The organism is Paenibacillus sp. FSL H8-0175 (genome assembly GCF_045040615.1).
GTDB lineage: Bacteria > Bacillota > Bacilli > Paenibacillales > Paenibacillaceae > Paenibacillus_AQ > Paenibacillus_AQ odorifer.
In genome coordinates this window covers 2652714-2710384 of the sequence record NZ_CP150299.1, presented here as the reverse complement: position 1 = coordinate 2710384, position 57671 = coordinate 2652714, and the positions used below count along the sequence as shown (strand labels likewise).

The window sequence follows — 57671 nt, the reverse complement described above, 5'->3', positions numbered from 1 at the left end:
ATGCCAGCGTATCCGCAAAAGTCCAACTGTTAAGCGAATTTGTGTTGGAAAAGAGGATCGCGATCCCGCCAATCGTCCCGGTTAAATTAATTGCGGTATACAAAATTTTGATTAGAAAGTCACCGCGGAATGACGCTTCCTTTAGAAGCGCTGTAGAGAAAAACAATCTCAGCAAACGCATATATCTCAGCATGTTCCCTACCCTCCCACGGCCATGTATGCACGAATCCCTTTTTTCCACACTAAACGGTTACATAATATGATAACGACCGCCCAAATGAATTGAACAATTATGCCAAAAACAAGCTGTGAATGATCCAACTTTCCAAGGGAAAACTCTATCGGAAAGCTGATCATATATTGAAAAGGCAAATAATCCGAGATATCCTGCATAAATCCCGGAAGCAACGACGAAGGCGCTACCTGTCCGGCCAGCAAAAATACCAGGGTGTCGTTAATAGAAAGCAAGGACTTGATTTTATTGGTGAAAAATGCAAACAGGGAAAGTGTATAGGCCAGCATAAATCTGATTATTTGAGCCATGAGAAGAAGATAAACGGCCACCAGCAAGTCCAGACCGGATATAGCCAGTCTGAAGTTCAAAAAAATGGCAGCCACGCCGGCAACAAATATAACAAAAGGCATACAGACGATTTTGACAGCCAAATCTGACGCAACCACATCGTAAAAAGGCGATATCGGCCTCAACAATACAATCGACATCTTGCCGCCATAGATTTGATCGCCGACCGTCCAGTGTGAGGTAGGGTAGGTCAGCTGGTTCACAAGAATTAACAGAATATAATACCTCACAAAATCCTGCTGAGTGAACCCGGTTATGCTCCCATCCCCCGCAGCAACGGTCCAAACAAACATATAGATGATAGGTCCCATCATCCAACCAAGCGTCAATGTCCAGAAAAACCCTTTCTCAGCCATAAACCCGAACATAGTCCTACGTATCAGCGCAAAGCCTCCGCGAAAATTCAAAGGAGCCTCCCCTCTCGATACACTTCATCAATTACAGAATCGATTGGAGCATCATTGATTGTTACATTTCCAATGCAATAGCTATTAAAGATTTCTGAAACAATCTCAGGTACAGCTTCCTTCTGAATCTTAAACAATACGTAGCTTTCCGCAAGCTCCATGACCTGCAAGCTGTCAGTAAACTTCTCCTTTAGCTCTTCAATTGTGCCCGTTACGTCTTCATCCATAAAACTGACTTTGAGAATGCGGTAGGGAGCTATTTTACCGCTCAGCTGCTCCAGAGATCCGTCGTATAACAGCTTGCCTTGATTGATCAGTACAACCCGTTTACAAAGGGAAGAAATATCCTCCATATAGTGACTGGTAAGCAGGATGGTTGTCTCATGTTTTTGGTTATACTCCTTGATAAAACTGCGAAGCCGCAGCTGCATGCTGACATCTAGCCCCAAAGTAGGCTCATCCAAAAACAATACACGTGGCTGGTGTAACAACGCTGCTGTTAATTCACACTTGGAGCGTTCTCCCAAAGAGAGATTCCGCGCCTGATTCTTAAGCAGATGCCCTATATCCAGCAGTTCTTTTAGCTCATTGAGTCTTTGTTTAAAATCAGCATCAGAGACCCCGTATATTTCCTTCATCACAAAGAAAGAGTCCTCGACCGTAATATCCCAGGTTAACGTCGATTTGTTCCCCATTACCATACTGATGTTGCGCAGAAACTTATGTTGGCGTTCCCACGGTTTGAAGCCATAGACGGAAATGTCGCCTGATGTCGGATACAGGATACCGGAGAGCATCTTCAGCGTGGTTGTCTTTCCCGCGCCGTTAGGTCCGATGAACCCGACAATTTCTCCCGGCTCAACCCTGAGGTCGATACCTTTTACCGCCTCAACTTCGTTGTATTCCATTTTGATCAGACTTTTAAACGCATGCTTTAACCCATGTTCTCTTACAGGGACGCGATAGACCTTTCTCAGATTATCAATAATAATGCCCTCTTTCATTGCTGCCCCCTTAACTCTGCGACCACACTTAAGAATACAGCCAAAACATAATCGATCTGCTCATCAGTCAAATTGGGATAAATCGGCAAGCAGATATGACGCCGACAATAATCATCCGCTAGCGGATATTCCCCACTGAACTGTAGGGAAGCAGCGATCGGCTGCCTATGAAGCGGCGTTGCATATACCTCCCCTTGGAGCGAAACGCCTTTCTCCTTGAGTCTGTCCTTCAAATCGGAACTATCAACGTCCAAAGGCACTATAACAATGTACTTATACCAACTGCATCTGTCCTGCGGCATCACAATCTCGAAATCAGGAAGATTTTTCGTAAAGAAGGAAGTATAACGGTTGGCGATCGCTTCCCGTTGTTCAATGATCGCGTCGAGTCGCTCAAACTGGGTAAGCGCTATCGTAGCTGTGATATCACTCATTCGATAATTGTTGCCAAGCGAGGTGTGGTAAGTCTCCCAGGGCTGGGGCTTGCCATGATTGCGGAACATTCGCAGCTTCTCAGCCATTGAATGATCGTTTGTGACAATGATCCCTCCTTCCCCCGAGGTAATGATTTTCGTGGCAAAAAAGGAATAACTTCCGGCAATTCCGAAAGCTCCCGCACCTTTTCCAGCCATCCTGCTGCCATGTGCATGAGCGGCATCTTCAAATAACCAGAGCCCCTGCTCATCGCACCATTGCCTGATTTCTTCAATCTCCGGTGTAACAATTCCGCCAATATGTACGATAATAACCCCTCGGGTACGACTTGTGGCCTGCTTCTTTATTTCAGCCAGCGACACCGAGAATGTACGGGGATCAATATCAACAAGGCGAACATGCCCTCCGGCAAACAGGACACTGGAAGCCGTGGCAATAAACGTATTTGCCGGAACCAGCACTTCCTGCCCCTTTACTTCGAGCACTCTCATTACCGCTTCAATCGCACTTGTACCCGAATTAACCGCAATGGCATGAGTAACTCCTACATACCGGGCAAAACGTTCCTCCAGCTCCTGTACATACCTACCCTGACTCAACGCTCCTCTCGACAGACAATCATCAATTCGCTCCATAATGATACGCCGCTCCTGCTCAGAAAATGCAATATCGAGTGCGGGTACATCCATAACACCTTGTGTCAACTGCATGACGAACCTCCTCTACCAGTCATAGACTACAGTTTTCCCTTCAAAAAAGCCTTCCGCCGCTTGCCTGATAAATTGCTCCATATGTTCCGCATGAATATGTTGGGCAATTAGGCTGGTTACTTCAAGCTCTTGCTTCCCAATTCTGCGAGAGATTTCCTGAATACGGTCATGCGTTATGGATTCCTTAAGTATTCCAGGTCTTGTCAGATCAATAAATTGTATGTGCTGGTCTGGTGGATCGTTTTTTAAAGCCGAATGCCGTTGAACCTGCGAGAGCAGGTCCGAATCAAGTGCAACAATGGCTCTCTCCTCGCAGTCCCACACACCGCTATTTAACCCGGCCCAAATCTCATCCTTGGCCTCCTTCTTTTCAACACTGAAGCTCAAATCTTCATCCTGCTCAAGCAACCTTAATAAAAGCTTTCCTAGCAGTCCCATTCCCCACAGTTCCACCGTTTTAATGCCTTCATCTGCCAGCTCTTCACACACATTTAGTGCCACACAAAACATAGGAACAAACGCAGCTGTCACAGGGTCTAAGTCGTTGGAAATAAAGATCTGACCATCCACCCCACTGTGCAGAGGGACACATACATCCTTTGTATAATGAGGAGAAAACACAAGAGCTTGGCCTACGCGATGCTCTGCTCCAAGCCCCGCTTTAGTCACTACTCCGACACTGGAGTAAGGATAATGCCCTGGTAAATGGCATGCCCCATGAAAAAGCTGCAAGCAGGATGGGTCCTTTACCGTTCCCGTTAAAGTAAAACGGTTGGTAATGAACAATTCATTAGGACCCGGTTCCGCCTTGCGAGCAGTGGTGAAGTGTACACTAGGCTGAGGCCCCGATTCAGTGAACTTATTGTACATAGCCGAAATAACCGTCTCCTTACTGTTTATATATGGTCAGGTATCCAGGTATAACGTCCGCCCACCATAGGCGAGTGGAAATTCGGCATCCAGCCATGTGCTGTAAACTCGCCAGCCGAGTCGAAACCAACCACAAGCATCGCCTTTCCTTCATATTTGCCGTTGGTAATCCACATCTTTGTCCTTATATCCGGTGTTTGTCCTGTCAGATGCCTCATGCGGGCGACAAATACCAGATACCGCTCCAGACTCATTCCCAATTTTCCGGTTTTCTTGTATGTACGCTGTATTTCCACAGCCGTCCGATCCAGCATATCCGGTTCGGTTGTCCGCGGAACGGTGAACCAGAAATCCTCAATTTCCGGAGTTGCTGCGACCAGTTCACTCTCCAGCGCCCAATTGCGGATATTAAACAAGCAGCCTAATTGCTTGCGACTGACGCCTTGGGGAACACATAAAATGATCTCGTTTCTTCGGTCCGCTTCTTCTAATTCTTCTCTCGTAAACTGCGGCATCCGAAGTGAAAATTTTCGCTGGATGATATATTCGATTCCTAATGTTCTGTACCAATTCTCCATCTCGCTCCGGATGTATTCCGGAGAATATGTGTCGTGGACATCACTTTGAAACCTGAACATATCCTCCTTCTGAAGCAAGTGCTCATCGAGCATGACGCCAATCGTATGCAGCGTTTGTTGTCTTAATAGCTCCTTCTCAATCATCGCCCAACCTCCTGTACTGTGTTCAATGCCGACAATATTTCAGGTATGACTGTAAAAAGATCGCCTACGATCCCATATGTGGAGTAATCAAAGATAGGTGCATTGCGATCCGTATTTATTGCAATTATCGTCTCCGAATGATGCATCCCAACCTTATGCTGCACTGCCCCAGACACTCCGCAGGCAATGTACAGTTTGGGCTTGACCATTTTACCTGTCAGTCCGACTTGATGCATACTATCCATCCATCCACATTCTACAAGCGGTCTGGTAACCGCTACTTTCCCCCCAAGCGCATCGGCGAGCGCATAGATTAAACGAAGATTGTCTGCGTTTTGAATGCCTCTCCCGGCAGCAACAATAATTTCTGTAGTCTCGATGTTCTCCTTGCCCGCGGCTTCTTCAATTACTCCCATAAACTGCAGGACTGAGGAAGAGCAAGAATACTGGGAGCTTAGATCAACAATCTTGCCCTGCACGACGTGTGCGGTCTCAGCAGCGGAATAAAAATTGGTTTTTACAGTTGCCATTTGCGGCCGTCTTGCCGGTATTTTTATCTCAGCGAATTGCTCGCCCATTTGCGTCGGTCTGGTAATAATAAAATCCCCATGATCCGGTCCCATCTTCAAATCGATGCAATCGGCGCATAGCCCCGTCCGCAGGCGGACTGCAACTCTGGGGAAAATAGACCTCCCCCATGCGGTAGCCATACCTAGCACGACAGACGGTCTTTGATCCCGGAGCACCGCAGAAATCAAATTATAATGAATATCTTCGGCGTAACGCTGTATGCCCGGTTTGTTCACCATCCACACTTCATTTACTCCCCATTGAAGCAGACGCTGGGCTAGGTCTTCTATACGCTCTCCGACCACCAAAGCACAAATGCGCTGGGCTCTCATAGCCTGCAGCTGTTTTGCTGCGCTAACCAGTTCCGGAAAATATGAAGAGAGCGCGCCTTCAGCATGTTCCACAACAAGGCAAATACCTTCATGCTCAGGGTACGGTTGTCTGGTCTCCTGTACCCTGTCTTTCATTATAATGGCTTGGTTAGGACAGCAAGACGTGCAGACTGAGCAATAAGTACATGCCGCAACGTCGATACGCAAGCCCTCATCCTCATCTTTGATTGCAGCCGCGGGACAGCGTTTTAAACACAGGAGGCAATATGTGCATTGTTCCTGATCAATCCTAATCATCCACTTCTAACCTCGCTGATTTTGCTGATTATCGGCTCCAATACCCGTAGATATTCATCGCTTTCTAGCAAAATCCCCTTTCTTTCGGAGTGCTGTTCGTACACTGAAACTACTTCAGTAGCCGAGCCTGCCAAACCAACCGTCTGTGGGTCAAGGCCAAGGTCATGACAGGACCATACCAGAATATCCTTGGTTCTGGCATGCAATTTGGCAGCAATTGTTAGCGGTTTCAACTCAGAGACGGCTGTCATTCCACCAATACTCAATACTGCCGGAAGCCGGCAAGACTGTCTGGTTGTTACCCCTTCGTCATGCTGGCGGTGGAACAATACCTCATCAGTCGAAATATCCTCAAACCGTGTTACATTTATCGCGTGGGGGATATCTAGATACTCGCCGATTCCCGGACCTACCTGACCGGTATCACTGTCGGTTGAATGGCTGCCGGTCAGAACCAGATCACATCCACCAAGCTTCTCAACAGCACGAGCCAGTACCAGCGATGTCGCCAATGTATCCGAACCGGCAAAAGAAGCGTCGCTGAGCAGGACAGCCTCATCGATCCCATAACCCATGAACTCCTGTAGAACCGTTTTACAACCGGGAGGGGCCATGGAAATAAGAGTTACATTAGCATTACAGCTATTCTTCAGCTCCAATGCCACATGGATGGCTTGCCGGTCCGGATAGTTTAGCTCAAAGGTTGCCTTCGGTGGCGGTGAGGCCGAGATCTTACGGCCATCATCAATGCCACGCACATTGTATTTGTTCACGTGTGCAATAAACTTTAAACAAACCACTATTCGCAATATATCGCTCCCCCCATCACATTCTGCAGCTTTTTTACCAGAGAAACGTATGCCAAAATGTTTCCAAAAGTACTATTCTTCGCCAGATTACCACTTCCCTTTATTATCATAATATGATTATCATCACATAATTGGAATGAACAATTATTATAGTATAATAATGTCATTTATTTCATTTTTATTTAAATATAATGGAAATATGGAGGTGTAAATTGAGTAAAATTACTTTACCCGTTTCCGATCCACTAATAAATACTTCCAACACTTATGGGACTTTGTTTTCTATTATTTCTTCGGATAACCGCATATGGCCCTGGGTTTATTCCAACTTCATTCAGCTGAGATATGTAACGGATTGGGAAACTTACTTTTTTGACAATCATGAGCTTCTTGTTGATTATTGCCCATTTCTCAATAAGTTCATATTGCCTAGAACCATCATTTCCAAGTGGTCTTCCTTTACGGATTTCGTTGTAGACTCTATCAACGGCGATTGCTATGTATGGTGCCATCTCGACCGGTACTTTATATCTGCATATCAGGAGTTCGGCCAAGAGCACCGTTTTCACGAGACATTAATTTACGGCTACGATCTTGATCGCCAAACAGTCTGCATTCGGGACAATATTACGGGCGGTAAATTTATGACCGCTCAATGCACCTTTTCCGAACTGGAATCTGCCTTTGACTATCTGTGCAGAGAAGAAAATTTTATTACGCGTGTAACTTTGCTTAGCAAAATCGATGCAGAATTTGATTTAAACGTCGAACAGATTGTCGACAGCTTGCAGCGATATCTATCCTCCAAGCGCACATTTGATTTTATTAACCATACCACTACCAGCATTTATGGACAAAGTGTGTACCAACACCTCATTTATCAAATGGAGCACCCTAAAGAGGATGACCCTGAGCTTGACATTAGAGCTTATCATTTGCTGTGGGAGCATAAGAAGCTTATGGTTTTAAGAGTTAAATATCTCCAACAAATAGAACTCCTGATGCAATGCAACCGATGGATTGAACGTTGTACTGAGCTTGAAGAACGTTCTCTTCTGAACAGAAATATGGTGCTTCGGTATAATCTGTCCATGGACCCCAAGGTGCTAGACGCACTCAAACATTCTCTGTTGACCATACAAACAGACGAAGCCAAATTATTGGGCGAAATAATAAGCGCGCTCGGCTCCAAGGGATGAATTGGAGAATTAGCAGCAGTTGGAGGGACAATTATGCAGACGTTGCAGACGTTAGAAATGGAATATTACTATAATTCTGCAGGGGAGCCTATTGCAGAGGTACAGTCACTGGGAAACTGCTATACCCGTAATATTTTTTTCATGCTAAAAAGGTATGTCAATGACTCTAGCGTATTGTACAAGATGTTTTTAGATGATTTTAATCTGAAATTAGTTACCCATACTGACAGTGACCAGTTTGAATTAAGCTTGAACGAGATCAAAGATCCCGAGGATTATATAACAGTCGCTAATAAACATACTTTTAGCAACAATGCAGAGGCAGCCATCCAGACGATAGAGACACTGTTAGCAAATAACGAAGTCGTATTTGTCAATACGTTAATGAAACGAGTCCCCTTTTATAGAACATTTGAATTAAGCCCGGCTCTGGAAACAGATCATATTGTGGATGGGCATATATTTTTGATCCTAGGGCAGACGGCAACTGATTTTTATTTCTTGGACAATTATATAAATTACAACAAAGAGTATTTCAAGCCTTATCCGCATAACAAAAATATCGGTCAAGATGCCAAAACTTCGTTTATGGATGCCTACAATCGGCAGTTTTCCTGTTTCACAGTGCATCCTAATCAAGATGAGCTTGCTGAATTGCCAGCCCGAGCCTCGCTCATTTTAAGAACCGCGCTATCGAATTATTATAAGCCGCCCTCTTGTACCGAAGGACGCCTGGAATATATCGGACGATCAGCTATCCAGGAACTGAACAATCTGTTTGCAAGTGGACGCTTCATCCTCAATACAAAGATTTCAAACCGCCCCCATGACCTTTACTCTTTAACCCGGACGACGCTCACCCGTCATTCAGATAGAAAAAAAGTATTGCTATTGCTGCTGAATTCCTTAGCGAATCCTAATGCTCTCAGCGATGTCATTCATTATGCTCGGCAAAGCATCGAACAATGGGAACTTTTAAGGAATGTTATGACCAGGCAGTATATCATGAATGAATTTACACTTACTGACCAGATGGAAGAATACATGGCCTATGTCCTTCATGCGGAAGACCTGTTTTATCATTCCATTGAAAAAAACATCGATAACTTATGCCAAATATAGGATATAAGCGTAACGCCTCATCCTAGAAAAAAAGAGACTTGTCAAATAGACAGGTCTCTTTAAAGTATTTACCGCATTGCCACTTATCACGGCTAATAACAACTTCGCTAACGACATGGAAGGAACGGAGGGTCCGGGTAAGGGCTTTTGCTCATATCCCCCTCCATCCTCCACCCCTTTAAGTCGCTATTCGAGCTTACACACTAGTCAGAATAACAGGCTCACCTTTAGTCACGATAATCGTATGTTCAAACTGTGCTACCCGACCGTTATCTACAACACTTAGCGTCCAGCCATCCGATTGCTGCTCCACATAGTCCGCTCCAGTCGAGAGGAAGGGCTCTATTGTAATTACTTGTCCTTCCTTTAGCACCGTGGTCACTCTTGGATTATAGAAGGGTAGAATTTCAAAAGGCTTCTCATGCAGTGATTTGCCAATTCCATGGCTGCACAGATTACGCACCACTCTATAACCGCGTTTGCGAGCTTCAAGTTCCATCATTCTGCCGATCTCGTTAACCTTCATTCCTGCCCGCAGATGATTGATCACACTCATCATGGTTTCCTCTGTACTCCGGCATAAACGCAGAATATCATCGTTATAGGGCGGCAGTTGAAAAGAAACGCCAGCATCCCCATAATACCCATTCAGCTCAGCAGAGACATCAATGTTGATCAAATCGCCAGCATTAATCACTCTCGGACCCGGAATACCATGAGCAACCTCTTCGTTCACACTGATGCAGGTGCTGCCCGGGAAATTATAAGTTATCTTCGGGGCTGAGGATGCTCCGAAGCTTTCCAGAATCTCAGCTCCAATAAGATCTAACTCCGCAGTCGTCATCCCAGGGGTTACTTTCTTTTTCATCTCGGCGATGGTGTGGCCCACCACTTTTCCAATAGCTTTTAACCCTTCTAAATCTTGTACCGTATCACTTGTCATCCAACACACATTCCTCTCACTTCATGAATTAATCATTTGTCGAGCCTCTGAAATGCACTCCCTACCCACTGAAAAGTATCTTCCACTTGTTTGCCTGCTGCGTTATCGTAGTAACTTCTCTTGAAGCTATGCTCATCAACTTTATCCAGTTTTATGGAATACCGCTCAGGACTGCTGATAAACAGCTGATTTTCAGGTTTAATAGGTAGTTCTTCTATCACGTTATTTCTTCTGAGTGTAAAAAGCTTGTAGAAATAACCGTTACTCGTTCCATATTGTCCGATCGTAAAATCGGGATCACCATCTCCATTATAATCCTCAAACTGAAGCTGAAAAAAATCATTAAAGGTCTGGGCAAATTGATCATTTAACGGATAGCTACTCAGTGTTTTTCCATGCTCATCAGTCACTACTAGCCTAAATCGGCCACTCCAGTTTCTTCCCGCTAACGGACTCGGTGTAGTCCAATCTTCGCTATATGTCCCCTCTAGCAGTTGCAGATTTAAAAATCCCGCTCTCCCTGTGACCGGAGACAGTTCATTATGTGATAGGGTTACTGGACCTGTTACCTCGACAGAAGTCTCCACAGGGTCTGCCTGTTCAATGTTCTCCGTATCGATTGTTCCATAAATGAGCTTTCTTAACTGGTCAGAGTTTTTTACAGGAATTGTATAGCCCTGACTGCTGTTCTCTGCTGTAGTAAACATCCCTTCATGTCCAAGTTGATCTCCAAGCGCTATGTAATAATCTTCCGAATAGCCGTCCCCATAAACAAGCTTCATTTCAAATTCCGGACCCCAATCCAGATCATCAGAAAATTTCTTACTCTTGTTCATAGCCTCCGCAAGCGTCTTGATCAAAACAGAATCCTTTAGCGTTAAGCTCTCTGAGTGCAAAGGACGATCCGCTTGTTTCTGATCACTCGTTGCCACGGGTGTCAACGACACGCCTTCGATCCATCTGGCATTGATGAAGCCCAAATCACTTTTACATCCGCTTAACACTACGACCAATAACAAAGGTGCTATCCATATTAACCGCCTAATGCGAATCGCCTCCAATACATAAGCATATTCCAATTATAACAGTGTCTATAAATATATAAAAACGACTTTATGAACACGCGATTAAAAAAAGACTACAACCTGCTTATTAAAGCGTGGTTCTAGTCTTAAAATGGCAATTGATTAGATTGCTCCCATCGTTTTGAGCCAAGCATCCGCAATAAGTGCATGACCTGCAGGAGTAGGATGTACTCCATCATATGCCCAGTAAGCCGGTTCTGCTTTTACGGAAGCCGCTGCAAAAAGTCCATCTAGCGGAACCAGCGGCGCCCCATATTCACGTGCCAGCTCGCGGACAATATGAATTTTAGGATCAAGATCCTGACGCCAAGTTCTACGATCTTCCGGTACAGGCAAAACAAAAGGCTCTATAAGCACTAATTTAGCATCCAAAGATTTCCGAGTACGTTCGATCAGGTCCCGATATGAAGCTTCAAACTGCTCGGGAGTGGTTTCTTCACCAGAATCAAAACGCCGCCAAGTGTCATTAATTCCAATATAAATGGACACCCAAGTCGGCTTCAAATCCAGACAATCCTTATCCCAACGTCCCTGTAAATCAACAATACGGTTGCCACCAATACCACGGTTAATAAAAGTAAGATTCTTCTCTGGATATAAATACCCCAGACGAGCGGCGACCATCATTGCATAACCTACTCCAAGTGATGAAGCGTCTTCATGATTACGCCCCCAGTCTGTTATGCTGTCCCCTTGAAACAGAATGACATCGTTTTGTTGGAATATCATAAATGAAATCCTCCTCTAACTACCTCTGTTAATATAACCCAATCTATTATATCAAATACAATGAATACAGCCTACTGTGAAACATCAATAATGCAAACATTTCACTAAAAAAACAATAACAAAAACCCCGCTCAGATTTGAGCAGGGTTTAGGGTTAAACTATATTAGTAAGCTAGGCTGAACAATCCTTTAATGTGGGACAAGTAACGGATATTACTTGCTTCCTTCATTAGAGTTGCAGGCAAGCCTTTTAACGGAGTAGAACTTGCACCAACGATGGCAACACCGTCTTTACGGCCTAAGCTAGCAAGTGTACCAGAGTTGATTGGGCTAAAGCTTTCAAACGATTTATTTTTCAAGAAGGCATACAGATTGTATCCGATCAATTCACCCATTTGCCAAGCAATTTGCGCAGTTGGAGGGTAAGGACGTCCATCTTCTGCAAAGACCACCGCGCTGTCACCAGCAACGAATACATCTTTGTGGGAAGTGGATTGCAAGAATTCATTCACCGTTGCACGACCTCGGTTAACTTCAAGACCCGATTCGCCGATGAGTGGATTTCCTTGTACGCCACCAGTCCATACAAATGTGTTAGCAATAATTTTTTGACCGTCTTTCAAGTCAATCGCATTGCCTTCTACATTCGTAACAGGAAGACCTGTCAGGAATTGAACACCACGTTTCTCCAAGCTTGCTACAGCACGTTCGATTAATGCATCTGGCAATACTGGAAGGATTTTAGGACCTGCTTCAACGAGCATTAGCTTAATTTCTTTAGGATCAACGCCATATTTTTTAGTAAGTGTAGGCAATACATCCGCGATTTCACCAACAAGCTCAACACCTGTTAAGCCGCCGCCACCGATCAGGATGTTTGCATCTGCTTCATTTTTCGATTTCGCATATTCACGAATACGATCTTCAATATGTTGATGAATTTTGTTAGCATCTGCAGCTGATTTCAATACCATACTGTATTGTTCAAGCCCTGGAATGCCAAAATAAGCTGTAGTGCTGCCAAGACCTACAACAAGCGCATCATAAGTAAGTGTCACACCATCAGAAAGAACAATTTGTTTGTTCTCCACAGAAAATGAATTAACCTTCGCGATTTTCAGGTCAATATCTTTCCCTGCGAAAAGCTTAGTTAGAGGCATAGCTACAGCACCCTCTGCAACATTACCTGCTGCAAGACGATGCAATTCTGTAATGATTTGGTGTGTAGGATACTGATTAACTACAGTAATTTTAGCTTCATCTTTTTTGAGATATTTGCGTACGGTTAAGGCGCTTAGTAGACCACCATAACCTGCTCCTAGAATGACAATATGTTTAGACATGATGTTTCCTCCGTCCCTTACGTATAAGATATGAAAATGATTATTTCTGCTTACTGCGTTCTCCAGCAACTTGAAGGTATGCATTTACGAAACGGAAAAGCTTTTGCGCTTGTGGATCTTTCAACAACTTCATAAGACCAAAAAGACCAATAACTTCGTTACTTTCATTCGCACGATCTTTTGCTTCGATCACTGTAGCTGCCATATTCTTCGCGGAATGCACTACAGGTTCAGCAAGTTCTTTAATTGCACTTACCGTATCACTTTTCAAGACATCATCCGCTGCGACAGTTTGCACAAAGTCATAGGACTTTGTAAGCACGCCAACAAGCTCAGTTAATTTTGGCAGCTGTTCCACCAAGACTGTTAATGATTCCTGAACTTCTGGTTTCAAGAGCTGTTCTAGAACATCCATTTGTTCCTTGCTAACAGCTACTTTTGGTGATTCTTGTTCAGGTTGTGTTTGAGTGATTGATTCTGACATATCCAAATCTCCTCTGCAATAAGCTTTGCTGCTTAATAGTAATGAAAAACATAAGAACTTTTAACGCCATATTTCTATTATAGCACTTATCAAGTTATAAATGTCACAAAGTTTTTGAATTTCCATAAAAATTTGTGATTTTTATTACATTATAATAAATTATTTAAATTACTAGTGTTAATTAAAACCGTTTGAGTGAATTAATGTACAAATTCATTCAAATTCTTCTCAGTTTTCAATAAAACATCCACAATGTCCATATTCTTCTCTGTTAGAAGTAACCTGAAATAAAGAGAACGCAGGAAGTTCTTTGTATTTATTCGATTAACGTACTGGCTGTGGCTTCTAGGCCAACTGCCACATTGCGCCAAGTTGAGAATCCAATCGGTTATAGACTGCTGTGGAAGTAAATGATGATCGATGATTGTAACTATAATAGTAGCAATCCTTTCATCTTCTTCGTCCCTGAATATGTATTGATCGTTATAAAGCATCTTTTGAATAACTGCCAGAACCTCTTCCCGCACCGCGGCATCACTCTCCGAGCATAAAACCAGCTCATCCAAGGCGTCGGCGCCATGGGCTGCTGCGTGTGCCCAGCCTTCTTTTTCCATATAACCTCTTAAGTCCCGTTCTTCCTCATAATAACGAATCAAACCCTGCTTCACCTTTATAAATTCAGAGCTATCCAATATAGCCATTTCCCTATGCCTCTGGAGAATAAGAGCAACAACCAATACAGAAAATGTTCTTGTATACACCGTCAGATCTTCTTTATTCCCAATGTGATAAAAAAGATGCTGCTCGTCAAGAAGTATCCACAGCAGTTCACGAAGCTCCGCATCATTAAACCAATGTTTCTCATTAATCCATTTGTAGAATGTGGAATAAATCAATTCATCACGCAGTACAGGCTCGGGATCTCCTATATGCTCAAGCATCAACTTCACATAATCCTTTATGTCCTCTCCACTTCTAAGCTCGTAGTCATTCTCTTCGATTCTTTGCAAATCTATCATCAATTGTTCTCTACTATTAATCAATTTATCCACCCTTTCATCCACTGTGTTTCTACATATCCTAATATCCTAATTTATGTCCTATTTTTTGACAACAGGGTGTTCAAGATTAACTTCAATAAATTTTATCATTGACGAATTTTTTAAGCTGTGTTATTTTGAGTTAGTAACATTTAGTTAGTTCATTTACAAATATCAGGTGTTGATATTTTACAACCGAATACATACACAACGGAGGAATACTTATGAGCGCTTTTACAGACTTGATTCAGTCACGCAGATCCGCTATGAATTTTGTGGAAGGGGTTATCATCCCTCAGAATGAATTAGAGGAAATGTTCTCTTATGCCAGATTGGCACCCTCGGCCTATAATCTACAGCATACAAATTACAAAGTGATATCTAACGAGAGCTTAAAAGAAGAAATTCGCGAAGCAGCTTACGGCCAATATAAAATCCATACTGCTTCAGCAGTTATTGTAGTGCTAGGAGATAAGCATGCTTATCAGCAGGCTCCAGAAATCTATGGCGGGCTTAAAGCTTTAGGAGCGATGTCACAAGAGGAATATGATGAGCAAATAGAGATGATTAACAATGCTTACATTGATAAGGATGCTTTTCAAAGAGATGAAGCAATACGTAATGCCTCTCTCTCTGCCATGCACTTTATGCTGATCGCCAAAGATAAAGGCTGGGATACCTGCCCGATGATCGGCTTCGATGCTGATGCTATCCAATCCACCTTGAATCTGCCGGATCATATGGTACCTGCTATGCTGATCACGATCGGCAAAGACAAAAAACATAAAATCAGACCCCGCGGCTACCGTAAGCCAGTTAACGAATTCGTTGAATTCATCTGATTATAGATACAGCAAAACGTTCCATCCGAGGCAAGTAGCGGGTGGAACGTTTTTTAATTGGAACTCATCATGAAGATAATGAACCGTACGCCCGATATACAAGAGGGGCTCTACTTCGCATATTGTAAAATGGCTATCGCTGCTCGTTCCCGTCGTTCGGAGTCATCACAAATCAAAGCATCTTTCAAAATATTAAGCGCCTTAGAGAGTGTCTCCTCATCCAATTCCAGCGGACTATTCACTTCTTGTTCATTAGCAGAAACACCTGTAATCCACAGATCCAAGCGAGCACTTGGTTTGGGACCCTTATATTGTACAACCGGTGCACTTTGGTTAAATAACTCCCGCACGCCTGTGTTTAGTTCAGAAATCGGCACACTTTTCAACCACGTCACACCACGCCGATGGCATGTACCCTCGTCAACATTATCAGTAAACTCGTTGTAAAAATAATCTCCGAGGTCCCCGAGATGTACCCAATCTCCATCGGCCACCAGCACATAATCTCCATCTTGCATCGTATGTACAAATAGCTGAAGGGCTTGCAGATGTTGCGTAAGCTCCAACTCACTATATTGGTATGTGCCAATCAATCGATCACGAAGTTCCTCTGTGCTTAGATTCTCCAGATCCCCTATTCCGGGGTAGCCGATACTCACATAATTATCCTCCAAAAATGTGGTGATCCGCTCAATCCCCAGTGGCTTCGATCCCATCCGAAACAGATTCATATGTCATTCCTCCAAATACTTAATAAAATGCTTGTAGTAGCCCTTGGATTTGGGAGTAACAAACCGTCCATCATTCGCAGAATCCTTCATTAGTTTATGAAGCTTCGGACCTCCAGTATAGGGATCTACTACGCTAGCCTTAAGTCGTGTCGCTTGGATTGCCTTCTGAGGACAAGAATAAACACAACGCATACATAATAAACAATTTTGACTGAAAACAATTCTTTCTACGCCGCTACTAATATTGGATGTTGGACAGTTTCTGACACATTTTAAGCATAGTGTGCAAGCGTCCGTTGTACGCAATCCTTTGGCGAAGTATTTTCCCCCTTGGTGCTCCTCACAATAATATACTGTTCTCAGAACCCGCTCCAACACAGGGTGAATCGGCAGATTTCGTGGTGTCCGCTTTACGATTTCCTCTGCAAACAATTCCACCTTACGCTGTGCGGCTTGATACAACTGCTTATTCAACCTGTCATCATATTTAATATAAAAATTACATGGCATCGCCAAAATCGAATTGTGAAAGGGATTATATCCCTTCCCACGCAAAGAACGAAGCACCGTATTCGAAGCACCGTTATTGATATAGTGTGGAGAGGATGCCGTTTTGAATACAAATGCCGGGGTTCCATTACAATCAGGTAGCCCTTCTGCAAAACGTTCAACAAAACCGGAAGCGCCAAAGCCTAGAACCGGATGACCAATACCTATAAGATCATAGGCTTCATATTCTACAGAACGAGTGCCTTTAAAAACATCTTCCACTCTAAACAAATCTACATCTTGCCCTTTACTTCTTAGCCTTTCAGCAAATTGCTTAGCAATAATCTCCGTATTGCCCGTACCTGAGAAATAAAATATGGCCGTCTTTGCATTATGCATTCCATCCCCTCCCAGATCAAATATACCTCATTCCCGTCTGGGAAAGCTGTGAAGTTGAGATGGGTTTTGGCTATTTGGGACTCAGTTGCCCTTATTTCCATGATTTCGCTCGTTTTACCACACTATCGGACTCAGTTGCAGCTATTCGCTCAAATGCACTCCTTTTCTGCACAAATCAGGGGCAATAAGAGCTATACAGTCCGAAACCTTCGCAATATGAACCAATGTGCTGAAATAGCTGCAATACGGTCCGCTACGATCTCAATCGAGCAAAAGGTAGCTGGTTTCGAGATGTAGGCGGCTAAGTTTGGGACGTAGACGGCTAGGTTGAGTAATAGGTAGCTAATTCCGCACGAAGTAGTTAAGTTGAGCTATAGGGAGCTAATTCCGCACGAAGTAGTTAAGTTGAGCTATAGATAGCTAATTCCGCACGGAGTAGATAAGTTGAGCCCAAGACAGCTAGTTTAAGCAATGGGCAGCACGTCTAGGATCAAATTTGGCAGGCGATGTTCTTTTTAGCAACTGTCCGGACTCAGTTGCTATTTCCATAATTTCGCTCGTTTTATCACACTATCGGACTCAGTTGCAGCTATTCGCTCAAACCTACTCAAATACTGTACTTAACAAATCCTCAATCATGCGTCCTCACAGGAGTAATTAAAAAAAGTGTGGACGAAGATGCGTCTACAGGCAGGATCACCAGCGGCCTTTCTTTTCCCGCGAACCTGATTCTAAGCGTCTCACTATCGATCGCCCGAAGGATGTCCCTGAAATATTTTCCGTTAAAGGCTACTCGAAAATGATCACCTTCCAGATGCTCCAAAGGAATCTCTTCTTTTACATCCCCAATTTCTGCAGTCTTGGACACTAAACTTAACGTGTTAGAAGGAAGTACGCTGAGCAAAACACTCTCACCAGCCAATATAGAAATACGTTCAACCACATGTAATAAACGGTCTTTCTTAACAATCACTTCGGAGAGGTACGCTTTTGGGATTAAATTATTGACAGAGGGATAAGTTCCTTCTAGAAGAGCAGACTGAACCCTCAATCCATTAGAAATAAATCTGATCTGCTTGGGGCCTATTTCTAAATCGGTGCTGCTGCCTGCATCATCGTTTAATATTTTTAAAAGATCCTCCAGGGTGCTGCCCGGGATTACAACATCTAAAGGAATTGTCCCGTAATCTTCTACGCTTTCAACAACATGCTGGGCGAAGCGGATGCCATCAGTGGCGACTACACGAATATTATGCTTCTCTATTTGCAGCAAAACTCCTGTAAGCACAGGTCTGGTTTCCGATGAAGAGACCGCAAAAACCACTCTTTTAAATATTTGCTTCAGGAGAGTGTTCTTCATGCTTAACCTTTGAATGTTTGGATGATCTATGTATTGGATTCTTGGAAACTCTGCCACATCCATTCCACATAAACGAAATTGAGTGCTCCCTGATTGAATATTTAATATCAATGACTCTTCGATTTCCAGCCTAATTAGTCCAGGATCAAGCTTACGAATGATCTCATAAAAATAACGCGCCGGAACGACGATCTCACCTGTGTTGTGCACAACCACCGAATCCATTTTCACAGGGAGCTTATATTCAATGGTCATCCTTATATTGCTGGCTGTTAATATCAGACCCTGAGTTTGCGCTTGAATAAGTATTCCTGATAGAACACGTGAGGAGCAATTCGCGGATATGGCTTTTAATGCTGCCTGTAAAGCGGTACTAAGAGAATCTTTTGATACATGGATTAGCAAAGACTTCACCTAACTCTCCTTAGATTCCTTTACAAAATGCGCCTCAATGATGTTCCGAAATACTTGGGAGCGAGATGCGTTCTGATCCGCGCAAGCCTGCTCTATCTCCTGCCAAATGTCCTCAGATAACGTCAGTGATACCTTTTTAGTTACACCAGTGCTTTTTCTACCTGCACCTTCCCGAAGACCTCCCCTTGTAAAAAGAAACCCCAACTGCCCGTCTTTAGTGGCTACACCTACTTTGACTTTATCCTTGTTGTTACTTGCGCTATCGCTAGTGACTTTATCTTTAATTTCGCTAATACTGCTCCCCTTGTGTTCGCCTTCGAATTTATGATCACCCAATCCCTCACACCTCCATATTTGAATTTAGTAACTTAAATCAATATATCCACTAATTTCATAATACCATAATCGCCATTAATCCACCACATTTCTAACCACAAAAAAACACCCCAAAGATCGGAGTGTGTGCGGTGAGCTGGGCATGAGTTGGGTATTGCAACGTTAACCCATGGATTTTTTTATTTTGCTTAAAATCGTTTGGGAATCTATGAGTTAATTGCACTTTATACAACTATAAACAATACATTGTGCTGCCCGAGCGAAATAAGTGTATTCTCTGCAACTAAATTCAACGATATTAACAAATTAGTGTGAAAAGACTTCTTTTAACTGCACCAAATGCAACTAAAAGTGACTAAGCTTCTTATCTCCTGCAAATAAGTGTATAAACTGCAACTATCCCGTTTGCCCGCTCGCGGACACACGCACACACACCCTCATCATGCCACTAACCCAATCTTTATCCCCTCACGCACACCCTCATCATGCCACTAACCCAACCTTCCTCCCCTCTCCCTCACCTCATCATACCACTAACCCAACCTTCATCCCCTCACACACCCTCATCATCCCACTAACCCAATCTTTATCCCCTCACGCACACCCTCATCATCCCACTAACCCAATCTTTATCCCCTCACGCACACCCTCATCATGCCACTAACCCAACCTTCCTCCCCTCTCCCTCACCTCATCATGCCACTAACCCAACCTTCATCCCCTCACACACCCTCATCACGCCACTAACCCAACCTTCCTCCCCTTTCATATACCCTCTCCCAAAGACTCCTTTCCCTACAACTCCCATCACCATTACCTCAGAACTCCCTACTCATGTAAAAATAGCTCGCCTCATAACTCAACGCGCGGCACATATTAACATCTACTCTTCCACCCACGCGCCTTACTGAAACTACACTATCTCAGGATGTTCTGATAATTTGGTGGGAAGTCTGACTTTTTGGGGTCTTTTAGATGCTTGAACGATTCAAGCTTCACCTTAGGACCAGGAGAGATCCTAAAAGTCATGGTATCTTCTCCAACTGAAATATGTGGACCAACTGTAGGATATACGTTAAGTGTAATCAAGAAATCAAACCCACGGAAACCATTGAGCCGCTTCACCTCAGTCACATCCACAAAGTAAGGATAAACCATTGGCGATTCTCGCAAAAGCGGCGAATAAATATCTGCAATCTTTTTCTCAATATGAGGTAAAAGAAATAACATCAGCATGTCTTGAAACTTAAGTTCGCGAGAATCTTGATCTGGCAGTTGAAGTCCCGAATCAGACCTGGAAGGTGTTACAGATTGAGGTTGAATTAACCTATTTGCGGAGCAAGGTTGTGGCGTCAGAAATAGCATCACTGCGACAAGAAGGGGAGCAATCCAGCTTTTTTTCATCACAATAGCCTCCTTAGGGAACTTTATATAAATTCCCCAAAGAGACCCTATTTCTATACGTTAAATCTCAATCCTGTTAAAAAGAAAGGGTTCTCCCTTAAGATAATTTTTCAGGATCGCTAACGCATACGGCTGTTCTGCTTTTAGACCCTCGGTTTCCCTCGGATCGGATGCGTGATGGCAATAATTTTCGATCATAACCATGACCGTAAAATTCTCTAAAGTCTGAACCCACTCCCCGTCAAGCTTGGCGATACTTTCGTACCCCTTAATGACCCCTTCTCTTTGCAATGGATACAGTCCAAGAAGGGTATGTGCCACGTCATAAAGATAATACCCCCAACCACATCTCCCAAAATCAATCGGCCGAGGCTCACCCTCTTTAAATATGATGTTGCCTTGATGTAAATCTCCATGAATAACGCCATAAGACCTTCTGTTCTTATTTTTATGCTGCTTGCTTAACCAGTTGAATAATTTCTCAGCTGCCGACTGATACAGCACAAACTCATCATCCGTAAGAAAACAATGATAATGCAGCTTTAAACGAAGCATTGCTTTTCGAAAGCTATGTTCATCCCAAACAGGACGATTAAAGCCAGGGGGTAACTCCAGCTCCTGTGCCGCCTTATGTAGCTTGGCTAATAGAACGCCTTCTTTGTAAATTTGTTCTTCGGTAAGATTTTCATTCGCATGCTCCCCTTCAACCCAGCGCATTAAAGAGGCATAAACACCTTCTCCATTTCCCTGTTCCACTCTGAACGTTACAGCACCCGTGCGATCATGAACACCTTTTGGCAGGGGGACATCAATTTTGCTCTTCAAAAGCTCCAGCCACGCGATTTCGGAGTTAATTTCCTCTTTAGATCTCCCCGAATGAAGGCGCAGTAAAAAAGTTCCCTCTTTATTAGTTTCGATAACAAAGGTACAGGTATCCGATAGCTGGTTAAAACGAATCTGCGTCCAATCCAGGTCAAAGTTCTGAAGCGCTATTAAAGCTGCCTGCTTATAATTTTTTCTCATCGCAAAGGAAGGAACAATTCAGTCTCATCGGGCCAGGAAGGGTTCGCAAATTGATAGATTTCTATAACCAATCCACGATCATTACTCTGCAAACTGCTATTAAATTCTCGCTTCATTTCCGGCAATTCAAGCACTTGGACTTGGCCTTCATCATTCATAAATAACCATCCCTTCAATGATCTATAAAAATGAAAACTATCTGAAAAAATATTTATCTTGAAAATATTTTCAGAAAACTAAATAATAGAAAAACAATACTTACATGTCGGATCTATCATCTTAACCAAGGTGGAGCTTCATTACAGGCAGAAGAAAGGTTGAACATCGGCATCATGAATGCAATTCCAAACCTCAACAAGGCACAAACACGCAAAGAGCGAGCAGGGAAAGAGCCCTTTCCCATCTCTATACTCTCTCTTACGGTAGGCGCTTTTGCAATTGGTATGACTGAGTTTGTTATTATGGGTATTTTACCAAATGTGGCCAACGATTTACAGGTTAGTATTTCGACTGCTGGCCAACTCATTACAATGTACGCACTTGGAGTGGCCGTTGGCGCACCCATCCTGACCATTCTCACGCAGCGCATTCCGCAAAAGAAACTGTTATGTCTTCTCATGATTCTTTTTATACTGGGCAACGGAATCTCTGTGTTTGCACCAAACTATACCGTTCTCATGGTAGCTCGTATAATTACAGCTTTAACTCATGGTACTTTTTTTGGGGTTGGCGCAGTCATTGCATCCAATCTTGTACAACCCAATAAGCGGGCCGGAGCCGTATCTATTATGATGGCAGGTTTAACGATAGCCAATATTGTCGGAGTTCCTCTAGGAACATTTATTGGACAAAGTATGGGCTGGCGGGCCTCGTTTGCAGCGATTGCTGTCATGGGAGTCGCCGCGCTGATCGGCATCCTCATTTTTATTCCAAAGCTTAAACAAGAGAAACCAGCGAGTGTTATCCAGCAGATTGCTGCTCTGGCTAATCCAAAGCTGCTGCTATTCTTATTGATCGGGGCGTTAGGGAACGCCAGCTTGTTCACCGTGTTCACATATATTACTCCACTGCTTGAAGAAGTGACCGGTTTTGCTGAACATAGTGTGACTTGGATTCTAGTCTTATTCGGCTGTGGGGTGACCATCGGGAACATCGTTGGCGGAAAGCTTGCGGATTGGAAGCTGATGCCTTCTATCGTGGGACTTTATTTTGCAGTCAGTATGATTCTAACGATCTTTTCCTTCACGATGCATAGCCCAATAGCTGCGGTAATCACAATATTTTTCTGGGGTATGGTGTCCTTTGCCGTCATGCCAGGTCTGCAAATACGGATTATGAGTCTGGCTCAGGCAGCCCCTGCACTTGCTTCAACGACCAGCCACTCCGCCGGGAATCTCGGTAACGCAGCGGGTGCCTTTATTGGCGGTTGGGTTATTTCTCATCTAGCGATCACTTCGCTTCCTTGGGTCGGTGCGGTTCTAGTGGGCCTTGGTCTGGTATTAGGCATAGCTTGTTTTGTAGCAGAACGGAAAGAAACTGTAGCGTAAGCTTTATAGATATGTATACAAAAACGAGGGTGCTCCCAAAGTCATCATGGCTTGAGGCACCCTCGTTTTTTATATTTCAGAGGAACAATTCTGCTCTTCTAATCTTCAACATCTGCTTTGCACCTTTTTGAAATTCATAAGGAACCTCTAGTTCCTCTGCAGTAAACCCTTGCCTCACCAAATCATCAATAAGGCGGTCTAAATGCTCATACCTTTTACAAGAGAGGTCGACTAGTGGAAAGATTCGAAGCTCGCCTCTCGTCACCCGCATGAGTTCCTTAACAGTCTCTAAATGAAATTCATAGTCCAGCCGATCGCTGTACATAAATAGAAAGTGAGCAGATAATGTCAGATCAAATGCTTCATCCGCAAATGGCAGATCCGGAAGTATCACAGGAACATATCGCTGCGGGGTTTGTCTTCGATCCTTAGTGCTGGCGGTTAACGCTGCGTTCCTCGCTTCGGTCAGTCCCTCGATTGATTTAAAGTAGTTCCAAACGAAATTATCCTGTACTTTTTCCATTCCGGACATCGCATGTGCAATATCTTGAGCCCCTTTGTCTGCCAGCTCATCTTCAGAGTAATAGTAAGCAATATCAGCAGCCGTTACTTCACCACCCAACCGATTCGCTATTGCTGTAAAAGAGCAAGCACCCGCAGGACAATCCAGAATGCTCTGGCCGATAAGATCTGATTCCAGCAAATCAAACATACGTATATATTCCTCATAGGTTCTGCCAATAAAAACAATTCTCTCCAAATCAAGTTTTCCCTTTGCTCCGCTCATCTCAGCTCACCTTTCCTCTTCTAGGCTCATCTACACTTCTACTTCTGTTTTAATATACGAATAAGGTAATCCATTAGAATACCCAAAATCAAAAACGTTCCAAAATGAATAATATACGTTGGGAATCTGACGCTGATTAACGCACTAGTGGTTCCCCATCTCGAATTGTTTACATCAACCATGAAGCTTTCAAAAGGTTCTGTAAAGATCAGTGTATCTATAATAGGGTTCAAACGTACAAGAATAATATTCGCGATCCCCACCCCCAGATAGTCACTCAGACAGATGATGATACTTATAATCGAAAGCCAGAAACTGAATTTCCTCCTAAAAAACATCAAACACCGCCCTTTCTATTTTTTCTATTTCTTAACAATTCGTTTAAAATTCAAAATATCCTTGTCACGGTTAGTTCCTGTTTTAAAAAATGATACAATCTGGAGCTCGCTTGCTTAAGCGGATAATCTGAAAGTTTACATAGGATCCCACAGGTCATATCAATAACCTTCCCCTCCAGCTTCCGTACTATAGTTCCTGCTGGGGCTGGATTCAGCACAATCTCAGGAACAAGTGCCACACCTAAACCACTTCCCACAAAATATTTCAGCGCTGTCATGCTCCCAATCTCCATTGTATCTAGTGGCGGCCCGCCTGATTCCTGCAGCACACTTACTAATTTTTTACGATAAGGACAATTCGCTGCCGTAATCAGTAAGCGATGACTCTGTAGATCCTCTGGGGTGATACGTTCCTTGGATGCTAGCGGATGCTCTTCTGGCAAAAGTAACAAGAATTCCTCCGCAAATAAGGGTTCAAAATACAGCTCCTTACCGAGCTCTGGTGCCGAACACACTGCCAAATCAATTTCACCACGCAGGAGTAGTTCACTAAGTGCGGCGGTTCCCGCAATATCCACGGAGATCTTCACTTTAGGGAATTGCACCATAAACCTACTTAAAAGCTGCGGCAAACGATAGCTCGCCGTAGGGTCCGTTACCCCTAATCGCACGTTGCCAGCTTCCCCTATTTTTAAATCAGCCAAACGGCTCTCTAGTCGTTCCATATCTTTAACAATATGTAGGCTCTCTTCATAAAACAATCTGCCTGCTTCTGTTAAGCTGATTTGCTTCCCCCGCTCAAGCAATTGACATCCCAGATCAGATTCAAGCCTTTGCATCTGCATCGTAACTGTAGATTGGGCATAGTTCAATTCTTCTGCTGCGCGATTAAAGCTTCCGGAAGTTACGATCGTTTGAAAGGTTTTTATTGTTTTTAGATCCATCCTAGGGCCCTCCCCTATTCAATTCAAATTAATTGAACCAAACCTTCATTATATTCAATTATACGAAATCCACTTTTCTCTATAGAATACTTTATAACAACAACATACGCCAACATAAGGAGTGATTGAGGGTGGATCTCAACAATAAAGTCGCATTAGTAACCGGTGGAGGGACTGGAATTGGCAAAGCTGTAAGCTTGGAGTTATCCAAACGCGGAGCCCACGTCGTAGTGAACTATTCTAGATCTGAGGATGAAGCCAATGAAACCGTAAAGACGATTCTGAATCAAGGAGGGCAGGCTATAGCAATACAAGCGAATGTGTCTAAAGATCAGGAAGTGCGAAGTATGGTCGATTCGATTATTCAGCATTTCGGGACAATAGATCTGCTAGTGAATAACGCCAGTATAACTAAACATATTGCTCTCGGAGATCTGGAAAAGGCAACAGAGGAAGTATGGGATGAGTTATATGATGTAAATGTGAAAGGAATGTTTTTCTGCGCCAGAGCGGTTGCACCGTATATGAACCAAAAAAATTCAGGAGCCATACTCAATCTCGGCAGCATCGCTGGACAGACAGGCTTAGGCTCATCCCTTCCTTATGCCGTCTCCAAAGCGGCTGTCCACGGTCTTACCAAATCGCTGGCACACGCGCTGGCTCCCCATATTAGAGTTAACTGTGTAGCACCGGGAGCCGTTGCTACTAGATGGTGGTCTGGACGAGAAGAACAAATGCATAAACTAGCCCCTAATCTGCTGCTTCAGCATATTTCAACCGCCGAGAATATCGCCCAGTTCGTCTGCGCTGCGCTAGAACAGGAAGCAATGACTGGACAGATCATTACCATAGATAGCGGACAAACATTGTAACAGCCAAAACAGCAAATGGTATTTCAGAACTACCTTTAAATATCATTAGCTGGTTTTTGCGTACCGTACAGGAGGAAGTGAAGCGTTGATAGCATAATTGGGGAATTTCTCCCTAAAATTCTAAGTTTTTCGGTCATCCAGCCAATAATTAGAGAAAAACTCCCTAATTATTGGTTAATTTGCTGGAAACTAACGAATACGCCTGATTTTCAGGGAAGAATTCCCTGATTTCGTTGATTTAAAGCAAATATCGGCTATTTTCAGGGAGGTTTTCCCTAATTTTTATATAGCCAACACTATAGGAACCATAAATGCATCCGACATACCACATAACGTATACCACACCCCCTCTCATAGAACGTAGCACATAGCGTACATACCACCTATAGCCTGAGGGTTAAAGTAAGAAGCTGCCCCAAAAGTAGAATTTTCTACTTTTAGGACAGCCTCTTCAGCATAACTATTGGTGAAGATTCTTAGTTAGGTTCATTACCCCAGATCAGGTTACCTGAGATGTAGGCGGGCGCTTTTGTCCAGTCTACAAAATTGGTATCAACCGCATTAAAGGAGTAATCTCCGGTTTGAGTGTAATTTGACCAATCCTCTTTAGCTACTCGCACTTGGATATCGATGCTCGCACCCGCAGCTAGTGAACCTGCTGCACTCGAGAATCCAAGCTCCAGATAATAATCCGCATCCGCTTTAGCCGTTGGCAGCTTCACAAACGTGCCCGTTACATTCGCGCTTCCAGCCTGTGACCAATCGCAGAAGAAGCTTTGTGCCTTCTCTCCGTCAATTGTGTAATAATATCTTAATTTCACATCAGAAAGTGCAACGGCACTTGTACTTGTGTTCACCAGCTTAAACTTTGGATTTAGCGTATTTCCGGAAGCTGTCACTGTACCGTTATACATCTGCACTTTCAGTGCTGCTGTAGGAGCTACTGACGTATCTGAGAGAGTGACAACCAAGGATTGTGCCGCTCCGGCACTAAACTCAAAGGTCAGCGTTGTCGTTCCTACCGCTTGAGTTGCCAAATACTCCTTCTTGAGAGTGACTGTTGATCCACTTACCGTATAATCCGTTCCGGCTACGAGGGTTGCCGTTCCGTTCTTGATCGCACTCAGCGTATTTCCGTTCAACGTCATAGTTACTGCAACGTCTGCCTGATTTGCTGTTTTCTTATCAAATCCCGCGCTTGTTGGCGTTATCGTGGAGTTGGATACTGGTGTTGTAGTATCCGTTACCGCTACCGCCAAAGATTGTGTAGCTCCAGCGCTAAAGCTGAACGTCAGCGTTGTCGTTCCTACCGCTTGCGTCGCTAAATACGCTTTTTTAATCGTCACTATTGATCCACTTACCGTATAATCCGTTCCGGCTACGAGGGTTGCCGTTCCGTTCTTGATCGCACTCAGCGTGTTTCCGTTCAACGTCATAGTTACTGCAACGTCTGCCTGATTCGCTGTTTTCTTATCAAATCCCGCGCTTGTTGGCGTTATCGTGGAGTTGGATACTGGTGTTGTAGTATCCGTTACCGCTACCGCCAAGGATTGTGTAGCTCCAGCGCTAAAGCTGAACGTCAGCGTTGTCGTTCCTACCGCTTGCGTCGCTAAATACGCTTTTTTAATCGTCACTGTTGATCCACTTACCGTATAATCCGTTCCGGCTACGAGGGTTGCCGTTCCGTTCTTGATCGCACTCAGCGTGTTTCCGTTCAACGTCATAGTTACTGCAACGTCTGCCTGATTCGCTGTTTTCTTATCAAATCCCGCGCTTGTTGGCGTTATCGTGGAGTTGGATACTGGTGTTGTAGTATCCGTTACCGCTACCGCCAAGGATTGTGTAGCTCCAGCGCTAAAGCTGAACGTCAGCGTTGTCGTTCCTACCGCTTGCGTCGCTAAATACGCTTTTTTAATCGTCACTGTTGATCCACTTACCGTATAATCCGTTCCGGCTACGAGGGTTGCCGTTCCGTTCTTGATCGCACTCAGCGTATTTCCGTTCAACGTCATAGTTACTGCAACGTCTGCCTGATTTGCTGTTTTCTTATCAAAGCTTGCAGTTATTGGCGTAATGGTCGAGCCTGTAGCTGGTGGATTTACAGGATCAGCATACAAGGTGCCTCGGCCATTCGTACCGAGATATACACGTCCATAGATTCTTGGATCCCCAGTAATCGCCATATTGATCTTAGCGTATTGGTGAGCATCGTCATTAATACGAACCCAAGTTGCGCCAACATCATCGGAACGGAATACGCCCCGTACACCATCAATCTTAGCTACGGTGTACAATGCCATATAAGTTTGGCCCGGAGCAGCCTTCCCATATCCAATAAGATCAGCTTCTTCTACATTCGTTAACTTCGTGAAGCTCGCACCTGAATTAGTGGAGTGCCATAGACCATATTTATTCTCAACCGTATTCCCTCCGGCGAACCAGATGTCACCTTCAATACCTGGAACTGCCTTCATACTGATTTGGGCTTCATTCGGCTGTAATCCAGCCACATTATTGGTCGGGAAGCCCGAAGCTGCGGTGGCAGTAAATGTAGCTCCACCATCCACACTTACATAGAAGGTTCCTGCATAAAATCCATAGTATTTGTTAGGATTCACGCGATCAGACGCTATCTTCGCTCCAGCCGGTAATCCTGCACTTGCTGTCCAAGAATTGCCTGAGGTTTTGGAATAATACACCCCGATATCTGAGGTGCTCCACAGAATGGAATTACCACTTGCAGAGACAGCTACTTGTCCATGGCCCACCGTTGTTTTGGTTCCATTGGAAGGCTCGGAGTTTGGCATGTACCAGTTCACTCCACCATCGTTAGAGATACCAATGGACTTCATACTTGGCGTTTTTTCTTTATCTGCACTGCCTACCCGCACCATATAGGACGGACTCAGTTCAGCATAGTCAATACTCATCGTCGTTGCCCATGAAGGACTGGTCTGGAATTTAGTCGGCGCTACCGACAAATCCTCATGACGGAAACCGGAAACGTCACCAAGTGCAGTGATCAAATGGGAGGTTCCTGTTGGCGGGCTAATTAGCCCCAGCACTGCAGTTTCCTCCACACCTTTTGCCATGACAGAGATATTTACCTTGCCTCCGGTATCCCATGAGGTCAAATTGTTCGAGCCATAAATTGTTGCTCCAGTGCCGTACATCATTCGATTCGAGTTAAATGGATCAATTTCCAAATCACCCATCATCCAGCCTAGCTTCGGTGAAGGATCCAGGGATGTTGAAGTAGTTCCATGATCGAGCCATGGAGCAGCGGTGATGTCCATGCTGAACTTATAAGTCCGTTCTGGATAATTGCCCCAATCCCAAATGCGACTCCAAGTAGCCCCACCATTGGTACTGCGGAAAATAACTTCATCAGGCCACCAAGCGTTTAAGCTGGATACCATCAATGTGTTAGGGTGCTGAGCATCCAGCGCCAATCCACCAAAGCCATACCAGTTATCTTCACCGGTCGTAGGACTGATATTGGTCCAAGCCCCACTAGTTTTGTTGTATTTCCAAACTTCACCCTTACTGCCATCATAGGGACCTACACCATTACTATAAGTAATATAGAGATCACCTGTGGATGACAGCTCGCCGTGATGTGGCAAGAACCCCGTAGGTTGTCCAGCCAGAGCTGTCCAGGTTACTCCACCATCTGTGCTCCGATATACGCTGCTAGCCGTATCGGCCACACCGACATATATCGTTTGAGTAGCGTTGCCAAGTGTACCTGTGCTCTTATCGAAAGTGATCCAAGACAATCCGACAAGATCATTTCCATAATCAAGTGTCGGATTCTGAATATACGTTCCTACGTTTGGAAAAGAGGTTACCTTTGACCAAGTTACACCCGAATCAATACTCTTCCAGAGACCATTACCACTTCTAGCTCCAAAATAGAGAATGTTGTTCTTATTGGGGTCGATGACTAGACGTTCACCAGCGGAACGGCCAGGCATATTGCCACCTACTTTAAAAGGCAGTGGAGTAGTTTGCCAGGTGTTCCCCCGGTCATTAGAGCGCATAATCTGGCCATTATTATCCCAATGATTAGTATACGTACCCGTTGCCATGTAGACTTTATTAGGATCAATTGGGTCTGTAGCCAGAGCATCAACACCATTCTTGTTCCAATCCACCCAGCCTACCGAGTCACTAATTGATGTCCAGCTAGATGTAGCTTGATTCCAGCGATAGGCCCCGCCAATATCTGTTCTGGCATAAATCAGATTCGGTTCAGTTTGATTAAAAATAATTCCGGGTACAAAGCCCCCGCCAGCTCCCGTTACAACGCTTTTCCAGGTGTAAGGTTCACTTGAGGCTGCATGGGTAGTAGCTGGGAATGCAGAGAATAAAGAGCCTACCATCGCGCCAAGCAGGACCAAAAGTCCTGTTTTCCGGATACGGTTACGAATCACGTTTTACGCCTCCTACGATATAATTGGTTTGTTTATGCCTTCTTCTTACTCTATATCCCTGCTCCTCCCTCCCCCTTAATCCATACCTTCAGAACTTAGACTCCATTTTCTGATAACGCTTTCATTATAATGGTAAGGTTTTTCATTATCGAGAGAAAATGGTTATATTTTGCAGAAGATTGTCTCTAAAAATCGTACCATTTTCACACTTCTGGATACAATTTCACTAAATTTTGATTGAAAATAATTCTGCTGATAAAGAAAACCTCCGGAATAAATCCCAGAGGCTTCTGATATAACTATTCTTCACTAGTATCTACAGGCATAACAATCTCTTTTATACCATTAAAATTGCTGATAGTTGTTTGCAACGTGAGCACTGACTCTGAATTTAAGTTTTCTGATTTCAATGAAGTGAATATTTCTGCCTCCACTTTATGCGGCAAAAGTGTAGTTTTATCCAGCGTATATCTTAGTTTAATCTTGTCTGTCAAATTCTGCTTCATCAATTTCATCGTTTCCTTACTCGCATCATGAGACGATATCTCTATCGAAAGTATGTATTCTTGTTCCTCCTCAGAAACAACGATCCCCTGAGAATCTATCCGGTACATGTCTATATAATCATACGGGTCAATAAATCTTTGTGCGATTTGTTTTTCTTTCGCTGGAATATAATCGTCCTGCTTAATAAATAAATCATCCATTACCTTTGTATGATATTCAGTATCCGATATGTATTCTTCTCGTTCCTTTCCTTCCGCAGTCTCCGATTTTAGATATACGGTATAAGGATTTCTAACAAAGTCGACATGAAATGAAACAGCGCTCGACCAATGTTTATCTTCACTTTTTTCCGATTTGCTGGATGTTTCTTCTTGTTTCTCCATTTCTATAGTATAGCTCTCCTGCTTAGCCAGTTCACTCCGAGACATGCTGAGCAGCTCCTCTGCACGCTTATCTCCCTCTCCTTCAGCACCTGATTTAGTGTTCGTTGCACAACCTGTCAAACCTAACATACAAATGATACCGATAAAAACCATTTTTCTGATAAACATATTACTTCCCCTTCACTTCAAATGAAATCCAAATATAACTAAATCTATTTTATCATTATAAAGTTAACAGCTTATATGACGGAAAAGGTAGACATGTGAAAAAACGGCTTAAGATATACAGTTGTTGCGCTGAATTTAGTGTTTTAATGCAAATCAAAAAATACCTCCCCGACTTTACAGCAGAGAAGGTATTTAAATAATATTATCCAATTCTCTTAACTCAATGTGTCAACACAAACTCATCCAGCAGCTTTCCATCCACATCATAGGCCTGATAGGTTAATGTATCCCCGGTAACGTTAATGCCCGCAAACATTTGCTTATAGTTCTGAAAATGCACCGCATGATAGAACTGATCTTCTTTTTTCTCGTTAAATTTCCCTCCAGAAGCGTTGGTCACCACATAGACTGTCCCTCGTTTAGCACCTTTGGAACTCTCGCCTTCTGGAACTATTTTTCCGCCACGTAACGGGTAGGATCTGGAGTATTCATGATTATGACCCTGCAGCACTAAATCAACCTCATACGTATCAAAAATATCCGTCCAATTTTCAACTTTCTTATAGGAGTTCCCCCCGTAAGCCGGTCGGTGCATCGCAACGATTTTCCACTTCTTGTCTGTGTTCTTCAGATCTTCCTTCAGCCACTCCGTTTGCTTTTTTAGATTGCTCTCTGTATTCAGTACCGTCACATGCACAGGTCCATAATCGAAGGAATACGAGGTGCCTGCAATTGAACCCTTTGCCCCATTATCCGGCAGGTTGAAGTGTGAAGTATAATACGTTGCATCCTCATCCACCTCATCATGATTGCCTGTTACCGGCATTAACGGAATCCCCGAAATCCAGCCCTGCACATTGCCAAAAAAATCATCCCAGCCTGCCGAATCCTCCGGATCCTCCGTCAAATCCCCGTTATGCACAATAAATTTGGCTTCAGGAAATGTCTGAAAAGCCTTGTTCAGTGTATTTCCCCACAGCTTAAAATCCTCTGCCGTTTCCCCTTGAGAATCCGTTACATTGATAAAAGACACACTTGCCAGTCCATCTTCTTCCGTTGTAAATTCCGCTGCCGGACTCCATTCTCCTTCAACGCCACTACCCACTCTATAAGTATATAACGTCCCGGGTTCAAGACCCGTAGCTTCCACTTTATGAACACCTTTGGTGCCATTGTCTGTTTTGATGGAACTACTTTTCGCATCTACCCTTTGTACATCCGTATTCGCAAAAGAGGACACCTGTCCCTTTACAATCTCCAGAATGCCTGCTGCACTCGAATCACTTGTATACCAAGTAAACGCGCGGCTTGTGCTCGCATCTCCCTTAAAGGTAGTCACGAGATCATACGGTGCTGGTGAATTTGCATTACTTCCGCTTTTCGATCGTTCCAACCCATAAGCCACTAAAATAACCATAATCACAAGCACCCCTAGGATTATGGCAAATTTATAGTCTCTCATCACGGTACCTCCTTATGAAAATTTCTCTCTAGCCTTCTAAATAAGATAGCCCCCTGCAAAGTCAGAAGTCAAATTTGCACACGATTCTTTATACAGACTTTTGTTAACGCAGTGTAAAACATTCAGCAAACATTCAGTCTATTTTAAGTTAAGCATAAGGTCTGTCTCCTAGAATTAGTCAAGCAGGAAGGTTAGCCAGAGATAGAGAGAGAAACGAGGTGTGAAAATGAATAAGAAGCTTCAATTCCGGCATGAACTTAAATTTTTCATTAACTATCATCAATACCTTATATTGCGCCAGCGATTGCAAAGCTTGATTGATAAAGATCAACACGCTAATGAGAGTGGAGAATACCACATTCGGAGTTTGTATTTTGACGATATCAACAACACGGCACTTGCAGACAAGCTCGGCGGTCTCAGAGAGCGGGCCAAATACCGGATTCGCATTTACAACATTCAAGACAACATCATTCACTTTGAGAAAAAAATTAAAATGGACGATTATATCGCCAAAATCAAAGAACCACTAACCCGGCAAATGTACGACGAGATTATGGCGGGCAACTACGAAGTGCTGAACGTCCCGGACAGTCCGCTGTTCTTGGAGTTATACGATCAGATGCGCCATAACCTGCTGCGACCCAAGGTCATCGTGGATTATGTTCGCGAGCCTTATGTTTGCCACAACGGAAATGTGCGAATAACGTTCGATAAAGAACTACGTACGGGCCTGCACTCTACGGATATTTTCGATAAGGATTTGCATCCGATTCGGGCGATTGATGAGAACTTCATAATTTTCGAAGTGAAATTCGATGAGTATATTCCGGAGTACATTAAAATCGCGTTGCAGCTGGAGGGACTGAATAGGCAGTCCGCTTCGAAATACGTGATCTGCCGCAAATTCTTAAAAACTAACACTTGGGAGGATTATTGATTATGAATGCATCACTAGCACCGCTAGCAGCTACAACAACGACTACAGATACTACAAATAATTTTTCAGACATTATTAAAAACTCGGTGATCGACAATTTTGTATCTGATATTAGTATCTCCAAGATGCTGATTACCTTGGGCGTAGCTTTTCTGATCGGATACTTCATTTACCTGCTCTACAAACGTGTCTTTAGCGGCGTTTTATATTCCAAAAGCTTTAACGTCTCACTCATGGGCATGACCATGATTACAGCTACTGTCATTATCGCGATTAACTCTAACCTTGTGCTGTCCCTCGGTATGGTCGGCGCATTATCCATCGTTCGTTTCAGAACACCGATCAAAGATCCAACTGATCTGATCTTCTTGTTCTGGGCAGCTGTAGCAGGGATTGTAACTGGAGCAGGATTTTTCACCTTGGCTATTATCGGTTCGATCATTATCGGCCTTATTTTGTTCCTGTTCATTAAACACTCTTCTATCGAAACGCCATACTTACTGGTCATTAACTGCGACAGTGATGAAAGCGAACGTGAAGTACACAGCCATATCACCAAATCCGTAAAACGCTACAATGTGAAGCAAAAAACAGTCTCCGCAAACAATATTGAATTGACGCTGGAGCTTCGTCTGGATGATAAAGTAGGCGGCTTTGTCAACACAGTCTCTGACCTAAAAGGTGTCAAAAATGCACTCTTGATCAGCTATAGCGGTGACTATGTATCTTAATTACAACGAGATGAAAGGCGGTGCCCCAGATGAAAACCAGAGGTAAGTCAATCCTGCTGAGTTTTTGCTGCCTGCTGCTGGTCATCGCCGTAGCCGGGTGTCAGAACGCAAGTCCGTCTGCAACAAATAATCCAACGTCTGATGCTCAGGACAAGGTCATTTCGAGCGATGAGAAAAAGCTAGACGAGCAGGTCTTTCCAAAAGATAAGGTCGTGGATGTCAAAATCACCTTGGACCCGGACGATTTTCAGGATATGCTGGATAATGCCAGTGCTGAAGAATATAAAATGGCTTCCGTCGAGTACAACGGTATGAAATACGATAATGTAGCTGTACGGACCAAAGGAAATCTCAGTCTCAGAAGCGTAGTACAGATGACAGACTCTGACCGCTACAGCTTCAAAATTTCTTTTGATGAGTATGTTAACCAGAATTTATTCGGCATTACTAAGATCAACCTGAATAATAATTACAGCGATGCTTCTTATATGCGTGAATTTCTGACTTATGAGCTCGCTGAAAGTGTCGGTCTCCCGACGCCGAAATATTCCTTCGTCAATGTGTATGTAAACGATGAACTGAAGGGTTTCTATCTTGCAGTAGAACAGATCAGTGATGCTTATCTGGAACGCAATTTCGGCAACACTTATGGTGCACTTTATAAAGGTGTAATGACCGGTCAGGGCAGTGATTTGACTTGGCTGGGCGATGATCCATCCCTCTATACTGGACTAGAAATGAAATCCGATAAGTCTAACGATGATATTCTTGTCGACATGCTGAATGAGCTAAACAACGGCACCGATTATGAAAAATACATCGACGTAGAGGAATCGCTGAAGTATATCGCTCTAAATGCGGTCACGGGTAATATGGATAGTTATTTAGGTGGAAATAAGCAGAATTATTACTTATATGAAGACGATGGGGTCTTCTCGATTCTGCCGTGGGATTACAATATGGCTTTTGGCGGCATGGGAAGCGCAGATGTGTTAATTGACGAGCCTACCCAAGGTGCGTTGGCAGAACGACCACTGATTGCGAAACTGCTCGCTAATGATGAATACAAAACGAAATATCATGAGATTGTTAGTGAGATGATTACTGGCTATCTAGCGGACGATACGTTCCAGGCTCGGATGGATGAGCTGAACACGATGATTTCCAGCTATGTCAAAGCGGATCCATCCGCCTTCTACACTTTCGAACAGTATGAAAATGGGATAAAGGCTGTTGAGACCTTCATGTCGAACATGGCCACAAGTATCCAGCAACAACTCGACGGTACCATTCCTTCCTCCGGTGACGGATCAGGAAGTGGTGGTGGCATGGGCGGCGGTGGCTTTGGTGGCGGCGCTAAAAATGGCGCAGCTCAAGGCGCTGCGGGTGCTGGGCAGGCCACAGGTGCAAATGGCGCTACTGGTAATACTGGCGCAAATGCAGCAGCACCAAATACCGAAGGACAAGCGGCTACAGGTGGACAGACTGCCCAAGGCGGTGCAGGTGGTGAACCTGGTGCCATGGGCGGACCGGCTATCCCTAATGGCGGCGAGGGGCCTGGCAGTAACTCACAAGCAGCTGCGGGTGGGCAGACTACACAAACAGGGCAAACTGCTCAGGGTGGGGCCAACACTAACGGCCAAACTGCTCAAGAGGGACAGGCCAACACTAACGGCCAAGCTGCTCAAGGTGGACAGGCCAACACTAATGGCCAAGCTGCTCAAGGTGGATTTGACGGCGGCGCGGGTGGTGAGCCTGGTGCTATGGGCGGACCCGCTTTCCCTGAAGGCGGCGGAAATGGTCCTGGTGGTGGCGGCATGGGCGGCGGTGGCTTTGGTGGCGGTATGCCTGGTGGTATGGGCGGTGGCGACTTTGGTGGTGCTGGTACTATGCAGCAAAAAGGCAGCACGAGTGAAGCCATCACAACTGGCGTCGCCATCCTTCTCCTAATACTAACCGCTGCTTTCGTAACCTTTTACAAACGCAAACGGCTGTAGATAAGTAAAAAGTATCCTCATCACCAATTAATTCATGCAAGAAGCCTCCGTCGTTTATTGACGGAGGCTTCTTGCATGAACACTATATTCTTGTATCACAACTAGTTCCCGCTTACTCTTTTCGCCCGCGCAATATACTTATGGTTGCTATTAAAAAGGCTAGTAAAGAGATCCCTAATGCGATATAGACCATTGGGTTGACACTGGTGGAGTTGTTCTCGCTTTCCATGATGGCATTATGTTCTTCCATGCTCATGCCATTGTCACTGGAACCATGAGAATGTTCATCCCCACCGGAGGCTTGCACAATCGAAGTAATAGAATGCGGACTTTCTGTTCCTGCCTCACCAGACCACTGCACCAAGCTGCCATCGGCATAATGCTGATAAGCATCCCAAGCAATGTCGCCTGCAATATCAGGATTCTTTGCTGTGAAATAGAAACGTTGGAATTGCCCTGCTTTAATTCCTTCTCCATTAGCTATCCAGCTAACTTTGTTCCCCTCAATGGTAACATCCCAGCCCGGTGTAGCCTCATATTGCTTGAACTCGGCACCCGCCGGGATTCGTAGATCGACTTGTACAGTCGCCACATCTTTTTCTGAAGGAACTTTAAGTGTGTAAGTCTCCCATGCTCCGGTACTGGATTGTGCTGGTGCTACGGTTACGTGCGCGCTAGCCACGGCTGCGAACAACAGAAGTGTTGCAGCGGCTGGTGCGAAGAGTGTCATTATTTTGCGAGATAATCTGTTCATAGTTAGAGTGCCTCTTTCTTTAAGTAATTTTATCATTTTTCACTTTCATCTCTATCCTCATATTTACAGCGGAAAATCACGTTTACGTGAAGCAAGCCCCTGCTCCAGAGCATAACGCGTTAGCTGCGTACGATTTTGGAGTTGAAGCTTCTGAAGGATGTTTTTCAGATGGTTTTTTACGGTATGCTCCGAAATCGACAGGCTTATGGCAATCTCTTTATTCGTCGATCCGGAAGACACACAGCTTAAAATCTCCTTCTCCCTCGCCGTCAAAGACTCCCCTTCGTCCGTTAATGAAGGAACGGTAAATTCTTTCAAGATTTGAAAAGCCAGCTCCCGGCTTAGCGGTGCTTCTTCATTCACAATCGCTTGCAAATATTCAATCCAGGTGGAAGGTGCCAGATTCTTCAATAAGTACCCTTGTGCGCCTTGCTTCAATGCTTCGAGGAGGTGGGAAATTTCGTCCGATACCGTAACGATAACGATTTTGACATAGGGATATTCCTGCTTGATCCGGCGAGTAGTCTCCAGCCCGTCCATCTCCGGCATCTGAATGTCGATAAGAATGAGATCAGGCATCCACTGGGCCGTGAACGCGATCGCCTCAGGACCACTCTCCACTACTCCAATGACCTCAAAACTATCATCCATGGACAAAATCTCACACATCGCCTCACGCGCATGCGCATGATCATCCACAACCAAAACCCGGTACCGGCTCATAAACTTCCCCCTCCTTTCGTAATTTCCACATTTGTCCCCGTATTGCCGGAGCTCACCTGAAGCTTCCATCCCATTCCTTCGACACGTTCCTTCATGATCTGAAGGCCGTAACTTCCGTTCACCTCAAAGGGATCATGCTGAAATCCTTCGCCATTGTCGACAATCGCCACGCTCCAGTTTTTCTCAGTGCCTGCACCTGTGATGGAAACCTTCGCCGCTCTTGTATGCTTACGCACATTAATAATAGCCTCTCGGATACAAGATAGCAGTTCTGCTTTTTCCGAAGGAGAGAGGGCTTCATCCTGTAGACTCCAATCCAAGGAAACCTCAATCATAATCTCGTTAGCCATTTGAGCAAGCTGATCTTTAACCGACTGTTCCAATGAAAAAGAGTGCTGCTCAGACACTGGTACCTTCAGATTGGCGATCGCCTGTCGAACATAACGGTTCACCTCGTGGACGGTCTTTTTGATCTGATCCACATTTTCTTCGCTGACTTCCCCATTCCTGCGGCTTGCTTCCAAACGATCTATTTTTACAGATAAAAGAAATAAAGATTGCGCCATCCCATCATGCAGTTCCTTAGCTAGCCCTTCCCGGGCTTTCATTGCCTCTTTGAGCGCACGTTCCTGCTCCAACTCCCGCTGATTCCGCTCCATCAGCGAAAACAAAGGGACGAGCAAAACAAGAGTGAACAAAAATACGAGGACAGGTGTCAAATAATTCCCCAGATCCATCGAGATATAAGGCATTAGAAACTGATGGCGCACGACCTCCCAGATCCCTACCATTAGCGTTGGCAGTAACAGGATCATATACTTGATTCGGTTATACGTTGCTGTCCCCTCCCGTACATCTTATGATTAACAATATCACCGTCACAATTCTGCTACATGACTCGATCGGGCTATTTAAAGTTCTTATTGTTACAAATTTAAGTATTTTAAAAAAATAATGCTATCCTTCATAATATTATAAGCAATATATAGTGAAAATTTATACTTTCTTATATTGTAGCAAAAAAAAGATACATCCTTCGATGTATCTGCATCCCAGTTATAGTGGTGATGTGTAGCGTCCGTATTGAATGTCCATTTCTTTAAAAACATCTCCCTCTTTTTTTAGGAAAAATGTGTTTACGCCTTCCGCTCCCCACCACTCCATACCGAGTAATGGACCTTCAGCAGTTTCCGCCGCAAAAAGAATAGAGAACATCTCAGGTATCACTTCCCCGCCATCATCCACTCTCCAGACGGAAAATTCATCGCCTTGAATGACAGCCGGATAATCCATAAAGGTAAGCCCGGCCTTATCTTCCAGCACGAGACTAAATAACATCTCCTGATCCTGCCTAATGAATTGAACGAGATACAGCTGCCGATCACCAGACAGGTCAGCAAGTTTCCAAATGTGCTCTACTTCACGATTTTTCGCAGAAACAATATTCTGCCGCACACTTTCTGCAACATTTAGCGAGGCTTGCTTAACCTCCGTAGGCTTAACAGAGATTAACGCATTCGCATTAAACTCTGCCTGATCCGTCAGGTAATAGGTCTCATCAGGGGTCGCATTCCCCGCTTCAACCGTATAAAGATACCCTGGCAGATTCACAAAATTGTGAGCCATCTCCCGGCCATTACTGTTCTCCGTACCCTCCTGCCATTTATTCAATTTCACTTTTAGCACTTGCCCATGATCGCCGATCGCCTCATTCAATTGTTGCATTTGCGCATCCAGCCCTTTTTCCTGCCCGGTGACTAAGATGCTCTTGCCAGACTCATCTGCAAAACCAAAATTCGCCTTCAGCTTTTCAGCTTCCAGATAAGCTGCTGGCTGCTGCATGCTTGCCGTTGGTGTCGGCTCTGCACTTGGAGAAGGGGTTGGCTTGTTAGAGCCTGAGCAGCCCGCCAGCAGTAGAACAATAAGGAAACTCACACGGAGCTTATTCATTCCCATTCCTCCAGACGAAACTAAAATATTCCCATACTAAGATACCGTTCCCCTGTGTCAGGTGCAATGCAAAGTACGCGTTTGCCAGCCCCAAGACGACGCGCTTCCTGCAACGCCGCCCATACAGTGGCACCACCGGATGGACCCAGCAGAATTCCTTCTTTTGCAGCCAGCGTTCTTACCGTCTCCAAGGCAGCCTCATCCGCGACTTGAACGATGTCATCGTAGACCTGTGTATTCAAAATGGCGGGTACGAAGCCCGGACTCGTTCCTACCAGCTTATGTGGTCCTGGCTTTCCTCCAGATAATACGGGCGAGCCTTGCGGCTCAACCACAAGAACCCGGATATCAGGTAGATGCTCACGCAAAACCTCACCGGTTCCAGTTATCGTGCCCCCAGTTCCTGATGAAGCAACAAACATGTCCAGCTTACCTTCCATTTGCTCCAGGATTTCCAGAGCGGTCGTTGTCCGGTGAATATCCGGGTTGGCTTTGTTCTCGAATTGCTGTGGAATAAAACTGTTCTCCACTTCTTTTCCCAGCTCAATCGCTTTTGCTATAGCTCCCGGCATCCGTTCTGCTGCGGGCGTCAGCACAACATCCGCACCATAAGCCTTTAGAATATTGATTCGTTCCTTGGTCATATTATCAGGCATGACAAGAATCGCTTTATACCCTTTTGCCGCGGCATTCATCGCTAAGCCTATCCCTGTATTTCCACTAGTCGGCTCAATGATCGTCCCGCCCGGCTTCAGCAAACCTGCTAGCTCGGCTTGCAGGATTAGATTATAAGCTGCCCGGTCTTTTACACTGCCACTTGGATTAAAAAGCTCCAGCTTCACGTATAGTTCTGCATCTTGGGGGCTAGTCAGCCGATTTAATCTTACAACCGGTGTATTCCCAATCAGCTCTGTTATATTGTTAACCACTAAGGATGTCATTTTAGAGCCTCCTTCATTTCTGTACCTTCCATTATTGTAACGTGAGCAGCACCTCCTGTCGATTCAGAACCTTAGTTTCTGCAACCTGAAAACAACCGCCCCCCACGAAAGCGGGAGACGGCTGTTCAGTACTGGCAGCATTTATTTTTAAGGATTAACGTTAATCGTAAAAGTAGACGTATTATTTTTAATATTCGTTACCGTGTTGGTAATCTTCAGATTGTTAAAGGTGGCTGACCCTCTGGCAGGACCTTGCCCAGCCTCAGCCGCTTCATTTACCCAGATGCCCACTCCGGATTTGCTGTCAAAAGCATCTCCACTCTTTTGCGCACCGGAAATTGTGACATTCGTGAAGAAGGTATCTGTCACTGGGAATTGCGGCGTGGAGCCGACATAGTTGGTCTGGAACATGATGCCATGATAGGTTGGATCAATGATATCCACATCACTGACACGAATGCCTTGGAATACCTTAGAGGCTGAGAATACCCAGATTGCCGGGAAGGTCTGTGCCCCCCAGAAATGTCCACCTGCACGAACAATGGAAATATTCTCAAAATTCGTTGTCGGTGAAGCGCCAAAGCCGTTCATTGGATACCCGAAGTCAAGCGAGCTGATCGTAATTCCAGAATAGCAAAGCGTGTCAGCAATATAAATGTTGCGGAAGGTATTGGCATATCCGCCATAGACGGCTACACCTGCTGCCCGCCAGGTCAAGATTGAAGTGAGATTCTCATAAATATTATCCTTCATATCTGCACCACCGGAATCAATAGCCGAAAACAATGCAAAGCTATCATCCCCTGTTGCCCGTGCCTCAATATTGGATACGAGATTATTCGTGCTGCCATTCGTCATATTGATGCCGTCAGCGAAGGTGTTGCGGATACGGGAGTTTTTGATCACCATGTAATCCGTATTAGCTCCCCAATACATACACACCTGATGTTCGGTCCAGATGTTATCGATCGTAATATTTGCCACATTGGAGAAATCAAATACTTTACCCGGGCCATCAATACGTGATGTGTAGTTCCCGAAGTAAGCAAAATTCGCAAAAGTAGAGCCGTTAGCGGTATCGCTTGCCCGGAAACCGATATCCGTATTCTCCTGATTCGTTGGAGCGTAAAATCTGGTATACCATGGGCCCGCACCAATGATCTTCATTGCTTTTCCATAGACCTGAAATTTACTGGAGGTCTGATAGTTACCGGCCGGCAAATACACACCTACGAGATTTCCGGTCGTATCCATGCGTACTTTATCTAGCGCATTTTGCACATCCTGATGTGTAAAGCCGGCTGGGACCGTATATTTGGCCGGATCTGGATTGGCAATCGGTGATACCTGCTCCAAACTGATGAAATCAATGGCGTACTGCGAGGTATTTGCCACATCCTTTTGCAGTCGAATCGTACTACCTTTCGGAATCGTGCTGTCGAACATAATGTTAGCTTCATCATAAATATGCCGCGGAGAACCCGCGCTTGGTGAATTGCCGGGACTTATCTCTGAACCGTACAGCCATGCATATTTAGAGGTCAGATTTATCGCCTTGGTATAAACTCCGTTCACATAGATGTTCAGTGTAGCATTCGTACCGTCTCCACTCGCCGAATCTGGAATAGAGAAGCGGGTGACCAGTGTATTAGTGTCAGCCTTAGTAGTGAATTCTACATAACTGCCTGTAGTATTCAGTGTGACTGCTCTTCTGCCTGAAGCCTCACCCGCAAGATCTCCAATGGTCCGATTAGCAGTAAGCTTCACAGCCCCGCCACCAATCACCCCCTCCTCAGCCTCATACATGTCGTAAGGCATATTGGCTCCACGACCTACAAAAAGAGACTGTGTTTGAATATTATTGGCCTGTTTAACTGGCAGCTCATTAGTGTCTACGGCAATTTCCGTCTTCACAGTATATTTGCCATTAGCTGCTGTCCAAGTGCCAAGACTAACAGGAGGCGCTGTTACTCCACTGCCAATCACGCCGTTATAGGTTCCAGTTAAGGTTTGGAGTACAGCATTCGTAGTAGCATCCAGAACCTTCAAGGTTATGTTATGCGCACCCCCTGCGGATGCTGCTGTCCCTTGATTCTTGATTGCCACCGAGAAGCTGACCACATTACCGCCTGCTGGATTGCTTGGTGTCCAGCTAACAGGGGAAGCTACTAGATCAGAACTGGATACGGGAGCAATAATAAGAGAATTTGGGCTAGTGAAGCTGTTATTGCCTTCGTTCAATTCAATAACCGTATTATTCTCGTCAACCTTTGCAGTTAAAGTATAGGTAGCAGCATCCTTTGCGCCCATATTTAAAGTGACGTTCGTAGATGCGCCAGCCGCTAATGCCCCCACTGGGCTAGTGCCTACAAGTGTGCTGCCCAAGTAGAAATTCACATTAGTCGCTATGGAAGCTAACGTTCCAATGTTTTTTACCGTTGCATTTAAAGTAATGGCATTGGTCTCTACTGGAGCTGAAGGTGACCATGTAAGACCGGTTATCGCCAAATCCGGATTAGCAGCTGGTGCACCCATCACTTGGAATTCAGCGATTTGTCCAGCGGTTGAACCAGTATTGGTGGTAATCTTCAACTGTACTTCACTAGCCGTGGCCGTTACCGGAATAGTGACCGTATTGCCAGTTGCCGGATTAAAAGTATACACGGTTGCTGGCACAAGACTAGTAAAGACTGTTGTATTCTGATTATGCCCAAGCACTTGAATAGTCTGAGTACGTGTGGACCAGGCCGATGATGGATTCAGTTTGAGGACAATGGATGTAATATCGGCATTACTACCCAGGTTTACAGATAATGTATTGGGATAACCTCCTCCTGCTCCTTCCCAGTAAGTAGTTACATCACCGTCATTCGCATTTGTAGGAACAAAGGTAAAGACGGAAGAGGAAGCGTTGATGCTTTTGTTCAAAGCCAGATTGGAACCCGCCCCAGGCGTTGGTGTAACTGTTGGTGTCGGGGTCGGTGTTACCGTTGGAGTTGGTGTAGGTGTTACTGTCGGTGTTGGCGTAGGTGTTACTGTCGGTGTCGGAGTTACCGTCGGTGTCGGTGTTACCGTCGGCGTTGGGGTAGGTGTTGCCGTTGGTGTCGGAGTTGCCGTCGGCGTTGGCGTAGGTGTTGTCGCAGAAGCTGGAGTGACGTTCAAATTATCTAGATTCACATTTCCAGTGTCTCCTGCATCGTACTTATAAGTAATCGTGTTAGCGCCAGCATTCAGAGCCAGCGTCTCAATCTTTGTTGACCAAGTATTCCAATTGGCCAGATTCGCAAGTGAGGTTTGCTTAATTTTAGTTCCATTCACATAAACACTAATGGTTTTTGTACTGCCTGATGCATTTGAAAATCTTAATGTAGCATCATAGTTACCAGCAGAAGCCACATTAACGATAAATGCAGTCGCAGCACCTTGATTTAGGTAACCATCAACAAATCCTGTACCTGTATAACCTGTATGATCCGTGTTAACCTTGGCACCACCGGATAATGCGGCATTCTCCGCTTCATATCCTGAGGATGGAGTTGTAGTTGTATTACCATGAACCTCAAATTCCGCTAACTGTGCTGCTGGCCAGACCGTATTGGATGTGAAATTCAGTTTAACATATCTGATATTCGCAGCTGTAAAGCTGATGGTCACTGTATTGGAATCACTCGTTGGATTAAATGTATAATTGGCGGATTCTACTAAGTTATTGTAAGCTGCATCATCTGTACTCCCTTGCACCGCTAACGTTTGAGTTCTTGTTTCCCAATTCGTAGGCAGCTTTAGCACAACCTGATTCACGCTGCTTGCTGCCCCTAAATCCACTTTAATCCATTGCGGAAAAACACCGCTTGCGCTCTCCCAATACGTTCCTTGGCTGCCATCATTAGCATTGGCTGCTACGTATACATCACCGAAGGAGCTTGAAGTAATAGTCTTCCCTTGGGCTAAATTCCCCGCGGCTAAACTCACCGAGGGATATAATCCTAACTGACCTACAAATAATATAACAATCAAACAATAAAGTACTGCCGTCTTCCCGGTAAATCTTTTAGAAGCTGCTATCATTGAATAACCACCTTCCAAAATTTTGTGGAGCTACACAGCAGAAAGGATGCGCTTTCAAAACAGTAGTTTTATAGACATTCGCCTCCTACATTTGAAATGATGGATTACGGATACAAGCTAACTAATAACGCTAATAATATAAGTTATAGGTAGATGGCCGTCGATGGCGATTTCTATGCTTTGTATGTGGGATATTACGTTCAACCAAAAAAAGCCCCGGAGAGGCCAAGGGGATTATATTGCCCCTTAACTCTCCGACGCTTCATGTTATACATTAAATCTAGCTACCAACCCTTGCAGTCCATGCGCCATTGTACTTAATTCACTTGCAGAGGATGCAATTTGTTCGACCGAAGCCATTTGCTCTTGTGAGGCTGCTGACACATGCTGAGTACTCGCAGCGGTTGTTTCCGAGATTTGCGTAACGTTACGAATTGACTCTACAATCTCATCCGCAGCTGCCGTAATCTCCTCCACGGCTCCAGATACTTCCTGAACCTGTTCAGCAAGTGAATCTATAGATAATCGAATCTCACCGAAGGAACGTCCCGCTTCCTCGATAATCTCCGTACCTCCCTTTACTTCACGCATGCTGCTCATCATCACCTTCATAGCATCATCTGCTTCACTTTGGATCCCAGTCGCCATTTCTGCAATTTGATTGGCGGATTCCGCGGACTGCTCTGCCAGCTTACGGACCTGATCGGCAACCACAGCGAAACCTCTACCTTGTTCACCAGCACGAGCTGCCTCAATCGTCGCATTTAGGGCCAGCATATTCGTCTGCGAAGCGATTCCTTTTATGACTCCTACAATACTGCCAATCTCCTGAGATCGATTCACAAAACCTTGGACCTGCTGTGATAAAGATTGTATGGAGTGATTAATCGATTCCATTTGCTGCCCAGCGGCCTGAAGGGATTCATCTCCTGTAATGGCAAATGCCGCAGAGCGATGGGAGGCTTCCGAGATGTCCTGGACACTGGCAGCAATTTGGCCGATTCCTAGTGATATTTCTGAGATTGTAATTGTATTAGTCTGCAAATCATTCATCTGTTTGGCTGTTCCAGAAGCGACTTCACCCATAATATCCGATATTCGTTCTGTGGCGCCTGCCGTCACTCCACTATCTGACCTAAGCTTTGTAGAGGAACTCGCGAGACTATTCGCTGATAACTTCACCTGTTCAATCATCGTGCCCAGATTATCTGTCATTTTATTAAAGTTAAACGCCAGTTCACCAATCTCATCTTTAGAACGAACACTTAACTTGCGGGTAAGATCGGCATCCCCATCTGCAATTTCCTTCAACTGAGTGTTCACATCACGAAGCGGTTTAATAATCCGTCCAGAAATTAGCAGCGCAAGGATCACCGCGAGCACTACCGACAATCCGGTCACACCAAAGCTAGTAATCAAACCGTTATTACGATGCGAATTTGCCAGGCTTTGTCCATTCTCTATTTCCTCCATGAGCATGTTCTGAAACACAATCTGAGATTCAATCATAGCGTCTAATGACAGGTTCGTGAATTTCTTCTGCGCTTCCGGGAAGTTGCCTTCCTTAGCTAAGGCAAAAGCTTCCTTCAGAACGATTAAATAATCATTCCATTTGCTCTTCAGCTCAGCTACACCCTTTAACTCAGCTTCACTTAATCGGGCATTCTCCAGCTCTGTAATAGCATTTTCAATCAATGGGAGCATTTCTTCATACTGCGCCAGATAGGAATTCCGCTCATCATCTGTGTTACTCATCACATAACGAGCACCCAGCTCATCTGCGGTACGAATCTTATCCGTTAAGCCTTGAACAAGTGACAGCTTGTCCCAGTTACGATTAACCTGATCTGTCAATTGGGTAACCTTCCCCTGAAACAATGTGTTTCCGGCTATCGCCACTAGAAAGACTATGATCACAGCAGTAAATCCTAAGACTATTTTCCCACGGATACTTTTCACCATCGGTTTTCCTCATCTCTATATGTATGTAGGTCTATTTGGTACTTTTATCCTACTAGCTCTCCCTTAAGCCTCTCTGAATTTGAACTGAATGTTTGCTTAAAAAAACAAAAAGACCCCTATTTCCGGCCGAGGGCAGGAACTAATGGTCTTTTGAGATCTTTTTATTCGTATAAATTTCCGTTAGCCAGCTCTGCCAGCTTCGATTCATCCAGTACGCTTAAGCGTCCACGATTTCGTGTAATGATTCCTTCATCAATAAAACGACGTACGATTCGATTAAGATGCCGATAGCTTGTGCCAAGCAATTCTGCTGTCTCAATAAGACTTGAGGTCCGAATCTCCTCCACTCGCCGGTCACCGTTTTTATCTGCGAACAAAGACATTAAATAACTGGCAAATCGATTCTCCACAGGATACAACAGGTTAAGTGCGGAGGCTTGACCGAGCGTATGCAATTTGTGACTAAGTTCTCCGACGAGAAAACGTAACAACGCTGTATTTTCCTCAAGCTCTCTCAGGAGTAGTCTTCTCCCTGCAAAAAGAATCAAGCTCTCACCCACAGACTCCACTTGATTCTTAACAGGGAACCGGTGAAGGAGCTCTACATCCCCAATCACAGATATCGGATTTGTAAACCGCACCAGCATAGATTTGCCATTTGGCAGCAAGGTCTGAATTTTGAGCTTGCCCTCAACCAATATGAACATCCCATCCAATTGATCGCCAACCAAACACAGCTTTTCTTCATCCGCGTAACGTCTCAACTCCATTTTATGCGTTACCAGCGGGCTAAATATTCCGTCCAGACCGTTCTTCACTGCCAAGGCACGGACAGCCTCACGGTCATTTATCGTCTGCATGTAGTGCCCCCTCTATTGTTTGCTCCAGTGTAATTTAGAATACCCCACAAAAAAAGGACATATGTCCTTTTTAATAAGGTTTTCCTATGACACTTTACATTACAACAGAATCCACACAATAACGAATCATATCTACCTTCTGATCCTGCAGCCAAAATTCAATACTCCGATGGTTGATTTTATCCACGTATCCGATAATCTCAGCCCCTTGCTCCCCTCTTTTATAATAAGAAGTGCCATAAGCCTTGATCACTTCGTCTGCTGAAGCTCCAATATGAATATCTCTTGCCGTACTCATCGTATGATCGGAATAGACGCTGATTAGAATGATCTTATCATCACCACGTGCTGTGGCTATTGTTGTCTCGTGACCCAGATCGTAATACTGATACCGCTCTATATCATTATTTGGCTTAGGTTCCCTAGCGATTGAATCAAGGCTTTGAAGCAGCTGAATGCCGCCCAGACTTTCCTGTTCAAGATGGGTGCTGGAAACACGCGAGTAATGATTTTGTTTGGGCGCATTGTATAAATAGATATGATAGATCCCGTAACTTAAACCTACCGTAATAAAAATGATGATAAATGACCAGCCTCTTTTAAATGGCTTCTTCCTCACTGACCTCACACCTTCTTCTTACCTTTACTGTGCAAAATATTCAGCCAGCTCACGCTGCGCCAGATATTGCGGGAAATTAAACGACTGCCATGCCTGCTCACGCTTATTGAGTTCTCTCCATTCATTCTTTAAAAAATCATCCAGCATCCCATCTTCCTGTTCACTAAACTTTATCAGAGAAGGGATGACCTCCGGAGATAAACGGACCAAATAATTGGCGTCCAATTTACCACTCGCTGCATAGCGATCCATATTTTTATTAGCGATAATAACATCCATCCCGATATAGTTCATGACGACGTAGGAGATCAAGCCCAGCACAATATAACATTTCGCCAATGGCACACGCTGAACAGCTATCCGTAAGGCTGCAACCACCAACAATAAGCCCATAAATATCATAAATGCATGCACTAAAAACCGAGTCGTGGTATAGCCATACACCTCTTCATAGAGAGTCAGACGGGTATAGGCGGAATATAGCATAACTGTCGAGCAACCAACCAGAATGTAGAGCAGGACATTAATGAATTTTTGCAGCCCCCCACTTCTTTTTACTTCCGATACCAAAGCCAGCAGCAAAATCACGAAATTAATCGCAGCCACCATAATCAGCTCAAAAAATCCACTACGTGCGTAATCAGCATATGAGCTGCCCTCTGGTAAAATCCCTTCCCATGCTCCAAACAAGTAAGAAAACTGTACGAAAACAAACAATACATATACCGTGTTAATGGCTATAAGAATCGTCGTCATAATTATCGGATCCATTTTAAAGCTTACAGGCGCCAGCACTGGACCATATTCCTTAGGCTGCATATTCCAGTCATAGATTTTCGAATCCACATACCCCCACACTAAGCCGAACAAGCCCATGCCCAGCAGGATAATCCACAGCACCCGCACAAAACCTTCCCCAAATGAAATCTGATCCAGCACATTCGGCAGCGCCAGCAGTACATGATGAAACACTCCGTCCGCTGAGGACAGCAGAGTCACCACAACCAGCAATATTGGAAAAGAGATCGCAAGTCCTATCAGCACTTTCCCCATAACCTGCTTACGCTCGTCCTTCATTTTACTGCCGCCAGACCTTTTAATGATCGTAAACACAGTGCTCCAATGGCGGAAATTCTGTGGAAGCACATGCTCCAGCGTGTTCCCCACTAATCCAAGCCGGCTCCAAGCCGGCCGTTTATCACTAAGCAAATAAGTCATATGTAATAAAATCAACACCGGGATCACCAGCAGGTTCAGCCCAAAGAAGAAAAAATTATGAAAGAATAAATAGGTTAATGAAAGTAGAAAAATCGCTCCAAACCAGAAGTAACTGAATTTGTTAAGCTTGCGGATTTTAGCCTTGGCATAATAAAGCATGAACGCATAGAACAGACATACAAAGATTGGATACGATAGGCCCGCCAGCTTCCCATAAAATAAATACTGATGAACTATTGCCAGTAAGAACGCGGCAAGCAAAGCAGCAAGCGATCGATTAAGCCTAAGTCCCGTTCCCGTTTCCATTTCCTCGGTCATGGTAATTACCCCCATTTTCTTACTTTCTCATCCTTATTTTACGTGATAAAATAAGAAAAAAAAGAGAAAGAATTTATTTATAATTTCCTATTTTCCGAAAGGAACCAAAACAATGAAGCTGCATAGCCAATTTTTAAAGCTGCAATCTCATTTTGGGGGAGCCACAGAAATCTCAGTGACGATGGATGAGTTGGCATTGATTTTCGGCTGTACACACCGCAATGCCATGCATATTGTGAATAAAATGATGTTGCAGGAATGGATCAAATGGACGCCTAAGCGTGGGCGGGGAAGCCGCTCTTTGCTGCAATTTCTTGTTCCCTCCGAAGAAATTGCCCTTCAATCCATGATGCAGGCGATTAGCCGCAAAGATGTCCACAACGCTATAGAAGGCATCAAAACCCATGCCAGCTCCACCTCACTGCAGGATACACTGCAGGGTTGGCTGCTGACCTATTTTGGGCATCATTCTGAAATTCGTAGTGACAAACAAATTGATACTCTCCGGCTGCCTATTACCCAGCAGCTCCATACCTTCGATCCGCTCTATATGAATTTGCTGGCAGAGTCATTTGTTTCCAGCCATGTTTTCGACGGGTTAGTGAAACGAAGCGGTGAACGGGACAAAATTGTTCCCTGTCTGGCTCACGCCTGGGAAGTCGATGAGAGCCGGACGCTCTGGACTTTTTTTCTGCGCAAAGAGGTGTTATTCCATCATGGAAAAGTGCTGACAGCCAAGGATGTAGTCTATTCCCTGGGACGGTTGATGCAAACCTCTAAACGGACACTCTATAGCTATATTTTCAAAGAAATCCAGCGGGTCACCGCATTAAATCCATCTACCGTTCAAATTACGCTTAAGCAGCCTAATGAACTATTTCTGCCATTTTTGTGTACGAGCAGAGCCGCAATTGTACCGCGTGATTTAGAAGGAATGGATGAGCAGAGCTTTGGCCGTAGACCCGTGGGGACTGGCCCCTTTAAGGTTGTGGATATGACCGAGGACACTTGTGTGCTGGAGGTTTTTCCTTATTATTTTCAAGGACGGGCTCATTTAGATCGGGTTGAAATCCTTTATGTCCCGTGGGATACCGAAACGTCATCCTCTGATACGGGTTCTGCTTTTCACGTGATTCAGAATCCCTCATCCGCCAGTTCTTCGACCTGGAGCCGAATTCATTCGGAGTCTTCCATTCGGAAATTCGTCACCTGCAATACGCAAAAAAAGGGACCGCTAAGCGATCCCCTGCTTCGGGCAAAAATAGTCTCCTGTTTAAAAGACGATTCAGCGTCCATCGAGCAAGAAGCGATAATAGATCAAGAAATCACGTTGCAAATCTCTACGATTCCACAATATGCTGGCGATGCTGATTTTATTGCCACTAGACTAGAGCAACAAGGTTATAAATGCAATGTCATTTCCGTGTCTCCAGAGGAATTTAAAGGTCCGATTCGGCTGGAATCAGACCTGATTGTTTTCTCATTATTCCGTGACGAGGATGAACAACTTCGTTTATTTGATCTATACCTCACGCTCTCCCAGCATATTGAACCGCATACCCGGGCGGATATAGAAGGCTGGCTGTATACCATCGCGCGCGAACCTAATCCGGTGGCCCGAGCGGAAAGTTTCAGTATCATCGAGAACCGTCTGATTAAAGAGCACCACCTACATATTTTGTATGAAAAGCCGACTCAGACAGCTTATCTCCCCTCTGTCCGCGGGGTTAGCTTCAATAGCCAGGGTTGGGTCGATCTTCGTCATGTCTGGTTTCCGCCACTGCTCTCTAGCAGCAGCACGAGTTGATCTGCTTGAATTAAAAAATGCGGAAATCCAGAGCTTGCCCCGGATTTCCGCATACGCGATAAAGCTAATTATTAAGCTGCTGTTTTAGTCGTAGCTGTAACTGTAGAAGTCCCTGCATCCCACTTCACATCCATATTCAATCCCTCGGAAATAAATCTTACCGGAACCAGTGTCCGATTTCCGATAATTTGCGGAGGAACGTCGAGTGTGAGTGCTTTGCCATTGATGTAAGCAGTCTTGCTGCCAATGGCCATTACGATCGTTGTATTGTCTTTTACTGCGGTGATTTTCTTAGTCGTTTGATCCATGGTTACTGTAGCACCCAGAGCATTAAAGATTGCATTCACTGGCACCAGCACCCGGCCATCCTTATTCACAGGAAGCTGATCTGCAAAGCTGACCGCTGTTCCGTTTAAAAGTACGGATATTCCCTTAGTGCCCGTCGTGTTCGGATTCGTTGTTGATGGTGTTGTAGTTACAGAGGGAAGAGGTGTGACGTTAAGTCCTAGCTGGCCTTGCAGATTAGCGAGTCTGTTCAGCGCAAAGGTCATAATCGAACCTGCAGCCATTGTGCCCATACCTTGTCCCCCGCCTCCAGCGTTACCTGTTGGAGGTGTAGGATTACCATCAGTCGCAGTCGCTGTATTATCAGGACGTGCTGGCGGTGTCGTTCCATCCGGTGGTGTCATACCCTCCATCCCTTCAGGAGGAGTCATGCCTTCCATCCCAGCTGGCGGAGTCATTCCTCCACTACCACCCATTTCACCTGTTGCTGAGTAAGTAACATTACTTTCAAATTGTTCCATGGTATAAAATTTGGTTGGGTCTGCTTGAACGTAAGGTTTGATTAAGGTAGCCAATTCAGTAATTCTGCTCTGAATTCCTTCCAAATAATCAACCAGCTCAGATACATATTTCAGGTATTTAGTCTTATATTCAGGCACTTCCAACAGATTAGCAATCATTGGGACCTGATCTAAACTTATCCCAAGCGTTGGATTATCAATTGATGCAGTTACTGCGCTGGTATTGGCTGCAAGGGTTGTTGCCGATGTAGAAGTTGTGCCCGCAGCAGCTGTTGTATCTGTTGTCCCTGTTCTGCCGCCTCCGCCACCAGAATACCCGTTAAAGGACATGTTCATATCCCATGGAAGTACACTAAATTTACCGGATGCATCCCCGTACAACATATAATTATGACCTTTATCCCCGTTATAGCTGTCATAGTTACCCAATACAGCATTAGCGGCAATATACTTCAGTGCCGAATCCACATCTAGCACACTTTCAATAGAACCCTTCTCACCGGCAGGCATCTCATTCAGCACCTTGATGAAGTTCTTTAACGAAGCTTTATCATCTTCCTTACCTGTATCATAAGTTATTGTTTCGTAGTCACTGCCTTCTTTGTACTGCAGATAACTTTTTTCTTCTGTATCATACAGAACACCATCGTCATAATTTTCTCCATAGGTACGTTCTAGATAGCTATCATCTATCGCTTCCACACCTACATAAAAACCATATAATTCTCCGTTGATATACAGGTTGGTGAACACAGTCAAAGGTGCATCCACACCTACAGAACGAAGCGCTTCGTAATGTAAATATTCACGAATATACGAAGGGTCTGAGTAATTGTTGTTCAGTACCATTTTATCAAGACCAAGTAACGTTTGCTTCTTATCATATTTATCAAATTTCAGCCGGAAGCTGTATCTGTCCGAGTCTGTCATACTGGCTACCGATTTTAACGTCAGATTCCCTTTAGTAGAAAATCCAACATTTTCAACAACATTCCCGTCAACTTCAACCTTAACTTTTTTGTATTCTTTTTCGAGGGGACTTGCTAATATACTTTTCCAATCCGCATCATCAATCGTTACTTTAACATCAATGATTCTGTCACCCGCGAACAGGGATTCATACGCTTTCGTTACACCTGCATCCGCCGCACTAACTACGGGCGTGTTTCCAGCAACACCAAACGCCGTTGAGACGATAGCAAGACTTAGTGTAGCTGCCATGAACTTTCTCAGCAAATTTTTCTTCTTCACCATGTGTAATCCTCCTTGAAGTACAGATTTATGTTTTCGCAGTTCAAGGAGATTGTAAAATATGAATCTGAGTATACGCTGAATAGCTTGTCTACACTTTGCCAGGTAGGCTGTTTATCAGCCCTTTGCCAATCAGATTAGCTGAAACCGGCGGTTTTCCGATCTCTCTAGCCCAGACCGATAATTGCCCGACATGATGAATCTCATGAGCAATCACATGGCGCATTACCTCACCCCAGGCATCGGTCACGATCCTGCCATCCGGAAGATGATCCTCAAAAATCCTCTGCTCCAGCCCCTCATGCCAAGCCGTTACAAAAGGTTCCACCTCTGTGTGGAATTTTGCATCCAATTCTCGTACTTGCTGCAAAGTCTTGTACCGCTCAAAATCCTCTTGGAAATCCGGCTTTCCTTGCAATACTTGAATCCAGCTCCACTCCACATCAACAATGTGAAAAAGCGTCTTAAGAATACTGCCTACACCACCTATACGTGTTGCGAGCAACTCCTCCTCAGAAATATCTCCACACCACTCATACCATTGTTCACGGACCATCCAGTTATATTGAAAAAATGTTTGCAGGTTAAAAACCTCCTAGAAAGTTGTGTGCTTTTTAATGGGAGCTTAAATGTTTTCGGTATCCCTCCACCTTTTCATCTCTATAACCTAACGATTCATAGAACACATGCGCTTCCTTCCGCTGCTCACCGGAGACTAAAATGATATAATAGCAGTCTCTTTCCCGGGCCGCTTGTTCAATGGCGTTCATAAGTTTTTTGCCAACGCCTTGACGGCGTGCCCGCGCTGAAACCACCACATTCTCAATCACCATAAACGGTTTGCAGTCCCCCACTAAATCCTGACACACGATCCCCATCAAAGACCCTAGTAACTCTCCTTCTACAAAAGCACCCAACAGGATGTAGCGGTTATCCGCCTTGACACCTTTAAATACTTTTTCAAGCTTATTAAGGTCAGACGGTTTATTCATCAGCTCTTGATATAAATTCCCCAGTTCAGGAAGAGATTCCATTTCTATTTCTTTAATAACAACCATGATTGTTCATCCTGCTTTCTTTTAAATTAACAGCCCTGCTCATACACATACAGTCCACCATTCCGTGGATGAGATATTCGCTTTCCATTATAACCTCTTTGGACCAGCTGCTGCGCCAACACCTTCATAAAGAGTAATGCCCATAATTCCAAACTTCCTTCAACTCGAATTCGTCTTTCTGTCCATCCCACTCTACTACCACTTTGATGATAGAATCCTCTCGCTCAAACGCACCAATCCCAGAATGTACGGACTTCAACTCACTTTTGACTCCCTCAATATTATTGCTGACTTCTTCTGTAGCCTGTTGAATATATTCCGCCGACCAAAAGTTCCTCCTATACCATTTGTAAATATCTCAGCACGATCTCAACGCGCTCTCCAACCGATAAATCTTCCTCTATTCGTAAAATAGGACATTCCAGTGCGGACATCCATTCCTCATGCAGCACTTTGCTCCTGACTTCAACTCCAGCAACATCATATAATGCCGCCCACTCCATAAAGGTCAGATATGCTTCGTATTTACTTCCTCCAGGCAAAATATGATCACCATATCTCTCGTACTCTCTGGCTCTTAATCTATCTAAACGAATTTCCGGTGGAAGTCCTAGAAAAATAACCAAATCGAATAATGGTCGAAGGCCATCTCCCCAGCCACATACCGCACCGCTTAAAATCCAAGGCTCCTTATGGGTCAAATCGCTTGTAAGTTTCGCTAATCGCGCATTGACCTCACGCTGCTTAGTGAATTTATGCTCCCAAAAATAGTCGTCACTGTCTAACTGTACATGTGGCAACACTTTAGCTAATTCGTAACCTAATGTACTCGTTCCTACGCCTGAGGCTCCCATAATATGAATTCTTCTCATACATTCCCCCACCTTTAAGTGGATTTACAGTTGCAATTCGGGCAATTTTCCTCCAAATATAAAAACAAATAGACTGCTCTCTAATGAAGCAAAGCAGTCCATTTATCGTGTAGATCTTATTCCGTTATAGCTGCTACGTCTTTAGGAATCCGGCGTGCTGCATCCGTGGATATAGCTGCTTGGATTACTGCCAGGCGCACCTGTTCAACTACTTTTTCGTTAAAAATACTTGGGATGATATATTGCTCATTGAGTTCATCCGGATGAACGACCGATGCAATGGCTTTTGCCGCAGCCAGCTTCATTTCCAGATTCACAGTTCTAGCCCGGCAATCAAGTGCGCCACGGAAAATACCCGGAAAACATAACACATTGTTGATCTGGTTCGGATAATCACTTCTGCCTGTCGCTAGAACGCGAACAAAAGGTTCTGCCAAATCCGGTTCAATCTCCGGTGTAGGATTAGCCATCGCAAAAACGATGTTATCACTGGCCATGCTTTTGAGATGATCCACGGTTAGAATTCCCCCACGGGACACCCCAATAAAGACATCTGCCCCTCGTATAACCTCCGTTATTCCCCCCTCAATTCCCTCAGGATTGGTTGCGGCAGCAAGCTTCTGCCATTCCGGATTATCATACTGGAGATCTTTTCTGAGAACGCCTTCACGATCAACCGCATAAATATAACGCGCGCCCGCTGCCAGCAGCAGATTACATATGGACACCCCAGCCGCCCCAATACCCACAACAACAATCCGTGCATTTTCAATAGATTTATTTACAACTTTAAGCGCATTCAAAAGTCCTGCAAAAGCCACCACGGATGTTCCATGCTGATCATCATGAAATACCGGAATGTCCAGCTCTTCCGCAAGCCGGCGTTCGATTTCAAAGCAGCGTGGCGAACTTATATCCTCTAAGTTTATCCCTCCAAAGCCAGGAGAAACTGCTTTTACGATATTGATAATTTCATCCGGATCTTTGGTATTTAAGCATAGCGGAAAAGCATCAATGTTCGCCAATTGCTTAAACAGCATCGCCTTACCTTCCATGACAGGCATCGCTGCTTCCGGGCCGATATCCCCTAGTCCAAGCACAGCAGTGCCGTCCGAAACGACTGCAACTGTATTTCTTTTCATCGTCAGAGAATAAGCTTTTCTGGGATCTTCGGCAATCGCCGTACATACCCGGGCTACCCCCGGCGTATACACTAAGGATAAATCCTCCCGATTTTTAATCGGCATTTTAGGTGTGATTTCGATTTTTCCGCCAAGATGAGCCAGAAATGTCCGATCCGACACGTTGATTATTTTAATTCCCGGCATCTTCGATAATATTGAGATAATATCTCCATTAGCTGCGTCTTGCACATTCACTGTTATATCTCGGGTAGTGACATCCTTCCCTGCACGTATCACGTCAATAGCAACAATATCTCCGCCAGCTGCGGCAATTCCTGAAGCAACATCGCCAAAAGATGCAACCGATTTCCGAATTTCGAGCCTGATAATCATTGTAGTCGCAATCGACATGAATTAGCCTCTCTTTCTTCAATCCTATTATTTAAAAAATACTATACTTTCCCATTTAAACATATCTTCCGCCTATTAACTAGATCAACGAAAAATTTTTCTTCTTACAGTATTCCCATCCGCACCCGACCCAAA

52 protein-coding genes and 2 pseudogenes (1 of these 54 only partly in view) are annotated in these 57671 nt (G+C 44.5%); 9 read left to right on the top strand and 45 right to left on the bottom strand.

Annotated elements, in window-relative coordinates:
- The 9 genes and pseudogenes from MHH46_RS11655 to MHH46_RS11615 all read right to left on the bottom strand — a co-directional run.
- On the bottom strand, positions 1-193 hold the 5' end (the start) of the coding sequence (locus MHH46_RS11655) for an ABC transporter permease (protein ID WP_036685913.1). Its footprint begins 602 nt before the window's first position; only the first 193 of its 795 coding nucleotides appear in the window; it begins with the start codon at positions 191-193; its stop codon lies beyond the left edge, outside the window.
- 5 nt (positions 194-198) lie between these two features.
- Complete coding sequence (locus MHH46_RS11650; protein WP_038570104.1) at positions 199-990, bottom strand: ABC-2 family transporter protein; 792 nt, start codon at positions 988-990, stop codon at positions 199-201.
- Entirely contained in the window at positions 987-1994 is a 1008-nt protein-coding gene (locus MHH46_RS11645) for an ATP-binding cassette domain-containing protein (protein ID WP_076129930.1), read from the bottom strand. Before MHH46_RS11645 ends, MHH46_RS11650 begins: the two co-directional genes overlap by 4 nt.
- Positions 1991-3139, bottom strand: coding sequence for a DegT/DnrJ/EryC1/StrS aminotransferase family protein (locus MHH46_RS11640; RefSeq protein ID WP_218641646.1), 1149 nt, complete (start codon positions 3137-3139; stop codon positions 1991-1993). The genes MHH46_RS11645 and MHH46_RS11640 overlap by 4 nt, the downstream gene beginning before the upstream one ends.
- 12 nt (positions 3140-3151) lie before the next feature.
- Positions 3152-4009 carry a hypothetical protein gene (locus MHH46_RS11635; protein WP_076129929.1) on the bottom strand — a complete coding sequence of 286 codons (858 nt, stop codon included), beginning with the start codon at positions 4007-4009 and terminating at the stop codon, positions 3152-3154.
- A gap of 26 nt (positions 4010-4035) precedes the next feature.
- Entirely contained in the window at positions 4036-4731 is a 696-nt protein-coding gene (locus MHH46_RS11630; protein WP_036685905.1) for a hypothetical protein, read from the bottom strand.
- On the bottom strand, positions 4728-5768 hold the full coding sequence (locus MHH46_RS11625; RefSeq protein WP_256716612.1) for an electron transfer flavoprotein subunit alpha/FixB family protein: 1041 nt from the start codon (positions 5766-5768) through the stop codon (positions 4728-4730). The genes MHH46_RS11630 and MHH46_RS11625 overlap by 4 nt, the downstream gene beginning before the upstream one ends.
- 75 nt (positions 5769-5843) lie before the next feature.
- Positions 5844-5930: pseudogene (locus tag MHH46_RS11620) on the bottom strand (4Fe-4S binding protein); the annotation flags it as partial.
- The gene (locus tag MHH46_RS11615; RefSeq protein WP_341165025.1) at positions 5927-6703 is read right to left on the bottom strand and encodes an electron transfer flavoprotein subunit beta/FixA family protein; all 777 of its coding nucleotides are present in this window, start codon (positions 6701-6703) and stop codon (positions 5927-5929) included. The pseudogene MHH46_RS11620 and the gene MHH46_RS11615, both read right to left, overlap by 4 nt.
- Positions 6704-6951: 248 nt before the next feature.
- On the opposite strand from MHH46_RS11615, the gene MHH46_RS11610 reads away from it, so the two are divergent.
- Positions 6952-7938, top strand: coding sequence for a hypothetical protein (locus tag MHH46_RS11610; protein WP_076129926.1), 987 nt, complete (start codon positions 6952-6954; stop codon positions 7936-7938).
- A 33-nt stretch (positions 7939-7971) separates the two neighbouring features.
- Entirely contained in the window at positions 7972-9060 is a 1089-nt protein-coding gene (locus tag MHH46_RS11605; RefSeq protein WP_076129925.1) for a hypothetical protein, read from the top strand.
- A gap of 196 nt (positions 9061-9256) precedes the next feature.
- On the opposite strand, the gene map is transcribed toward MHH46_RS11605, so the two are convergent.
- The 6 genes from map to MHH46_RS11575 all read right to left on the bottom strand — a co-directional run bounded on the left by map (position 9257) and on the right by MHH46_RS11575 (position 14687).
- Positions 9257-10003 carry a type I methionyl aminopeptidase gene (gene map / locus MHH46_RS11600; protein WP_036685897.1) on the bottom strand — a complete coding sequence of 249 codons (747 nt, stop codon included), beginning with the start codon at positions 10001-10003 and terminating at the stop codon, positions 9257-9259.
- A gap of 32 nt (positions 10004-10035) precedes the next feature.
- Positions 10036-11082, bottom strand: coding sequence for a hypothetical protein (locus tag MHH46_RS11595; RefSeq protein ID WP_179088247.1), 1047 nt, complete (start codon positions 11080-11082; stop codon positions 10036-10038).
- 108 nt (positions 11083-11190) lie between these two features.
- A complete protein-coding gene (locus MHH46_RS11590; RefSeq protein WP_036685894.1) occupies positions 11191-11817 on the bottom strand; it encodes an SGNH/GDSL hydrolase family protein in 627 nt (208 codons plus the stop codon).
- A gap of 164 nt (positions 11818-11981) precedes the next feature.
- Positions 11982-13160 (bottom strand): NAD(P)/FAD-dependent oxidoreductase, encoded by a 1179-nt coding sequence (locus MHH46_RS11585; RefSeq protein ID WP_076189793.1) that lies wholly within the window; start codon positions 13158-13160, stop codon positions 11982-11984.
- Positions 13161-13200: 40 nt separating this feature from the next.
- Positions 13201-13644 carry a DUF1641 domain-containing protein gene (locus MHH46_RS11580; RefSeq protein WP_036685888.1) on the bottom strand — a complete coding sequence of 148 codons (444 nt, stop codon included), beginning with the start codon at positions 13642-13644 and terminating at the stop codon, positions 13201-13203.
- Between the two features lie 200 nt (positions 13645-13844).
- Entirely contained in the window at positions 13845-14687 is an 843-nt protein-coding gene (locus MHH46_RS11575) for a DUF2785 domain-containing protein (RefSeq protein WP_076190145.1), read from the bottom strand.
- Positions 14688-14908: 221 nt separating this feature from the next.
- Here MHH46_RS11575 and MHH46_RS11570 point away from each other — a divergent pair, with 221 nt between their 5' ends.
- Positions 14909-15526 (top strand): nitroreductase family protein, encoded by a 618-nt coding sequence (locus tag MHH46_RS11570; RefSeq protein WP_076189792.1) that lies wholly within the window; start codon positions 14909-14911, stop codon positions 15524-15526.
- Positions 15527-15636: 110 nt separating this feature from the next.
- Here MHH46_RS11570 and MHH46_RS11565 read toward each other — a convergent pair whose 3' ends face one another.
- The 7 genes from MHH46_RS11565 to MHH46_RS11535 all read right to left on the bottom strand — a co-directional run bounded on the left by MHH46_RS11565 (position 15637) and on the right by MHH46_RS11535 (position 21840).
- The gene (locus MHH46_RS11565; RefSeq protein ID WP_076189791.1) at positions 15637-16257 is read right to left on the bottom strand and encodes a hypothetical protein; all 621 of its coding nucleotides are present in this window, start codon (positions 16255-16257) and stop codon (positions 15637-15639) included.
- 3 nt (positions 16258-16260) lie between these two features.
- On the bottom strand, positions 16261-17145 hold the full coding sequence (locus MHH46_RS11560; RefSeq protein WP_076189790.1) for an EFR1 family ferrodoxin: 885 nt from the start codon (positions 17143-17145) through the stop codon (positions 16261-16263).
- A gap of 631 nt (positions 17146-17776) precedes the next feature.
- A complete protein-coding gene (gene dnaN, locus MHH46_RS11555; protein ID WP_076189789.1) occupies positions 17777-18919 on the bottom strand; it encodes a DNA polymerase III subunit beta in 1143 nt (380 codons plus the stop codon).
- Positions 18920-19255: a hypothetical protein gene (locus tag MHH46_RS11550; RefSeq protein ID WP_256715846.1), complete on the bottom strand. Its 336-nt coding sequence runs from the start codon at positions 19253-19255 to the stop codon at positions 18920-18922.
- A gap of 918 nt (positions 19256-20173) precedes the next feature.
- Positions 20174-20659, bottom strand: coding sequence for a DUF3888 domain-containing protein (locus MHH46_RS11545; protein WP_076189788.1), 486 nt, complete (start codon positions 20657-20659; stop codon positions 20174-20176).
- A gap of 60 nt (positions 20660-20719) precedes the next feature.
- Complete coding sequence (locus MHH46_RS11540) at positions 20720-21682, bottom strand: phosphotransferase enzyme family protein (protein ID WP_076189787.1); 963 nt, start codon at positions 21680-21682, stop codon at positions 20720-20722.
- On the bottom strand, positions 21679-21840 hold the full coding sequence (locus tag MHH46_RS11535) for a hypothetical protein (protein WP_175618940.1): 162 nt from the start codon (positions 21838-21840) through the stop codon (positions 21679-21681). Before MHH46_RS11535 ends, MHH46_RS11540 begins: the two co-directional genes overlap by 4 nt.
- A gap of 174 nt (positions 21841-22014) precedes the next feature.
- Between MHH46_RS11535 and MHH46_RS11530 the strand changes: the two genes are divergently transcribed.
- The gene (locus tag MHH46_RS11530; protein WP_076190144.1) at positions 22015-23229 is read left to right on the top strand and encodes an MFS transporter; all 1215 of its coding nucleotides are present in this window, start codon (positions 22015-22017) and stop codon (positions 23227-23229) included.
- A 76-nt stretch (positions 23230-23305) separates the two neighbouring features.
- Here the strand turns inward: MHH46_RS11530 and MHH46_RS11525 are convergent, their stop codons facing one another.
- Genes MHH46_RS11525 through MHH46_RS11515 form a run of 3 tightly spaced genes read right to left on the bottom strand, consistent with a single transcriptional unit; the run spans position 23306 to position 25298 of the window.
- The gene (locus MHH46_RS11525) at positions 23306-24016 is read right to left on the bottom strand and encodes an SAM-dependent methyltransferase (RefSeq protein WP_076189786.1); all 711 of its coding nucleotides are present in this window, start codon (positions 24014-24016) and stop codon (positions 23306-23308) included.
- A gap of 38 nt (positions 24017-24054) precedes the next feature.
- Positions 24055-24354, bottom strand: a complete 300-nt coding sequence (locus tag MHH46_RS11520; RefSeq protein WP_076189785.1) for a hypothetical protein — start codon at positions 24352-24354, stop codon at positions 24055-24057.
- Positions 24355-24404: 50 nt separating this feature from the next.
- Positions 24405-25298: a LysR family transcriptional regulator gene (locus tag MHH46_RS11515; RefSeq protein WP_076189784.1), complete on the bottom strand. Its 894-nt coding sequence runs from the start codon at positions 25296-25298 to the stop codon at positions 24405-24407.
- Positions 25299-25429: 131 nt separating this feature from the next.
- Between MHH46_RS11515 and MHH46_RS11510 the strand changes: the two genes are divergently transcribed.
- The gene (locus MHH46_RS11510) at positions 25430-26170 is read left to right on the top strand and encodes an SDR family NAD(P)-dependent oxidoreductase (protein ID WP_076129915.1); all 741 of its coding nucleotides are present in this window, start codon (positions 25430-25432) and stop codon (positions 26168-26170) included.
- A 476-nt stretch (positions 26171-26646) separates the two neighbouring features.
- On the opposite strand, the gene MHH46_RS11505 is transcribed toward MHH46_RS11510, so the two are convergent.
- The 4 genes and pseudogenes from MHH46_RS11505 to MHH46_RS11490 all read right to left on the bottom strand — a co-directional run bounded on the left by MHH46_RS11505 (position 26647) and on the right by MHH46_RS11490 (position 33126).
- On the bottom strand, positions 26647-27429 hold the full coding sequence (locus MHH46_RS11505) for a X2-like carbohydrate binding domain-containing protein (RefSeq protein ID WP_339191176.1): 783 nt from the start codon (positions 27427-27429) through the stop codon (positions 26647-26649).
- Positions 27403-30555: pseudogene (locus tag MHH46_RS11500) on the bottom strand (X2-like carbohydrate binding domain-containing protein); the annotation flags it as partial. The pseudogene MHH46_RS11500 and the gene MHH46_RS11505, both read right to left, overlap by 27 nt.
- Positions 30556-30905: 350 nt before the next feature.
- On the bottom strand, positions 30906-31664 hold the full coding sequence (locus MHH46_RS11495; RefSeq protein WP_076193897.1) for a DUF6612 family protein: 759 nt from the start codon (positions 31662-31664) through the stop codon (positions 30906-30908).
- Positions 31665-31884: 220 nt separating this feature from the next.
- Entirely contained in the window at positions 31885-33126 is a 1242-nt protein-coding gene (locus MHH46_RS11490) for a metallophosphoesterase family protein (RefSeq protein ID WP_076193895.1), read from the bottom strand.
- A 226-nt stretch (positions 33127-33352) separates the two neighbouring features.
- Here MHH46_RS11490 and MHH46_RS11485 point away from each other — a divergent pair, with 226 nt between their 5' ends.
- The 3 genes from MHH46_RS11485 to MHH46_RS11475 are packed head-to-tail and all read left to right on the top strand — an operon-like array spanning position 33353 to position 36794.
- On the top strand, positions 33353-34066 hold the full coding sequence (locus MHH46_RS11485) for a polyphosphate polymerase domain-containing protein (RefSeq protein ID WP_076193893.1): 714 nt from the start codon (positions 33353-33355) through the stop codon (positions 34064-34066).
- A gap of 2 nt (positions 34067-34068) precedes the next feature.
- Positions 34069-34797 (top strand): DUF4956 domain-containing protein, encoded by a 729-nt coding sequence (locus MHH46_RS11480; protein WP_036683492.1) that lies wholly within the window; start codon positions 34069-34071, stop codon positions 34795-34797.
- Between the two features lie 29 nt (positions 34798-34826).
- Positions 34827-36794: a CotH kinase family protein gene (locus tag MHH46_RS11475; RefSeq protein ID WP_076193891.1), complete on the top strand. Its 1968-nt coding sequence runs from the start codon at positions 34827-34829 to the stop codon at positions 36792-36794.
- A gap of 112 nt (positions 36795-36906) precedes the next feature.
- Here the strand turns inward: MHH46_RS11475 and MHH46_RS11470 are convergent, their stop codons facing one another.
- The 10 genes from MHH46_RS11470 to MHH46_RS11425 form a co-directional block, all read right to left on the bottom strand.
- On the bottom strand, positions 36907-37548 hold the full coding sequence (locus MHH46_RS11470) for a DUF1775 domain-containing protein (RefSeq protein WP_076193889.1): 642 nt from the start codon (positions 37546-37548) through the stop codon (positions 36907-36909).
- Between the two features lie 63 nt (positions 37549-37611).
- A complete protein-coding gene (locus MHH46_RS11465; protein ID WP_076193887.1) occupies positions 37612-38271 on the bottom strand; it encodes a response regulator transcription factor in 660 nt (219 codons plus the stop codon).
- Complete coding sequence (locus tag MHH46_RS11460; protein ID WP_340395474.1) at positions 38268-39062, bottom strand: histidine kinase; 795 nt, start codon at positions 39060-39062, stop codon at positions 38268-38270. Before MHH46_RS11460 ends, MHH46_RS11465 begins: the two co-directional genes overlap by 4 nt.
- Positions 39063-39327: 265 nt before the next feature.
- A complete protein-coding gene (locus MHH46_RS11455; RefSeq protein ID WP_076193885.1) occupies positions 39328-40221 on the bottom strand; it encodes a hypothetical protein in 894 nt (297 codons plus the stop codon).
- 20 nt (positions 40222-40241) lie between these two features.
- On the bottom strand, positions 40242-41162 hold the full coding sequence (gene cysK / locus MHH46_RS11450; protein WP_076193883.1) for a cysteine synthase A: 921 nt from the start codon (positions 41160-41162) through the stop codon (positions 40242-40244).
- A gap of 147 nt (positions 41163-41309) precedes the next feature.
- Positions 41310-45230 (bottom strand): discoidin domain-containing protein, encoded by a 3921-nt coding sequence (locus MHH46_RS11445; protein WP_081387926.1) that lies wholly within the window; start codon positions 45228-45230, stop codon positions 41310-41312.
- Between the two features lie 267 nt (positions 45231-45497).
- Entirely contained in the window at positions 45498-47192 is a 1695-nt protein-coding gene (locus MHH46_RS11440; RefSeq protein ID WP_076193881.1) for a methyl-accepting chemotaxis protein, read from the bottom strand.
- A gap of 161 nt (positions 47193-47353) precedes the next feature.
- The gene (locus MHH46_RS11435; protein ID WP_036683474.1) at positions 47354-48052 is read right to left on the bottom strand and encodes a Crp/Fnr family transcriptional regulator; all 699 of its coding nucleotides are present in this window, start codon (positions 48050-48052) and stop codon (positions 47354-47356) included.
- Between the two features lie 94 nt (positions 48053-48146).
- Positions 48147-48671 (bottom strand): hypothetical protein, encoded by a 525-nt coding sequence (locus MHH46_RS11430; RefSeq protein ID WP_076130648.1) that lies wholly within the window; start codon positions 48669-48671, stop codon positions 48147-48149.
- A 24-nt stretch (positions 48672-48695) separates the two neighbouring features.
- Positions 48696-50207 (bottom strand): DUF4153 domain-containing protein, encoded by a 1512-nt coding sequence (locus MHH46_RS11425; protein WP_076193879.1) that lies wholly within the window; start codon positions 50205-50207, stop codon positions 48696-48698.
- Between the two features lie 112 nt (positions 50208-50319).
- On the opposite strand from MHH46_RS11425, the gene MHH46_RS11420 reads away from it, so the two are divergent.
- Positions 50320-52014: an ABC transporter substrate-binding protein gene (locus MHH46_RS11420; RefSeq protein ID WP_076193877.1), complete on the top strand. Its 1695-nt coding sequence runs from the start codon at positions 50320-50322 to the stop codon at positions 52012-52014.
- Positions 52015-52085: 71 nt separating this feature from the next.
- On the opposite strand, the gene MHH46_RS11415 is transcribed toward MHH46_RS11420, so the two are convergent.
- The 6 genes from MHH46_RS11415 to MHH46_RS11390 form a co-directional block, all read right to left on the bottom strand.
- The gene (locus MHH46_RS11415) at positions 52086-54074 is read right to left on the bottom strand and encodes a CotH kinase family protein (RefSeq protein WP_076193875.1); all 1989 of its coding nucleotides are present in this window, start codon (positions 54072-54074) and stop codon (positions 52086-52088) included.
- A gap of 88 nt (positions 54075-54162) precedes the next feature.
- Positions 54163-54654, bottom strand: coding sequence for a DinB family protein (locus MHH46_RS11410; RefSeq protein WP_076130644.1), 492 nt, complete (start codon positions 54652-54654; stop codon positions 54163-54165).
- 31 nt (positions 54655-54685) lie between these two features.
- Positions 54686-55129, bottom strand: a complete 444-nt coding sequence (locus tag MHH46_RS11405; protein WP_076193873.1) for a GNAT family N-acetyltransferase — start codon at positions 55127-55129, stop codon at positions 54686-54688.
- Between the two features lie 124 nt (positions 55130-55253).
- The gene (locus MHH46_RS11400) at positions 55254-55388 is read right to left on the bottom strand and encodes a hypothetical protein (RefSeq protein WP_256715869.1); all 135 of its coding nucleotides are present in this window, start codon (positions 55386-55388) and stop codon (positions 55254-55256) included.
- Between the two features lie 79 nt (positions 55389-55467).
- Positions 55468-56001, bottom strand: coding sequence for an AAA family ATPase (locus MHH46_RS11395; protein ID WP_076193871.1), 534 nt, complete (start codon positions 55999-56001; stop codon positions 55468-55470).
- Positions 56002-56117: 116 nt separating this feature from the next.
- The gene (locus MHH46_RS11390) at positions 56118-57536 is read right to left on the bottom strand and encodes an NAD-dependent malic enzyme (protein ID WP_076130640.1); all 1419 of its coding nucleotides are present in this window, start codon (positions 57534-57536) and stop codon (positions 56118-56120) included.
- Between the last annotated feature and the right edge of the window lie 135 nt (positions 57537-57671).

Excerpts from the sequence above, each read along its gene's own strand:
- MHH46_RS11645 (WP_076129930.1), bottom strand. The coding sequence starts at position 1,994 with ATGAAAGAGGGCATTATTATTGATAATCTGAGAAAGGTCTATCGCGTC.
- MHH46_RS11640 (WP_218641646.1), bottom strand. The coding sequence starts at position 3,139 with ATGCAGTTGACACAAGGTGTTATGGATGTACCCGCACTCGATATTGCA.
- MHH46_RS11635 (WP_076129929.1), bottom strand. The coding sequence starts at position 4,009 with ATGTACAATAAGTTCACTGAATCGGGGCCTCAGCCTAGTGTACACTTC.
- MHH46_RS11630 (WP_036685905.1), bottom strand. The coding sequence starts at position 4,731 with ATGATTGAGAAGGAGCTATTAAGACAACAAACGCTGCATACGATTGGC.
- MHH46_RS11625 (WP_256716612.1), bottom strand. The coding sequence starts at position 5,768 with ATGAAAGACAGGGTACAGGAGACCAGACAACCGTACCCTGAGCATGAA.
- MHH46_RS11605 (WP_076129925.1), top strand. The coding sequence starts at position 7,972 with ATGCAGACGTTGCAGACGTTAGAAATGGAATATTACTATAATTCTGCA.
- map (WP_036685897.1), bottom strand. The coding sequence starts at position 10,003 with ATGACAAGTGATACGGTACAAGATTTAGAAGGGTTAAAAGCTATTGGA.
- MHH46_RS11590 (WP_036685894.1), bottom strand. The coding sequence starts at position 11,817 with ATGATATTCCAACAAAACGATGTCATTCTGTTTCAAGGGGACAGCATA.
- MHH46_RS11585 (WP_076189793.1), bottom strand. The coding sequence starts at position 13,160 with ATGTCTAAACATATTGTCATTCTAGGAGCAGGTTATGGTGGTCTACTA.
- MHH46_RS11580 (WP_036685888.1), bottom strand. The coding sequence starts at position 13,644 with ATGTCAGAATCAATCACTCAAACACAACCTGAACAAGAATCACCAAAA.
- MHH46_RS11570 (WP_076189792.1), top strand. The coding sequence starts at position 14,909 with ATGAGCGCTTTTACAGACTTGATTCAGTCACGCAGATCCGCTATGAAT.
- MHH46_RS11565 (WP_076189791.1), bottom strand. The coding sequence starts at position 16,257 with ATGAATCTGTTTCGGATGGGATCGAAGCCACTGGGGATTGAGCGGATC.
- MHH46_RS11560 (WP_076189790.1), bottom strand. The coding sequence starts at position 17,145 with ATGCATAATGCAAAGACGGCCATATTTTATTTCTCAGGTACGGGCAAT.
- MHH46_RS11545 (WP_076189788.1), bottom strand. The coding sequence starts at position 20,659 with ATGAAAAAAAGCTGGATTGCTCCCCTTCTTGTCGCAGTGATGCTATTT.
- MHH46_RS11540 (WP_076189787.1), bottom strand. The coding sequence starts at position 21,682 with ATGAGAAAAAATTATAAGCAGGCAGCTTTAATAGCGCTTCAGAACTTT.
- MHH46_RS11535 (WP_175618940.1), bottom strand. The coding sequence starts at position 21,840 with ATGAATGATGAAGGCCAAGTCCAAGTGCTTGAATTGCCGGAAATGAAG.
- MHH46_RS11530 (WP_076190144.1), top strand. The coding sequence starts at position 22,015 with ATGAATGCAATTCCAAACCTCAACAAGGCACAAACACGCAAAGAGCGA.
- MHH46_RS11525 (WP_076189786.1), bottom strand. The coding sequence starts at position 24,016 with ATGAGCGGAGCAAAGGGAAAACTTGATTTGGAGAGAATTGTTTTTATT.
- MHH46_RS11520 (WP_076189785.1), bottom strand. The coding sequence starts at position 24,354 with ATGTTTTTTAGGAGGAAATTCAGTTTCTGGCTTTCGATTATAAGTATC.
- MHH46_RS11515 (WP_076189784.1), bottom strand. The coding sequence starts at position 25,298 with ATGGATCTAAAAACAATAAAAACCTTTCAAACGATCGTAACTTCCGGA.
- MHH46_RS11495 (WP_076193897.1), bottom strand. The coding sequence starts at position 31,664 with ATGTTTATCAGAAAAATGGTTTTTATCGGTATCATTTGTATGTTAGGT.
- MHH46_RS11490 (WP_076193895.1), bottom strand. The coding sequence starts at position 33,126 with ATGAGAGACTATAAATTTGCCATAATCCTAGGGGTGCTTGTGATTATG.
- MHH46_RS11485 (WP_076193893.1), top strand. The coding sequence starts at position 33,353 with ATGAATAAGAAGCTTCAATTCCGGCATGAACTTAAATTTTTCATTAAC.
- MHH46_RS11480 (WP_036683492.1), top strand. The coding sequence starts at position 34,069 with ATGAATGCATCACTAGCACCGCTAGCAGCTACAACAACGACTACAGAT.
- MHH46_RS11475 (WP_076193891.1), top strand. The coding sequence starts at position 34,827 with ATGAAAACCAGAGGTAAGTCAATCCTGCTGAGTTTTTGCTGCCTGCTG.
- MHH46_RS11470 (WP_076193889.1), bottom strand. The coding sequence starts at position 37,548 with ATGAACAGATTATCTCGCAAAATAATGACACTCTTCGCACCAGCCGCT.
- MHH46_RS11465 (WP_076193887.1), bottom strand. The coding sequence starts at position 38,271 with ATGAGCCGGTACCGGGTTTTGGTTGTGGATGATCATGCGCATGCGCGT.
- MHH46_RS11460 (WP_340395474.1), bottom strand. The coding sequence starts at position 39,062 with ATGGTAGGGATCTGGGAGGTCGTGCGCCATCAGTTTCTAATGCCTTAT.
- MHH46_RS11455 (WP_076193885.1), bottom strand. The coding sequence starts at position 40,221 with ATGAATAAGCTCCGTGTGAGTTTCCTTATTGTTCTACTGCTGGCGGGC.
- cysK (WP_076193883.1), bottom strand. The coding sequence starts at position 41,162 with ATGACATCCTTAGTGGTTAACAATATAACAGAGCTGATTGGGAATACA.
- MHH46_RS11445 (WP_081387926.1), bottom strand. The coding sequence starts at position 45,230 with ATGATAGCAGCTTCTAAAAGATTTACCGGGAAGACGGCAGTACTTTAT.
- MHH46_RS11440 (WP_076193881.1), bottom strand. The coding sequence starts at position 47,192 with ATGGTGAAAAGTATCCGTGGGAAAATAGTCTTAGGATTTACTGCTGTG.
- MHH46_RS11435 (WP_036683474.1), bottom strand. The coding sequence starts at position 48,052 with ATGCAGACGATAAATGACCGTGAGGCTGTCCGTGCCTTGGCAGTGAAG.
- MHH46_RS11425 (WP_076193879.1), bottom strand. The coding sequence starts at position 50,207 with ATGACCGAGGAAATGGAAACGGGAACGGGACTTAGGCTTAATCGATCG.
- MHH46_RS11420 (WP_076193877.1), top strand. The coding sequence starts at position 50,320 with ATGAAGCTGCATAGCCAATTTTTAAAGCTGCAATCTCATTTTGGGGGA.
- MHH46_RS11415 (WP_076193875.1), bottom strand. The coding sequence starts at position 54,074 with ATGGTGAAGAAGAAAAATTTGCTGAGAAAGTTCATGGCAGCTACACTA.
- MHH46_RS11405 (WP_076193873.1), bottom strand. The coding sequence starts at position 55,129 with ATGGTTGTTATTAAAGAAATAGAAATGGAATCTCTTCCTGAACTGGGG.
- MHH46_RS11395 (WP_076193871.1), bottom strand. The coding sequence starts at position 56,001 with ATGAGAAGAATTCATATTATGGGAGCCTCAGGCGTAGGAACGAGTACA.
- MHH46_RS11390 (WP_076130640.1), bottom strand. The coding sequence starts at position 57,536 with ATGTCGATTGCGACTACAATGATTATCAGGCTCGAAATTCGGAAATCG.